Consider the following 57,671-nt stretch of genomic DNA (forward strand, 5'->3'; position numbering starts at 1 on the left):
CGTCGACATCGACTATACCGGACCCGTCCGCAACGTCGGACGCATTCGGACGAGGGCGGCGATATGACAACGGAAGGACTGCCCGAACGCGCTGAACGCAGGGTCGAGTCGTTGCATGACCTCGAAGGTCTCCGCATCCAACGACGGTCGGTCTTTACCGAAGGCGGCTACCTTTCGAAGCCGAAGCCCGCGGCCGTCGTGATCAATTTCAACGGCGCACAGATACTCCACCTCTTGAATTGGGGCCTGTACGTCTACAAGAAAAAGGAATAACCCATGGCGCATACAACCGTCGTGACGGGGGTCAGGCTCAGGCTTGTCCCCCGTCTTCATTACAAGCAGAAGGGGTCACTCGAAGATCCCTGGAACATCCTCATTACCAACCAGCTCGTCTTCCGCTGGCTCACCTTCGCATACATTCTGGAGTGGTACCGATGACCGAATTATCGCAACTGACCAACGACGAACTTCTGGCCATCATTGCGCCGTCCATCAGGCTCGACGGGCGAACCCTGAAGGATGTCGCCATCACGCCGATTACGGACCTTCATAAAAGCGGAGTCACGATGCAGTCCGCCAAACGCATCAAGGCGGCGTTCGAACTCGGCTACCGCTACCTCAGCCAATGCAAAACGGCGGGGGAGACCATCAACTCGCCGGAAGACGTGGCGCGCATATTTATCCCTAAGCTGCGGCCGCTTGACCACGAGGAATTTCACGTCGTCATGCTCTCGAACAGCGGACGCATCATCGAGGACTTCACGGTGTCGAAGGGCATCCTGAACGCGTCGCTCATCCATCCGCGCGAAGTCTACAAGCGGGCGGTCCTGCTATCCGCCGCAAGCGTCATCCTCGTGCACAACCATCCTTCCGGAATACGCGAGGCCAGCAAGGAAGACCATCACATCACCAAGCAACTCGTCAGCGCCGGCAAGATGATGGACATACCCGTACAGGACCACGTCATCGTCTGCGGCGAGTCGTACATCAGCTTCGCGGAGAGTGGGTGGTTGTAAGGAAGGATTGTTACGTGAATTGTTACGTAAATTGTTACGTGACTAGGTCAAAGTTGTCGATTTCGGTCTGTCGGTCGTACCGCGTGAAAATCCCATTGGACACAAAAAAATGCCGTAAAACGTTAATTTTACGGCATCTGCATTGGGTTTGGGCACTTATGTGCTCGTACACGCGAGGGGACTCGAACCCCTGACCCGCTGATTAAGAGTCAGCTGCTCTACCAGCTGAGCTACGCGTGCACAACCAAATTACGGCGGCACGCGGAATTTTCAAAGCGGAAAAAGAAAAATATCTGAATAGACTTACAAAATGCACGGAAGTTGCGAGAAAGACAAACGAGTTACATTTGAAGTTAAACGTTAAACGTTAAACGTTAAACGATGGGGAGCTTACCTTGAGGCTGACGATTCTATCGATTGACGACTACGATTGACGATTGATCTGCCTCGGACGGAGCGATTTCCAAACGTATCTGGTATCCCATACGGTATCTTCGTTTAACGTTTAACGATTAACGTTAACCGTTAAAAGTTAAACGATGGGGAGCCTACCTTGAGGCTGACGACCCTATCGATTGACGACTACGATTGACGATGGATTTGCCTCGGACGGAGCGATTTCCAAACGTATCTGGTATCCCGTACGGTATCTTCGTTTAACGTTTAACGTTTAACGATTATCGATTAACGTTAACCGCTAAAAGGTAAACGATGGGGAGCTTACCTTGAGGCTGACGAATCTATCGATTGACGACTACGATTGACGATTGATCTGCCTCGGACGGAGCGATTTCCAAACGTATCTGGTATCCCATACGGTATCTTCGTTTAACGTTTAACCTTTAACGTTAAACTGCAATTCGCAAATCAAAATTGTTCGTCGTCGAAGTACATGCTTACCTGGCTGACGCCGGGGACGGCCTGGAGATCGCGGAGGAAACGCTGGTTCTGATCGCCGTCGCGGAGCTGTACGTAGTAGGCGATGTCTATGCGCTCGGCCTCGCCGGGTGCGGTGATGTTGACCATGCGCTGTCGCTTGCAGTAACGATGCAGTACGTCGAGATAGGGGGGCTGCTCGCCGCCGTTGGTGTGATACGAGAATTGCAGCAGGTACTCGCGGCGCTGCGCTCCGAATATGGGTACGCGGGCGAGCACGAGTATGATGCCGCCGATAAGCGTCGTACCGATGTAAGCGATGGCCAGCGCGCCGGATCCGGCGGCAAGGCCGACTCCCAACGCGAAGAAGATGAACACGATGTCTATGGTGTCCTTCACCGCCGTGCGGAATCGGATGATGGACATGGCGCCCACCAGACCGAACGCCCGCGCGAGATTGTTGCCGATGATCATGATCACCATGGTCGTGATCAGCGTCAGCAGTATCATGGAACTGACGAAGGAGGGCGAATAGCCGGGTCCCTTGTACGTCTTGCGATACAGCCACGATATCACCACGCCGCAAATGAACGCGGTGAGGAAATTGACGAGTATCTCGCCGACGGAGAGGGGAAAGAGATCGAGTTGTTGCAGATCGGGAAACATGCTGCAAAGGTGCTTCAGTGTGCCGGAAAAATCTTCGCCGCAGATGCTTGTCCGCGGGAAGCCGTGAGGTTGACGATGCGTTCGCGCTGTCGTGAAATACTGAAATCGCGATGCGAATCCAGGCAAATGGTGTATTTGGACAGCGCCATGCGCTTCAGCTCGTGTCGCTGTATGATCTGCCGCAGCGCCAGCGGAACGCCGGTGGTGAACTTCACCTCCAGTATGCAATGCCGTTGCATGGCCGCGATGCTGCGCTTTCCGTCATACAAGCCGTCCAACCCGGGCATGAACACGCTGCGCAGATTGCGGTCGATGGTGACTCGCAAATCGGAGGAAAACCGTCCGACGAAGGGCTCGCGCTCATACACGATGAGTATCACCGGCCGGAGCGTATCCTTGCGGTAATGATAGAAAAAGCGCTCCGCGTTGCTTTTATTGATGGCGTCGCCTTTGTACGGGAGTATGTATTTCTCTATGTCCTGCCCTGCGAACAGCGCTTCGACGTTCTCCGCCGCCAGCGCGGCACGGTACTTGGTCAGCAGGCCCGCTTCCTTGCGCTTGATTTCCAGATAGGCCAGGTCCCCCGGCTTGCGCTCGTTGTATGCACGGACGCGGAATTTCCGGCGCTGCCGCTCGCCGCCGATTTTTTCGCGGTATGCGGAATATGCGGCATCATCAAAATAAATGGAACGCACGGTATAGGATCCACGTCCCGTCTTGTCCGCCCAGGGATCGAGATCGGTGAGCGGTAACAGCTCGTGCCGCACGGCCTCCAGTGCTTCCAGCGGCAACAGATATTTGTATTCGAGCTTGGGGTAAGGCATCGCTACTCAAACATCTTTCGCAAGGTTTCCATTGCCCAGGCGGCGGGACGCACAGGCGGAGCGGTAAGACTGCATCGCGCCAACATGCCGCCGCTCACGCCGGCATCGCAGTGTTCGATGCGCGCGATCACGGTGCACACGGGACGTCTTCCAATGTAGTGAACATTGCGGTCAATCCGCTCCACGCGCGCGCTGCCGCCCAGGCCCGTCCGGGGTATGGTAAAATCAATCGGCTCACCGGGCGCGATCAGCCCGAGATCGGGGAGCTCGATGGGCACGACGAGCAATTGCTCCGTGATGTCCGATATGACGAGCAGTGTGTCCACTGCCCAGGACGAGCGCTGCACGCCGCTCACCGGCGTAATGAAGGTGTTCTGACGCATGAGACCGCGGAGTTTCTCCAGCTGGTCCCGCAGGGAGAGCGCGTTGGCTTCCGCGGCGCGCACGTCTTCGGGTTTCAGGCCGGTGCTTGCGGTGCGCAGTCCCGCTTCCGCCAGTTCCACATTGATGCGGAGTTGCCGGAGCCGATCCGCCGATATCTCGAACAGTTCATCGGAAATCGTGTTTTTACTGTGCAGCTCGGTCTGCCGGGCGTGAATTTTTTCCTGCTCGTCGCGCGCGGCCTTCGCGAAGGCGAGCCGCTGCCGGGCCTCCTCGATCAGCGACGCCTTCTCTCCGCTGCGCGCGGAGGCGACGGTCGCCTCGGCGACGGACAAAGCGCCTTCCAATGCGGAAATCTGCTGCATCAGCGCGTACGACACTATCCATCCCACCGTGTCGCCGCGCAGCACTTCGCCTCCGCGCAGGCGCTCGGAGAGCACGAAACTCATGGCGTCTCCGCGGTCCACCTGCGTCATGGTGCAGTGCTCCACCGCGCCGCTGCGATTGTCGCGCAGCAGCGAAACGATCTGTCCGTTGTCCGTGCGCAGCAATACCCATTCCCGGGCGGACGCGACACTGCCGCGCACGCTGAGCGAGCGGGGGATATCCACCGGCAGCAGGAGCACGACGACGATGAGCAGGACAATTGCCGCGATGATGGAATATGTTCTTCGGCTGATCTGGAGCATGATGGTACTGTCTGTGAGCGGGCGCGCCTGTGCGATGCCCGCGGTGCTTCGGCTCTTATTCGCCCATGACGACGAGTTTGTGTGTGCGCATACCGGCTGCGCTGTACAGACGACACAGGTACATGCCGCCCGGGACTTTTGCGCCCTGTGTATCCGTCCCGTCCCATGCCGCTTCCCACGTGCCGGGGCCGTTCGCTTCGCGGTCGAAGCGGGCGACTTCGCGTCCTGTGACGTCATGAATGCTGATGCGCACGGGACCGGCTTTCGCCACAGTGTAGGTCAGCACGGTGTGTCCCGAGAAGGGATTCGGATAATTCCGGATGCTGAAGTCAGCGATTTGCGTTTCACCGCCATCCGCGCTCGTGGTGTGCAGCGCCTTGAGGCCGGGATAATCGGGTGCATAGCGCAGCACGCGGGCGGTTTCGCGGCCGGTGTTGTAGGACCAGACGACCTCTCCGGAGGGCGTCACTTCCAGGAAGCGTCCTTTCGTGGCTTCGGAGATCAGCGTGTTGCCGTTGGGCAGGCGCTGATTGCCTCCGAGATGATTGGAGAAAAACGCGGTGCTGTTCGAATACGTCCACGCGGGTGTGGCGGGTCCGAACGCGGCGCCGCTTTCAAGAACGTAATTCCCCTGCGCATCACGCGGCGGTGTCAGTTCGGTGATGATGGAAGCCCTCGCTCGTGCGTTGTTGTTGAAAGCGAGAATGTTTCCTTCTCCCGGCAGTCCCTTCGGGACCCACCACGGGCAGTGCACCACATCGAACACGGCGCTGCCGCTTCTGCCGTAGTTCGCGGGCCTGCCCCAGCGGTAGAGGATGTCGCCGCCCTTGCCGCGTCGTCCCCCTGTGTTGCCGGCCGCTTCCTCCGTCGTCGTGCTGTGGTCAATGACCCACAGTTCACTCTGATTATGTGAAGTGATGACGATTTCGTCCCGATCCGGATTGTAGCTGATGCCGTTGACGTGCAGCCAATCCGCCGCCGACGGACCGAAACCGAGACTCGGCAGATTGACGTTCAGACGGCCGGGATGCTCGGATATCACTCCGTAATTCGGTTTGGCGGGATCTCTGTCCTGCACGAGATGGTCCCAGGCATGCCATTTCCACACGATCTCCCCGCCGCTCGGTCGGATGGGACGGACTTCCACGATGTGATCCGGCCACAGCGCCGCGTTCGTTGTGCGTCCCTTTGCCACGGCTTCGGCCGCGGATTTCACTTCATACGCGATCAGCAGAATGTTGCCGTTGGGCAGGGGCTCGATGTCGTGATGCGCGATATACGTTGCGCTGGAATAGGTGAATTCCCACACGACATTGCCAGTCCAGGTAATTTCCTGTATCAGTCCGGAGTACGCCGGTGCCTGCAATTGCGCGTTCGGCACTGTGGCGGGACGCAAAAGGTTGCCGTTTTCCAGAAGGTAGGCGCAATAGCCGCCGCTGCGCGCGTTCTGCCAGGTATGCACGACCTCATTCTTCATATTGATCAGGTACGTCGTCCTGCTGTTGTTCGGATTGTAGAGCGTGTAACCTTCCCACGCGCTGATCTGGCCCTGCGCCGGGATGCAGACTGCAAGAAAAAGTACGGAAATATATGTGAAGATCGAGATGCGAGACATGTGACGGAGGAAAATCGTACTCATCGGCGAATCCTCGTGATACGGTGTGATTGTGGCGGGGTTGCGTTCAAATGTGCGATCATGTCAACGGAGTTTGAGCACCTTGGTGCCGCTGCTGAAAAAGGAAGCATCGCCGCCTCCCGAAACGCGTAATTTCCAGATGAAGCTGCCCGACGGGAGCGTAGCAGCGGGAGCAGCGGTCTCATGCAATCCGGGTGTGAACCAGCCCAGAGCGTGGTCGAACACTATCCTGCCGGCCATGTCCACGGCGAGCAGCGACACGGCGCCGCCGTACAGTAATTGGAAACGCAGCATGCCCGCATCCGTGGCGGGATTGGGATAGACGTCGAAGAGCAGTATCGGATTGTTCGGGAGCACCGCGCCGGAGCCGCCGGCGAGATACGCGTCCGCCTGGGCGATGACGCGCTCACTGCGGAGCTTTGCGAAGCGCAGCAGTCCCGGAATAGTCATGTTGATGCCGACCACAACATCTTTTTCTATATTGTCCAGGAACTGCTGATAGCTGTACAGTTTGTGGGGATCCGCTTGTACCAGAGGATCGAGAAAGGTCTTCCAGTGCAGTACCCGCGTGGTCATGGAATCGAGGGACAGCGGGCCCTGCGCAAGCGCCCGAATGTAGCGCAGGTACTCGGAACGCAGAGAATCGTTTTCCAGAATGCGCGCGAAGGCGGGACGTTTTTCGAGAGAGGGAATGGAGAGAATGTCTTGCGTGATGACATTCCAGTTGTTGCTGTACGCGCCGAAGGCTTCGTTCGCATCCCAGGGAATGAACACGAAGCGTCCCGTGCTCTCATCGTCGTAGAGATAGAAGTTGCGTCCCGATCCGGTATAGCTGTCGAAATGCGACGCAGCCATGTTGAAGGCGTTCATGCGGATGCAGTTCCCGAGATCGAGCAGGGCGCCGGCGCGCTCGACGAAATGCGCGCCGGCGGTATGGTTGACGACGTCAATCATGGCCACAAGGCGCGACCAGTCGTTGGTGCTTTCATTCGTCTTGAGTTCGAATTCGCGCTCGTACTGCTCGCCGCCGTCGCCGCGGTACTCCAGCGTGGCGCCGTTATCCGCCGCTTTGTAGAGATTGAAGTCGTTATCCTCGAAATGTCGGGACAGAAATTTCTTGTCCACCTGCTCAACCTGCGTGTACAGACCAAGCAGGGCGCCATCCACCGAAAGTGTCGCGAAAGCGGCGCGGGGCGAGGGGAGAATGGTGCGGAGAATGTCGTAGGCGAGTTTCTCGCGCATGAAGCTGGGATCCTTCACCCCGTTGGAGAAATTCAGGCGCGTGATGCCGAAGCAGCTCTGTTTGCTGCGGTATTCGTCGAACTTGAGCTTGAACGGTTTCTTGGGCGTGCTGCGCGACTGCACGAACGACGAGTTGCCCTTGTAGCGCACACCCACGCTGTCGAACACCATGCCGTGGTACTCCACTCGGGCGGGGATGTACTCTTCGTCCTGATTGTAGTAGTACAGCAGACTGTCCTGCCAATGCTCCGTATAGAAATGAATGTTGAATTCGTGCACCACCGTGTCGTCGAAGAGCATCGCCGAGGAATCCGCTTCCTGCGCGCAGGCAACGGATGCGGTGAGGCCGATGACAAGAAGGTGGAGAAGAGCTTTCATGAATGACTCGTTTTACGTACGCCGGATTTACTGCGCGTTGCGCACGGTACGGAAGCCGATGAAATTGAACAGATAATCCGGCGTGCTGAAGCTTCGGTTCGACGCGCGGAGGTATGCGGCGTCGTTACCCCAGCTGCCCCCACGCAATGCGTGCCAGTTGCCTGCCGTCGGACCGGAGGGATCCGTCCCCGGACTCCCTGCATAATAGGTTTCGTCGTACCAGTCGTGGCACCATTCCCAGAGATTGCCGTGCATGTCGTGCAGGCCGTAGGCATTGGCCTTTCTCGACGCGACGCGTCGCGTACCGAAATCAGGTGAGTCGGAGCTGAGATTCCAGGAATTCCCCGCCCAGACGGAATAGGAGCCGAACTCCGTGCTGTCCGCCGGGGAGGCGGGATAGGATGCGAGATTCCTTCCCCACGAGAAATCGGACGCGTTGCCTCCGCGGCAGGCGTATTCCCATTCCGCCTCGGTCGGGAGACGGAAGCCATTGCGGCTCAGGTCGGCGGTAACGCCTTCGAGCGTGCAGCCATTGCCCGGCGTACCGAGAATGGCGGTATAGGTATAGACCGGATCCAGTCCCGCCTCGAGACTGCGGGCATTGCAGAACAACACCGCATCGCCCCATTCCGTCAGATAGGCCGGGTACGCGGTGCCGAGTCCGTACACTGCGCTCCATGCCGGTGTGAGGTACGCCGGATAGCGTGCCTTCATGATGCGCTCGTATTCGCCCTGTGTCACTTCCGTGCTGTCCATCCAGAAATCGCGGGTGAAACTGACGGTGTGTACCGGCCTCTCGTCTGCGTTTCCGCTGACGGAGCCCATGGAGAAATTCTTTCCTTTTGCCGTGATGCGCACAAGCGACCCGCTGCGTTCTATCGTATTCGGCTGTGGATCGGGGGTGGTGGTACCGTCATCGGAATCGCAGGCGGGAAGGAGCAGCGCGATTGCGAATACGGCGAGCATGCTGATACGTGTGATCCGGTTCATGATCAACTCATGGGTATGTGATGCGAGGATGTGGAATGAGCGATGTGTGGCTCGGGGAGAATGACAACCCCTGCCGTTGAAAAGTTTCAAACCGGAAAAACCCCACGTCCATATCTGTGGAAAATACGACGGTATTCTCTGTGACACAATGCACATTCCCGTTCCATGTAATCACTTCCACGATTTGTGCCTGAACGCGGCAAAGGGAGGCGCGGAGCCTGTACCATCCGGTAGAGGCTGTCGTCGCGTCGCCTGTCACCGATGATTTCCACTGCGGACGGATGTGACTATCCGCCTGCAGTGAGCAGAAGAGTCGCAACGGCTCGCGGCACGCCGTTCACAGAGAGGAAGACGCCGTACCAACCTCTCGGAAGCGAAGCCGTTTCAATGCTGCAGGCGCCGCGACCGTCATCTCCTATCCAGATTGTGCTGTTCCGCACTTCGCGGCCGAGGATGTCGCGTATGCGTACTTCGGCGGCTGCAGGACCGGGTGACTGCACGTCGATGTGCGTCACGTCAACGGAAGGTTGCGGATGCACAGTGAGGGAGAACGCTGTTGGTGTCGCCTCTGATGGAGGGATATCGTTTGTGGGAGCGTCGTCGGGCAGAGCGATGGATGCGATATGCGTATCCATCCACGACATTCGGCTCGAGATCCAATTCCGGAGGTAGGAGATTTCCTCCTCCCAGGTGTTCCCGACAAAATAATTCGGCCATATCGCCTGACCCAGCAAGGCCCAGCGTTGAAAATGCCGTTGCTGCGCCTCACCAAGCAACGCGGTGAGAGAATCAATACGCCGGTCTGTGACCAGTGACGAGAGTATGGAGTTGCGCAGTGTGCGCCAGCGTGCAACGAGCGCGTCGACAAACACCGAATCCTGCAACAGTCTTCTCCACCAGAATGGTACCCTGCCGTAATGGGAACGCCATCCGGATACGAGCTCGGCATCCGCATAATTTGCGTTTCCGAAAGCGATGTTGAAATCCCACACCGGACCGGCGACAAGCCGTCCATCCTTGGAATCTCTGTTCTTATGGAGGTAGAGACTCGCAACAAAGCCGTCAACATTATTGGCGACTTCATTGATGAGTATGTAATCCACGAAAGAGGGTACGTTGAGCCAGGCGGGATAGCCGGTATGGCAATCGGCGAACGAGGATGATCGCATCATGTCTTCGAACGCTTTGATGTAGTCCTGGATGTACCAACGTTGATACAGGTTGATGTTGTTCGACGTGGGGTAGATATGCCAGTACACATAGTAACCCGAGGAGTCATAGGCCCCCGGGAAACCGAGCTGGGAATCTTTCCCGTTTCCATCAATCGCGATGATGTACCCTCCTGTCAGAGCGCTTCCGGATTCGACCGAGGAGTCGAGTTTCGCAATGTCCACGCGGTTCTTATCGCGTTTTATCCGCTCAAGCAGTACGTACACACCCTGATAACGGTCGTTGAGCACCAACTCGCAGAAGCGGGTACGGCTCGCGTACCACCCCATATCTCTCGCGATCTGATAGACAAGCACATTGCGTATCAGTGATTTGTCCACATAGGGCGCATAGAGAATCCAATCGTGCTCCTGAGGGAACTCGCAGAGTGAGACGTTGCACTCCTGATTGAGTGTGTCCCGCGTTTCGATCAGATACTGTTTCTGTTCATACTGCAACGAACTGTTTCCGCGCAGTTCGATGCCGATCCTCCCGTCAAAGTCCGACGGAGTATCGCAGATCGTGTTTCTTCCTTCATGGCGTCGTAAGACGCGCATGGACGCTGCCACCTTCGGCTCATCCGGAATGGGTTGTCCGTCCGTCTGGATAATGATGATGGGAAGATTCGAAGAGGTCAACACCGTGTCCTGCGCGTAAGCTCCTTCGACGCTGCCGGTGATGATGGCGAGGAAAAACGTAATGCACGCTCTCCCGGCCGGGATAAGAGAATTGTTCATGCTCTTTTGCGACGCTATCAGACAAGGATTGGTGTGATGACCGCGGGAGGGACCCCAAGCGAAGCAGGTCTGCTCTCCCGGCTGCCGAAGCGGAAGTACTAATCCACCCGATTTCGGCTCTGTGTGCGCTCACCGCCCGCTTCGCGAGTGGCATGTGGCATTGCTGCAACGCAGCCCACACAGTGGAATAACACATGAAGACGGTAAAAGTTACACACAGGTTAAAAAAATCTTGAATGTACCTCTCCTTCGTGGCAGACAGAGGTGTACACCTGACAGGATTCTCCTTGTCCATGAAAAAGGGAGCGCAGAAGCTGACGGACAGCCTGCGCTGCACCTCCTCGCCACTGCGGTGTGTTCGTCGTCTCCGTCAGGCAGCTTGACATCGAGAAACAATCTCAGTAGGTTTGAACATTGCATGGCATGGTGGACGATGAAAGCTATCGTAAGCGCGAGTCTATTCTTCTTATTCCTCTCACCGGTGTTGCACGCGCAATCAGGAGATGATGCGTCCACACAACCGTGGTACGACAAAGTGGTGCGGCTCAGGGACGGAAGTGTGCTGCGGGACGTGGAAGTGACGCATGAAAAGGAGAAGGGCGAATACGAGCGCTACATCATCAAACGGCGCGACGGCGCGATCGTGACGAAGCTTCCTTCCGAGATTCTGGTGATTGAGACGCATGCGCGGACGCTATTCCCCCCGCGCTATCATCCCATTGACATCGTGTATCCCTGCGACGACAGACAGCGCGAATTGCAATGGTATTTCGCCGAGCTGCGTGGCTGGGTGATGGCCACGGGAGCGGACGAATCCGTGAATGCCATCGGTCTGGAACAATGGACGTTCGGCCCCGAAATCGCTATCGGCTGGCGCGCGCATCCTCTCGGCGTCGGACTCGGCGTATCGTATTTCCGCGCGCGGGATATCGCGCGCATCCCTGTGTTCCTGCACGCACGCTGGCAATTGTCTGCGAAGTGTTTCGCGCCCTTTCTCTATGCGCAATTGGGCACGGTGTTCGACGATCAATCCGATGTCGGTTTCGAGGTGAATAATACGTTTTCGCCCGCTCCGAAAATCCTCGGCATCGGCATCGGCGTTGACCTGCCGGTGGCGCCGTGGCTGGATCTCTCCGCGGATATCGGGTATCGCTACTTGCAACTGCCGACAAAGGTGCCCTGCGACTGCTCGGATCAGGATCCGCTTCTCGAAGCGGTGTACTTCAATGAAAGCCACGGTGTACTGCTGCGCGTGGGCGTGACGTTGTAACGGATGGAGAACGATGAACAGTGGAACAGTGTCGTGACGGAAAAGTCGAAGGCGAAAGGAAACCCATGAGATCAGCACTCTGTCGCCTGTGCCTGTACATGGCCATACTTGCGGTGATGGCCGCAGCGGCCTGTCAATCGCCGTCGGAGACCCCGCCGTCGACGTTGCGCTCTGTGACCGTGCATGTGCAGAATGCCGACGGAAGCGGCGTGGAGAGCGTACCCGTCGCCTTGTACCCGCTGCCGGAAGCCGAAACGGGCAGTGATCCGGTCAACAGCGCGCTCACGGACCGCGATGGCACTGTGCGCTTCGCCGTGGACATCCCGACCACCGGCAAGGGCTTCCGCATACTGGCAGGCGACGACCGCTTGGGACGCGTCGCTGTGGACGCGAATCTTCTGTGCCGCGACACGGTGATCGTCGTCCGTCTGTTGTTCGAGGATGTGCCGTGCGGTGGGGACGTGTCGCACACCCTGCGCATCAGCAACATTTGTGCGCCTCTGAAGACGGGGGAGCGTTTTACCGATTCCGTCGAGGTACGCTTCATCTCCGGTTGTGACGTACCGCTCACGTTCACGTTTTCCGGCGACCCGAGCGGCGCGGACATGCAGTACCGGCTGCTCGAGGCCTCCGGCAGGCAGATCCCGGGTTTCCCCTTCACGATACCCGCGCGCGGGCAATTCACCTTCCGTGCCGTCGCATCACCGCTGGACAGCGGACTCAAACGATGGAATGTCGTGCTGAACGGCACGGGCCCCAATCAGGCCACAGCCACCGTGCGCATCACCGTGGAGGTGGATGCGGTGAATTGCAATATCTGCGACTGTCCCGATACGGTGATCGTCGTGGATTTCGGGGTGGTGCAGGCGAAACCCACCACGCAGCGGGGAACGCGCTCCGTCGAGTTGCCGCCGAATCTCTGCAATTTTTTACGGATTGACAATCTCGTCAAAGGAGCGTCCAAGCCGACCATATTCGGTGTGTCTCCCGTGGACAATGTGCAGCTTGGTCCCGGCGACGCATCCCGCCTGCACTTGTCCTTTGTTCCGCCGGACACGCTGCGCTACAGCGATACGGTATTCGTGGAGCATTTCATTCCGGCCGAGCAAAAACGCTGCACCACCATGGTCATTCTTCGCGGACAGGGCTGTGGCCCCGCCTGCCGCATCATTGCGGACAATCTCGTTCAGACAGGCACCGACACGTATCAGCTTCCTTTGAACAGGGTGCGCGCGTATCAGAGCGGCGTAGAGCGTGTATGTTTCGAGAATCCGGGACTGTGCGGCTCGGTCACGCTGAACCTCTCCGCTCCCGACCGTCCGGGCTTTAGCGTCACACCCCGCACACTGACCATCGAGCCCGGTGAAAGCGGCTGCTTTACCGTGCGCTTCGACGCTGAGGACGGTGTCGTCTGGCCGCAGGGACATGGCCGTCCCGCGGACATCGATCACGATCTCCGTCTGGACATCAGCAATTGCGGACCATTGAAAACTGTGGATGTCCGGGTCATCGTGGATACCTTGCCCGCGCAGTTCTCCCGCTGCATTTATCAATGGGATCAGAATGAGAACTTCGGCTACAATTTCACACCCATTGAAGGGAAGGGGGAGGACCGCTTCGACCCGCAGGCTATCACGCAGCAGATTACCGATCTCGTCGTACTTTCCGTGCGTCCCGGAGTGGATGCGGACGTGCTGTTGCGCAGCGGCTGGAAGTTCATCAAGAGCGGCGTGAGCGAAGCGCAGTTCAACTTCGCGGACATGTCCGCCGGACTCAACGGCTGGACGCGCGCGGAATACGAGAGCATCACTTCCGGTAGTTTCAACACGGGGCGTTCAGCCGTTCTCGCATTCCGCAGCGTGTACTCTGTGCGCATCGAGCGGGGCGGGGTTGTGTATTACGCCTGTGTGCGCGTTCGCGAACTGAGCGTGGATCCGGACGGGAAATTCAAACTGTGTCTCGACGTTCTCTTCCCGATGATCAAGGAGTGATGCGATGCGCCGTCCGCAATGGAGATATTCTCTGTTTCTCGTCCTTGCCATGCTACTCGCTGGCTGCGCTGCCTCGGTGCATCAGACTCCGGGGCCCGTCACCGCGGGCACGGTTTCGAGAACGAGCGTGTACAACTGCGGCGTCCTGAACACGGCCGAGGATGAATTCGCGCCGCTGCTGCTGGAGGATGGCAGAACCGTGCTCTTTACGTCGAGCAGACGTCGCGACGCGGGTGCGCGCAAGCTCTCGCCGCAATTCCTGTATGGCGAGGCGGTGTATCACGCGGTGCGCGACGTGGATACGCCGGAGCTGCAACTGAACAATACGGCCATGTGGAATGCGCCGGAGCTGTACCACGCAGGGGTGCTCGACAAGGTGAACACCGGCGCGGTGACCGTTGATGCGGGGCGCGAGGTGATGTACGTCAGCGGCACGTATGTGCAGCTCGGCGAAGGGGGAGCAGATATTTACACCGTGCCATTCCCTGGTGTCACATCCGGCTTTACCCGGCTGGAGAACGTCAATTCGCCCTGGTGGGACGCGCATCCGGCGGTCAGTCCCGACGGGTCCTTACTCGTGTTTTCGAGCGAGCGTATCGGATCGCAACCCACCGTGAGTGATTCCGGCAGCCGGTCGCCGCATTTGTGGATGTCCGTGCGTGAAGGAGGCGCATGGTCGCGTCCCGAACTGCTGCCGCAGCCGGTCAATTCAGACGCCGCGGAAGTGTCGCCGTTTTTCGGCGGCGATGGCTCTCTGTATTTCGCCACCTCGCGTTGGAGCGACGCGGGCTACGACATTGTCCGTACACGGCAGCGCAACGGAATATGGGAGCAGCCGGAGCGCTTGCCCGAACCCGTAAATTCCGAGGCGGACGACCTTTTCCCTTTTATCACACCTGATCGAAAGCAGTTGCTGTTCGCATCGAATCGTACCGGAGGCGCGGGCGGCTACGACATCTGGGGCGCGGAAATGCCGTACTGCCTCGCGCTTGTCGCCGATGTACGCCTGCTGGATGCGGATCCTGTCGGCAGCGCTTTCACCCATCCGGCGGTCAGCGTTGCGATGGAGGTGCTGGACGCGGAAAGCAATGCGCTCGTCGAAGCGGGACGCACCGATGACCGGGGAGTCTATGCAAGTACGGTCTGTCTCAAGGCCGGGAAGCGCTATCTGCTGCGTCCCGGAGCGCGAAGCTGCTATGTCTCGTCTGAAGGTATAGCGTTTACGACGCCGGTCCCGGAAGCGTTTTCGGACACCGTGTTCATGCAGCTCGATCTGCGTCGGCTCGCACTGCCGGAGTTCCACGTCGTCAGCGATTCGATCCCGTTTTTCGTTACCGGATACTGGTATCCGAATACCACCGCGGAACTCGGGCGCCTCCGCGACCGGCTCACCAGCATTGGGGACCTGCCGAACGCAAAATTCGTGGACACATCGGATTACGAGTACGACTGGGCCGCGGAGCGCGTGGATGCATGGTTCGGCCAACTCTACGAATCCATTGAGCGCATGCTGGTCCCCATGATGGATAGTTGCTACACCGGCGCCGATACCCTCGTGATTCGTGTGCTTGGCTATGTGGATCCCCGTGGCCTCGCATGGGGCCGGTATGACGAAAACATCGAAGTCCGCACGGTGAGCTCGCTGATTCGTCCCGGCGCGGTGATGCAGGGCGAGGAAGGCAACGCCAAATTGTCGCACTTGCGCGCGTATTTTGCCAGGGAAATGATAGACAGGGAAATGGAACGCCGCTCCCCGCGCTATACCCTGCTGCGCAGTATGGGCCGTCTGCGTCTGGAAGCGGACGGCGGGAACATCGGCTACGGCAAGACCGGCAGCACACGGGGTCCGGTCAATGACCCGCTGAAACGAAAATTTACCGTGGCCGTGGAGATTCGCGGAGGGAGGTAGGACTCCGTACAGTCGCCGATCATGCGTCCGCACCGTCCGCTGATTGGTGCGACCATCTTTTTTTATCGGAGGAGAAGAAAAGAAGGGAAGCACTCCGCAGAGACTGACGTCGCCCGGAGTACGACAAAAAGGGACGCCAAATGTCCGAAATACTTGCATTGTATCCTTCGTACGCCTACATTTATCTCATTATCCGAACTCGTGAGTCTATTATCCGGAGTGAAAATTCCGGCGAATAGCATGTGCGTTGCTGTACCCGGCGCATGTACCTCAGTCAACCGATCCAGCACCTATTCGGAGGAATCCCATGCTACGAACCTTTCAAAGAACCTGCGCAGGCCTTGCGCTGGTCGCATCAATCCTGCTGCTCGTCACGACCGACCTCAGTGCGCAGGACAGAGTCATCAGTTTTCAGGGCGTGCTGACCGACGTGTCCGGCGGCGCTGTGGCGGACGGAAGTCATCAGCTGCAGTTGTCGCTGTACGACGCACTGACGGCGCAGTCGCATCTCTGGACGGAACAGCAGACAGTCAACACGGTGAGCGGTGTGTTCAATGTGCTCATCGGCAAGGTTAATCCGCTCACGCTGCCTTTTGACAGGCAGTATTGGCTCGGCATCAAGGTGCAGGGAGTGGAACTCACACCGCGAACCGCTCTTGCCGTCGCACCATACGCCTTCAGGGCGTTGAGTATCAACGGGATACCGGCGGGAGGCGACCTGAGCGGTACCTACCCCGATCCGCAGCTCAAAGCCGCTTCCATTGGCGCCGATAAACTGAAAAGCGGCGAGGTGGTGAAAAGTCTGAACGGCTTGCACGATGCCGTTACGCTTACGGCGGGAAGCAATGTCAACATCTCCACCACCGGCAACGCCATTCAGATATCCGCGACCCCGGGTGGCGGCGGCGGCGACATCACCGCCGTGAATGCGGGCGAAGGGCTCGAAGGCGGCGGTACTGCGGGTGATGTGACAATCGCGCTGCGCAGCGGTGGAGTGACTCCCGACAAACTCGCAACGGGCAATACACCCATGCCGGGGACCGTATTGGGATACAATGGGAGCAGTATGAGCTGGCAGTCGCCTTCGGGTGGCATTACCGGGATCATTGCCGGACAGGGCTTGTCAGGCGGAGGAAACACGGGTGACGTCGGAATACAGGTTGCGGATGCCGGAATCACCAGCGCAAAACTCGCCGACGGTTCCGTGACAAAGGAAAAGATTGCGGCCCCCGCAGGGTCGGATGGAAAGATGCTCACCTGGTACAGCAGCGGATTACAGTGGACTTCCGCGGGTGGCGGCGGCGGGGGCCTGACGATACCCTTCGCATGGAACGGAAATCTGGCGGATCCCACGATTGCGTTTTTTCTTGAGAATCAGGGAAGCGGACCCGCTATCGGCGTCCGGAATCTGTCCGGCGGCACCATGGTCGATCTCGCGACCAGCGAGTGGCAGTATCGGGGGATATCCTCCGGCAAGAAAGCGGGAATTTCCTGTACGACAACCGATGGCACCGCGATAATGGCAAGCAGTCAGGATGGCTTCGGAGTGTCCGGCAGCTCTGTCGGTGGACGGGCGATCAGCGGTACGAGTACGCAGAGCGATGGCGTGTTCGGAATCACGCTTGCAAGCGGCAAGGCTGGTGTGTACGGATCCACATCCGTCCTTACAGGCTTCGGTGTGTACGGTCATAATAATCAGGCACAGTCGAATGGCCGGCTCGGCACAGAAAAATCAGGTGTGTACGGCCAGTCTACCGCGAACAAGGGCGTATTTGGTTTGCAGGGTTCCGCCGCGGAATTGATAGGGACGCCATGCGGAGTGTATGGGCAGGGCGCTGATCGCGGGGTAGTCGGTGCAGTGCCGTGGACAGCCGGTTCGCCGAGCGGGAAAGTCGGCGTGCTCGGATACGGGGAAGTCGGCGTCGAGGGTACCGTCCCGGGATCCGGCACGAATCCGCCGCTCATTCTCAGTGCCGGTGTTCAGGGCCGGGCGCACACGGTATACGGTGTGGCCGGCAGCAGTATGTCGAGCAATGGTGTGTATGGTTATTCCAATTCCTCCGATGCCATATACGGCAGAGCGAAAACGGATGTCAAAGCCGCCGTGTATGGTGAAAACGATGGTTCCGGATCTTGGGGATATATCGGAGGACCGTACGGAGCATACGGCCGTTTCGGCGCATACGCTGGTCTGCTCGGCGTCAGTGATGCCGGGGTACGTGCCGCGCGTACCGGAACAAGCACGCTGGCCAGTCTCGTGACAAGCACCCACGCGGGCTCCTTCGTCGGTAACGTTCGTGTTCAGGGGAATCTCGACGTGACGGGCTCCATCGTCGGAGCCAGCAAGTCCTTCCTCATCGACCATCCCCGTAATCCGACGGAGCAATATCTCAAACACGTGGCCATCGAGGGTGAGGAGATGCTGACGTTGTATTCCGGCAACGTGATGCTCGACGCCCAGGGGGAAGCAACGGTGCAATTGCCGGAATACTTCGAGGATATCAACACCGATATTCGCTATCAGCTCACCTGCATTGGCGGCTGGGCACAGGTGTATATCGCCGAAAAGGTCCGGAACAACCGCTTCCGTATCGCCGGGGGTACTCCCGGTCTCGAAGTTTCCTGGCAGCTCTCCGGGGTCCGTCAGGATGCCTGGGCCAGGAAGAATCCTCTGATTCCCGTCATGGATAAACCGGCCTCTGAGCGCGGCTCGTATCTCCATCCCGAAGCTTGGGATCAACCGGAATCCCGCGGCATCGGTTACGAGGAAAACGAACGGATACGTGAACGGCTCGCCACGGAAGCGGAACGTCGCGGCAAAGACGACACCGGCTCAGAGAGGCGCTGAGAGGAACGCATCATGATTACTCTCATCAGAACAACGAAGCTCATGCTCACCTTCGCCCTGATCGGCGCGGTGGTGCCGCTTTGCGGAGCTGCCACGGCTCAGCTTGTGCTCCAACGCAGCGTGATGGCGCAGGGAGCTGTTTCCGCTTCAGGCGGGGGCTTCTCGATGTCGGCCACGCTGGGCCAGCCCATCATCGGCACAGCGCGCGATAATACGCACGCGGGATTTTTCGGCTTCTGGTATACACCGGATCGGGTTGTCGTCAATGTTGAGCGCATCGAAGGTCCGCGACCGGAAGCGCCGTCGATAGAGGCGATCTATCCGAATCCGACGCACGGCGAAGCTCTGGTCCATTTCGCAGTACCGGGTGCCGGTGTCGTTCGCGTTACCCTGCACGATATGCTGGGACGCGAGCTGTCCATGCTCGATCGCTCGTTCCGGGATGCCGGGCGCTACACCATCAGGATTCCATCGGGGCAACTCTCACCGGGTCTGTATTTCCTTCGTCTGACTACGGCCGGGTCGGTTGTGCTTGACCGCTTTATCGTGGAATGAGGCATTCGGTGTGAATACGAGGTCGCCGATTGTGCTCTATCCGGAATCCGGAGGCATGGCCGCAGCTGCGAAGCGCATGGCGATCCACGCATCCATCTGAACAGACACATTCATCAAATCAGAAACGGCAGCCTCGCGGCTGCCGTTTCCTTTGGGTCAAGTTTTCCTTCGATTCGAAGGCTGCGGATCAGTTGCGAACCAGCAGCATCTTCGTTTGCAGCATCTGCGTTCCGTAGACCAGTCGTGCGTAATACACGCCGTCGGGCAGATCGTTGGCCTCGAAGATCACGGCGTGTGAGCCGGGATTGAAGAAGCCGTCGGCGAGACGCGCGACCTCGCGGCCGAGAGCGTCATACACCGTCAGTGTGATGGACTGCTCCTCGGGAAGACGGAACACCAGACTGGTGTTGCCCGAGAACGGGTTGGGATAGTTCTGTTCGAGAGTCGGCGATTCGGGAATCACCGCTTCGTCGGAGAACACCACCTCGTCTTCTTTCAGGAAATTCCATGCCACATACACGTAGCGCGTGGCGATGGAGGAGTTGTTGCTCGCGTCCTTCGCGGTGTAACGCACGGTGTAGGTGCGTCCGAAGCCCATAGGTGCGCGTTCCGCGCGCAGCGCGAACTGCGTCGCGGGTTGACCGATGGCGGCGGCGATGTCACCGGGCAGGTCTCCGGGGCCCGTACCCGCATCGGGCTCGTTGCTCGTGACCGAGCTGAGCACGAAGGAACTACCCGGGCAGTTGTCGTTGAGGTTGACACTCGCCATGATGGTGCGCATTGTGCGATCCACCGGGAAGAGATACTGCGGGAAGAGCACCGGTGTGATAACCGGCGGTGTGACGTCGCGGACCGTTACCTGCTGTGTGGCAGTGTTGAAATTGCCGTACTGATCGGTAGCTGTCCAGGTCACAGTCGTGACGCCGACGGGATAGAACGACGGCGCGTTGTTGGTGATGGTTACGATGACGCAATTGTCAGACGCGGTTGCCGTGCCGAGGGAGAAAGCCGAACTGCGTCCGCAGAGCGTCGCGTTGGCATCCACGGTGACAGCCGGAGGCGCAAAAATCGTCGGTTTCTCGGTGTCGCGAATGACGATGTTCTGTGTCGCTGTCGCGGTGTTGCCGCGGGCATCAGAAGCGGTCCAGGTTACAACAGTCGTGCCGACAGGGAAGAAATTCGGCGCGTTGTTGGTTACGGAGGTCACAGCGCAATTGTCCGAGGTCACCGGATTACCCATGGCGACGTTGGTCTTTGCACGACCGCACTGGCCGGGATCGTTCGTGAGATTGACAGCCGCGGGCGCGGTAATGGTCGGCGGCTGAGCGTCAATGATGGTGACGAGCTGCGTTGAAGTCGCGGTGTTGCCCGAACCGTCGGTAGCCGTCCAGGTGACGGTGGTGATGCCGACGGGGAAAGTCACAGGCGCGTTATTGGTGATGGTGACGGTGACGCAGTTGTCCGACGCCGAAGGCAGGCCAAGAGCCGTGTTCGCGCGGGCGCGACCGCAGATGTTGGGATCATTGTTCGCCGTCACCGGAGCGAGCGTGGAAATGGTCGGCGGCTGCGTGTCGTTGATGGTCACGTTTTGTGTTGCCGTACGGGTATTCCCGTATGCATCCAGCGCCGTCCAGGTTACGACCGTCAGGCCGCGCGGGAAGAACGTCGGGGCGTTGTTGCTGTATGTGACGCCGGGACAATTGTCGGACACGGTCGGAGTACCCAGCGAGAAACTGCTGCGATTTTTTCCGCACAGTCCGGGATCATTGCTCAGCACGAGCGCCGCAGGAGCGGTGATATTCGGCTGCTGAGTGTCCTGAATGGTGACAGTCTGCGTGGCGGTGGCGGAATTGCCATTAACGTCAGTGACCGTCCATGTAACCGTGGTGGCGCCCACCGGGAAGGTCGAAGGCGCATTATTGATGACGCTTGCCACGCCGCAATTGTCAGCCGTCGTCGGGGTACCGAGAACGGTGTTGGTACGGCTCCGTCCGCAAATGTTGAGATCGTTGGGCTGTGTGACGTTTGCAGGCGCGGTGATGGTCGGATTCTGCGTGTCCTGAATCGTGACACGCTGATTCGCGGTGGCGCTGTTGCCCGCCGCATCCATCGCCGTCCAGACGACAATCGTCGTGCCAACCGGGAAGGTGGCCGGCGCATTATTGGTGACCGATGTCACCGCACAATTGTCTGCGGTTGTCGGAGTGCCCAACGTCACATTCGCGAGGGCACGCGAACAAAGGCCTGGATCGTTCGGCAGTACGACGTCAAGGGGAGCCGTGATGGTAGGCGGCGTAACGTCAGGAATCAGCGTGATGGTGACGTTGTCCGTGTCGGTGCCGCTTACTCCGTCGTCTACCGTGAGGGTGACGACATGGACACCGGGCTGCAGGAGGACGACAGAAGAGGAACTCGTGGTCGGTCCGGCGATGACGGTGGCGCCGATGCTCCAGGTGTACGTGAGCGGGTCATTGTCCGGATCGCTGGAGCCGCTGCCGTTCAGCGTGACGTTGATGCCCGTGGACGGCACGCAATTGATGGTCTGATCGGTGCCCGCATCAGCCGTGGGCAGCGAATTGGCAAGCGGAACGTTGCCAGTGACGATGATCGAGGCCAGCTGCGATCCACCCACAAGCGTCCCCTTGTGCGTCACCTGCACGATATATTGTGCACCGTTGGTCGGCGCGGGGATGTGAATCATCTCGACGTTGTCGCGAATATTGTCGCCCGTGGTGGCGGCATTTGCGGGATTGTCCGGATCGAGGCGGTAGGGGAAATAGGTGACGGGGCCGGGTCCGATGACTCGCACGTCGAGATCGTTGACCAGTCGCGGAGTCCGGTTATTGAGTGCGGCGGCGAGCGGCTGCACTGCCGGATCCGTCCATGCGGCGGTGATACGCAGCGGTGAACCGTCGCTTTCGACGGTTCTGGTGTACGTCGTGCTGTTGGCCAGAATGTGTTCGTGGATGTGCCCGGGGCTGCCCGGTGCCGCATCGGCGGTCATGACCTGTGCTGCCTTCGTGGTGTTCATCAATCCCCAGCCAAAGGCGTAATCCGGTCCGGTAGTCGACCCGGCCTCATCGGCGGTGTGAATCACCAGGGCTTTCATGGTGGAAGACTTCAAGGTCACACTCGGGTGCAGGTCTTCCTGATGCTCGAGCAACAAACCGATGGAACCCGCCGCGCTCGGACTGGCCATGGAGGTGCCGCTGAATATTCCATAGCTGTTGTTGTTCGGAATGAAAGAAGAATAGAGCCCGACACCGTTCGTCACGATATCCGGCTTGATGCGTCCGTCATCCGTCGGTCCCCAGGCGCTGAACGAGGACATCACCACACTTGCGGGATTGACGTACGCACCGGGGATATCGTTGACGGCACCGATGGTGAGGATGTTCTTTGCATTTCCTCTGTCGGTGAGGCAGTCGTAGCCGAGCGGGCCGCCGTCGAGGTTGCGCGTCGCCGTGGACCACACCCAGCTGTTCGTTCCGGTGTCCCAGTAATAGTGTCCGGTGCCCGGTGCCGGTCCCTGCATACGGTCGTTGCCGGCCGATTTGACGATGAGATAATTGGGATAGGTTTTTGCGATGTTATCCCAGCTCCAGGTGCCTTCGGAATAGTAGCCGAAATTAGCATCCTCTGTGGTGCTGATGTTGACATCCCCGAACCAATACCAACTGCCGGAAAAGAAATACCAGCCGGTGATGAAGCCATACGAATGGTTGGAAACCAGAAGACCGTTGCCGGCTGCGGTTTTCATCTCCGTCGTATCGTCGTCCCAGTCATAGGCGTGCAGCGTTGCCGCGTAGGCCATACCGCGGGCGGCAGCGTCCACGCCGGAGGCGACGAGCGTTCCGGCAACGTGTGTCGCATGATCGCTCAACGAGGCCGGCGTATCCATCTGCGTCACGCGGCCCGTCAGCTCCTGATGGGTCGTGAGTACACCGCCACCGTCCCATTCGCCGAGAAGAACGCCGGCTCCGGTCAGGGACAGCCCGGCCGTACCTCCGGGATACAGCTTGTCGGTGGAAATGGACGCGGCGGACACGGAATTCGTTGTCGTATAGTACAGAGGGGCACCGTTCGCCTTGAAGCCGACCAGTGTCGCCTTTGTCGTTTCGTTGTTCATGTGGATGGGTATACGCAATTCTGCAGCGCGTTTTTCAATTGCGGCGCGGTTGAAGCGTGGCGGAGTCTTGCCGCGGTCTTCTCTCTGCGCGACAACGCTCCCCGCGGTAAGCAGGAGCAGAAGCAGAATGCTCAGGAAAAATCCTCCGAATCGAGAATTCATGTGATACCTCTGGCTGGTTTGAGGAAACACACCCGTCGTCGTGTCCCATCCGTCTGCGGATCACCGTCCGGGTGTGGTATGTTTTTACTGGAAGCTGTTTCGCAAGTAGTCGAGTATGCAGTAAGATGGAGTACGGCAGGGAAAAAAGCAACTCCGGCATAATTTTGTGGCGCCCACTCCGCACACGCGCCCGCTCCGCGCGAGCAGCAAGGATATTACGTGCGCACCTCTATGTCTGCACAAAACATGCCTGCACCCATGTGAAGAGCTTATGCCTTCATGTCGTCCGCGTATGCAGCGATTGCCGGGATGGTCTCGGGATTTACGAGACTGCTCGTGTCGCCGGGATCCAGTCCGAGCCAGGCGCTGCGCACCATGCGGCGCATCACCTTGCCGTTTCGGGTTTTCGGAAGGTCGGGGACGGTGACGATGTGTTTCGGGGCCAGCGCTTTCCCCATATCATGCACAAGAGCGTCGTGCAACTCGCGCAGCAGGCCGTCGGTCATAGCATATCCCGGATTCAGCACGCACACGCAAATGATTTCGTTGCCTTTCACGTCGTGCGGAATGCCGATCGCGGCGGCTTCGTTCACCGCCGCATGTGCGACGAGCACGGATTCGATCTCGGCGGGTCCGACACGCTTGCCGGCTATCTTGATTGTGTCGTCCGAGCGCCCGAGTATGTACCAGAGACCGTCGTCGTCCACAGCCGCAAAATCTCCATGCACCCAGACGTTTTCCCAACGCGACCAATAGGTGTCGAGATAGCGCTGCCGATCCCGCCAAAAACCGCGGGTCATGCCTATCCATGGGGCGCGGATAACCAGTTCTCCCACGGCGTTGCGAATCGGGTTCCCGTGCTCGTCCACGACGTCCGCCGCGATGCCCGGGCAGGGAGCGGAGAAGGCCGTGGGCTTCAGCGGCAGCAGCGGCGAGCCCATGACGATGCCGCCGCTGATTTCGGTGCCGCCGGAATAATTGATGATCGGTCTGCGCTCCTCACCCACATCACGGAACAGCCACAACCAGGGATCGGGGTTCCACGGCTCGCTGGTCGAGGCGAAGCAGCGGACTGAAGCGATATCATGCGCGCGGACAGGGTCGAGGCCAAATTTCATCAAGGCGCGGATCAGTGTCGGAGACACACCCAGCACCTGAATGCCATGCCGCTCCACGAGGGCCCAGAGGCGGTCAGGCGCAGGGTAATCCGGTGCGCCGTCGAAGAGGAAAAACGTGCCGCCGAGTATGGTGGCGCCGAACAACAACCATGGCCCCATCATCCATCCCATGTCCGTCATCCAGTAAATCAGGTCGCCGCGCTGCACATCCGTCCCGAAGGCCATGTCCTGCGCCGCTTTGACGGGAAAGCCGCAGTGCGTGTGCACGGCGCCCTTGGGTTTGCCCGTCGTACCCGAGGTGTAGATGATCATGAGCACATCCTCGGCGTCCATGATTGCACTTCCGGCGTAATCGGACTGCTTCGGGATGAGTTCGTGCCACCAGTGATCCCGTCCTTCCACCATCGCAATGTCATGTCCGGTGCGCCGTAGGACGATCATATGCCGCAAGTCGGGTACTTCCGCGGCCGCCAGATCGGCGATGCTCTTCATGTCCACCACGGCGCCTCTTCGCAGGGAACCATCGGCGGTGAACAGCGCTTTCGCGCCGGCGTCGTTCAGGCGGGAGGCGACGGCATGTTCTCCGAAGCCCGAGAACAGCGGAAGGATGATGCCGCCGATGCGCGCAATGGCAAAGAAGGCAACGGCGATCTCGGGGGTCATCGGCATGAACAACCCGACCGCATCGCCGCGACCTATACCCAGTTCTCGCAAAGCGTTGGCACAGCGGTTCACCTCCGACAGCAGCTGACCATACGTCATCGACACCACCGCGCCTTCTTCGCCCTCCCAGAGGAGTGCCGTCGTGTCGCGCATGCGGGGATCCGCCGCCCAGCGGTCGAGACAGCTCTCGGTGATGTTCAATTTCCCGTCAACGCACCAGCGCGGGAAGGCGATGCCGTCACGCAGGTCGAGCACCGAGGTATATGGCCGGTTGAAGCGTATGTCCAGAAAACGGAGCACCGCATCCGTGAACCATGCAACGTCGTCGGTCGAACGCTTGAGCAACTCCTGGAAATCGGCGACGCCCTCTTCCTGCATGAAGGCGTGCACCGTGCTGCCTGCGATGTCGTCGTAGGTCGGGCGCCACACGATATCCCCACCGAATTGGAATGACTCTGCCATCTGGGACGTCCTTTCGTTTGCTGTGAAGTGAAGGATAGCGGTGTGCCGCCACACGCCGTCGGTGATGTATGAATATGCACGGGGCGCCGGGGCCCCGTGCAGTGCAGGCATACGGCCGCTGCGTCGAGCCGGTCGCGCCGCGGGTATTGTCACTTCCGTCGGCCGATCGGTGTCCGGACCGCGGAGCGCTATGATGCGGGTCGCCGTATCGGGAAGGCGACGAAGGCTTCGCGCAGATTTCTTCCGAAGTGCGCCATATCTGTCACGTTGCCGTCGGAAGCAAAACAGTCCGGTATCAGGGCGCGCCAGAGAAGCTCGGCACGCTTCGCGTCAATGACATCAACAACCAATGTCCCGGGATCATACATGGACACAGGGGTCAGCGGCGCAAAGGCGCCCCACCACGGTTTGTACCAGTTGTATGCCGTCCATTGCTCGATAGGCGGAGGTGTGTTCATCCCCGCATGCATATGCACGGTCATTTCCACGGGTTCGAATTGTTTCCATACCAGTCCGGCAGCACCGAGCATGACGTTGACCGAATCACGCAGCGCGTGATAGAGGGCTTCCTGTGCCGTGGCATGGTTGCCTTCGAAGTAGGGTCCGTCGAACCAGCGATAAGTTTTATACATACGAAAATCCGCGTCCGAATTCTTGTCCGTGATCACGGGACGCGGAGCCGTGCCGGAACATGCGATGAAGGAAAAGACAAGCGCTGCGAGCAGAAGGCCTCGTAGTGTTGCCATGATTGCGATCTCCAGATTTGTTGAACAAGACATGTCGGAAAAAATTACGCAGTCCGGTGGGTTTCAGGCAAGTCCTCAACCCTGCGTCTCCCGAACAGGCGCATTCTCGCCTCAGCGTTCTCCGGTAGAACGCCGAGAAGGAAGTACAGGCAGAAGGTGAGACCCTACCGCCGTCCCCTTGGTTTTTTCGGCTCCTCTTGAGGAAGGTATACGGTGTCGTGTACGACTTGCCGCTGAATTATCGGTTGTCGCGTCGTGGAGGGCTTGTCCGAACCGGACCAGATGACATAGACGCCCATCAGGAGCAGCACGTTCAGGGCGAGGATCACCGCGAGGAACGTCCTGTTTCGTCCGATACTTTCGCGCTGAAGGCTGAATTCCTTCTCCGTCGCTTCCTCGAAGGTGCGCAGGCCTTTCTCAATGAACATCTCGAGTCGGCTCAGCTTTCCGACCACGTCGTCCGCAAACTCGCGTAGCGAGCTCTCCAGGGACTTGTCCAGCGCATCCACGCGGTTCATGGCGGAATTGAGGTTGAAATGCAGGGATCGAATGTCGGCCATGATGGATTTCAATTTCTCCGGGAAATCCACGGCTTCGATGGAGCGCGACAGTTTACCCGACGACGCGATAATGGCGTCCGTGCCCGCAGAAAGTTTCTCGAAATCCAGCGCCTGCTGATCGTACGTTTTCTTGATCGCCGCAAAGATCTTGATGGATTGCGCATTGGCCTCCTCCAGCGATCGTTTCGCGTCCTCGATCGCGGTCTGCATACCATGATGCACGAGATCCTGCAATTCCTCAAGACGCGACGTTGCTTTACCTCCGAGCTCCTCTATGTGCTTGTGTGCACGCGCACCGAGTTCCAGCACCTGTGAACGCGCGCTGCCGGTAAAATCCTCGATGTGGCGGACGGATGCGTCACCGCCTTTGCGTATCTGCTCGTGAAGCAACTGTGCGCTGTCTTCGACGACACGATGGAAACTGCCATCCAGCTCTGCGGCGAGCTTCTTCACCTTTTCGGTCATTACCGCCAACTGCCCGTCAGCCATCGTTGCGGAGTCGCGCACGAGCTGCTTCATCGCGTCCGTGGACTGATCGAACAGTTGCTCGGCGCGGACGGAGAGTTGGGAGAGTGTATCGGCTGATCGCTGGCTCGTACCCTCCAACGTTCGGAGTACCTCCGCATGGTGTTCCTCGAATTGCTTCTTCGCGCGAGCCGCTGTTTCAAGTATGTGGCGTCTGGCGGCAGTACCGAGCTCATCGAAACGAGCCTGAGAATCGGTCCCCACCTGCTCGAGTGCTCCCTTATGCAGCCCCAATAACGCGTCGAGATGTTCGGAGTACTTTTTCTGGACACCGGCGACGGCGACAAGTACTTTCTGAGCGACGCTTTTTGCTTGCTCGATGTGATCTACCGCCGCGCGGAGGCGCCCGAGTTCCTTTTCGAGCGATTGGAGGGCTTCAGTCGTTTCCTGCTTCATAACCTTTCAGAAAGCTGTTGTTGAATGTTCGGAGCCATTGAAGATGCGAGACCAATTCGGGATCCGGGGTGATCGGGGCTGCTTGTGGTTTTGGCGCCCGCTCAGGAGCGGGTGTGGACGATTTCTGCTGAACGCGGGGCTGGGGAGTGACGCCGCGAACTTCCACCTGCGCGTTGCGATCCGCTTTGGATGGCGGTTCTATGGGTTGCGGGTCTTGCTGCGGAGCTCCGGGAGTAACGGATTTTTCTTTCGGCCCCGAAGGCGTCGGAGTTGCTTCGGGCTTGGCGGACTCGCCGGAAGATTCCGCAGTCCGGACGTTCAGCAACCGTGCGAAGCTGTCGATATCGACTGCAGCGGGCTGCAAACTCTCCGGGGCTGCAGCTCTGCCGGGCGCCGGCGGTTCCGCTGGCGCTTGCACCTCTGGCGTTTGTGCTTCCGGCGCTTGCGATGGCTTTGCTGGTCGGGGCGGGGTGACGGTCCCCTGCGCTGTTTCGGTTGCGGCCCCCTTCGCTTCGAAGTCCGCTACCGGCGCCTGCGCGGGCAGAGCGCTTCGACCGGATGCGACGGAGGGTGCGCTCGTGACCGGAGGCAGACTGTCCTCCGCCTTTCGGATGAGTTCCTCCCGTTCGCTGCGGAGGCGTTCGAGGTCCGGGAGACCGTCACGTACTTTCCGCTCTATCGCACTGATGCACTCCTCGGACAGATGCCTCCGGAGAATCACACCCAGGCGATGCAGTGACGCATCGCAATCCTTTTGCTTGCCCCGGCTGAGTGCGAGACAGAACAGTACGGCTTCCGCAAAACGCGATGGTGCGCTCTTCTCGGTTTCGTCATCGGGGGGATCAACCGTGTCCGCCAGAGCCGCGAGCGCTTCGAGCAGTGCTGAATGTGCGTGGAATGGTGAAAGTATTTCGCAGGAACGGCGCAGATGACGGACATGCTCCAGCACCCCGCCCGGTCCGTCCGCCTCGAGCCCCTCGGCGATGAGCAATAACTCCCGAAGCTGTTCCTGCCCTTCCAGCGTCAGTACCCGCGGGAGCTCGTCGGGCCGTGCATACCGCGAAGTAGAGGTGTGCACTGCCGTGGTGTGAAAGCGTTGCGGGCCGTCCTCACGCATCACTGTGTGGAGAAGCACATCCAGATCAGTCGCCTCGCGGTCGTGATACTCACCGATCCAGCGATACAGATGGTCAATGAGGAAGAACAGACACTGCTCCAACACGGAATCGCCGGTGTATGTCGGAAGGACTTGCAGCACGCGCTCCGCGTCCTTTTCCGGCATGAGCATGCGTACGTAGTGTTGAAGCGCTTCGCGGTACTCCGCGTCGCGCCTGACGTTGATGGTCAGCGCAAAACGTCTGGACGCGGGATTTGCTACCACGTCGGTAACGGCGCCAAGCGCCATCATGCGCAGTATGGCGCGCTCCGTATCGGCACGACTGCGGATTTTCAGGAACATCTGCCGCAATGCCAGCCCAAGATCCTGGTCAAGACGCGAGAAAACACCCTGCTGCTGTGTGCGATCCTCGATTTGCGCGACGAAAGACTCCCAGGTATCAGCCGAGATCTCGGATAGAATTTTTCTTTGTATCTCAATCTCCGCGCGTCGCCAGAGCAAGCTGTGGATCTGTGTCAATATCGGCTCTTTGTCGTTCTCGAAGCCGATGCGAAGCGTGAAGCTCGCTCCGATATCGAAATCCTTCATCTGCCGGAGTATCCCATCATCAGCATCGGAAGGGAATGTTGCGGATACCCATGCGCTGAGACTGGGCCCCGACCCCGCCTCTGCGATGCTTTGCCTGAAGGCGAACTCGAGCGCTTCACGGGCGAAGGTCTGGTCGGAGTAATTCGTATCACGGACCACAGTCAATGCGACGAGATCTATGTAGCCCAGCACTTCCCCGCGTCGGGTCTGCAAGTACAGCCGTTCATCCAGATTGCGCTGCCAGTAAGCGGTAAGAATTCCCGTGCCGAATTCATCGCTCAGGAGGTTGGCAATACGAGAGGTGTTGGTATCCTCCGGATAGGTGATTTCTTTCAGCAAATCACTCAGGATTTGCTTCTCCCTGGCCGAGGTGCTGAAGCCGTGATGCAGAGCGGACTCCTCGCGCTTCCGGCTCTCCGCGGCGTTGCGCTTCAACACGCTCTTGGGGATGCACACATAGCACAGGGCTGGCCCTCCATCATGCCCGGCTCTGCCGCATTCCTGAAGCAGGCGTGCGATGGAAGGAGAGGGCTGTACATGTATGGTGGCGCGCACACCCGGTCGGTGCGACCCGATGCCCCAGGCGCGCGTGCTTACGAGCAGATTCGCCTCTCCCCGCGAAAATCGTTTCCGCTCACCGGCAGCGTCGCGAAGGATCTGGCGCCCGACATGGACACCTTCGCAATCCTGACCGGTATAGCGGGCCGTCCGGAAGGGCGATGCATCAAGGATCTCCGCGAGACCTTGCCGTTCCGCCCCATAGCGCGCGGATACGTTGGCTGCGGCAGGGACAAATACCACTGCGGCGCCTTCTCCGTGCGTGGAGAACAGCTGATCGAGCCCGTTATCGGATGATGGAGTCTCAGTAGAGTTGTCTGATGCGCCGGCCTGCAACGCCTTTGGCAAAGCTTCGAGCAGCTGTCGAATCTCCGTTGCCTGCTCTTGAGAGCCGGTGGAGGATGTGACAACGGGAACGAGTCTGACATCAGGAGGTAACGCTCCGGGCAGCAGCAGCAACCACGCTCCCTCCGCACGGGCGTGCTGCTGTGCGGTAGCAAGTTGTCGAAGCAGATGGCTGTGCACGCGGGGCGACATCGAGGCCGTGAGCATTGCGAGCGGCACGTGACGAAACGGTGCGGTCGTCGCCGCCGCGCAAATTCGTCCGGCGATGTGCTGCATGGCGTAGCGCGCGTCGTGACTCCATTCGCTGCAACTCTGCGCTTCGTCGATTACCGCCCGCGCAAAAACAACGCCCTCACGGCGTGCATCCATCAGGGCGTTTCGTACATCCTCGCTGTCGAAAAGATTCGCCGGTATCAGGCCGATCAGAGCGTTTCCTTTTGAGAGTGCACCGAGCGCAGCGAGACGCTCTTCGCGACGCGCTTCCTCCCGAAGGAGGACGTATGCGTCGATGCCGGCCTCATCGAGGGCCGCCGCCGTGTCGGTGAGCATATCGGAGGAAGGTGCGACGATGACTGTCGGCGCGCTTTGCAACACCGATGCCAAAAGGACAGGCATTGTTTTTCCTGCCGCAGGCGGCATGGCGGCGATGACCTGCTCAGCCCGGAGCATGCGGGAGAGAAATTCCAGCTGTCCCTGTCTGAACGCGGAACATCCGAATACGTCATCCTGCAGGCCGCGCAGTGCCGCTTCGGCCTCAGCCGTGATTTCGAAGTCTGCCGATGCTCCCCGACCGGCGCCTTTGTACACCACAGCAGATGCGCTTCTGAATTTCTCCCGTTCCTTTCCGGACATCACGGAACGGATACGGATAGAGGGTGCGTCAGGAAGCGGTATCTCTTCATCGGGGATGTCAGCGGTATGCAGCATCGATACATCCAGCACGAGCGTGCACGGCGCTATCGCTTGTCCGGATGCGAGCACGGTCGGTCGACAGCCGCTGACGGCATGCAGCGGTGAATCGGCGAAGTCCGCCGTGCAGTACACTTTCAGATTGATGGCCGGCAGACGTCGTCCCGCACCTTCGAGGATGAACAACCGATCGAGCAGCCGGGTCAGGTCTTCCACCGCGAGAGCTGCGCAGGGTATGTCACGCTCGATAACGGTGATATCCCATTCCTGTGCGGCAAGGCTCAACTGGCCCGAGAGCAGGTTCTCAAGCACCACCTTCTGAATGCGAGCCACACCGAGTGGTGTGTGCAGTACCTGTAGGAGCTGTTTGCCCTCCTGCGTACTCAACAGTGGTGCGCTTCCGGCCGTGAGTAATGCCCGCATCTGCCCCGGATACTCCGAAATGAGTGCGGTGAGACGGGACCGGAGTGAAGCGGTATCTGCTCCAACCTCGATTGTGATCCAATTCTCCTGTGTCGAAGTTTCGTCCTCCACACCCTCAGGCAGAAACTGCAGTCCGCTCAGCGTACCCGCCCCGGCCGGAAGCGGAAGCAGTAGCTTGTTTCCCTGAGTTTGCAGCAGTTGTACCGCGGCGAGACCCAGAGATTTTTGCAGTACCGGGAGCAATTGTTTGAGAAATTCCGCCGACACGACACCCTGAAACCGCCGGATGGAATCCTGGCCGGTGATGCGAGGATCGAAAGGAAGCAGCGCGGCGGACCATTGTGCAAGCAACGCGTCTCTGTCGGGCCGTTTTTTCCCCAATTCACGGACGTATTCCGGGAACGCCGCGATACAGCGCTCGCTCACCAGTCGTGAAGCGCGTGTCGGGAGCCCTCGCGCCAAAAAATTTACCGCGGCTTCCACGATGTGCAGGTCGGGGATGCGCTCTCCGCTCGCTTCTCGGACGGATTCGCTTTCGTAGCAACAAGCGGTCCTGAACAGCTCAGGAGTATCTGAAGCACCCCTGGCGATCGCTTTCAACGCAGAACGGAGTGGCTCAAGTATGTACGCTGCTGAACTCTGAACTCGCATGCATGTTCTTCCGTCGAATATCTCGAGAAAGGAGCCCGTCCGGTTGATAGAGGACAATATGGATTGATAGTGCAATGTATCATCCGATGCCGTGAAAAGCAACCGTTTTCTCTTATTTAGCATCCGTGGAACCATTGGCTCGTCTGCTCCCATGCCATCGTGCGATTTTTATCAGCCATGGATCTGCCGCCACACGCTCAATATGCACGCGCGTCCGTGTGTGGGCAATATCTGACATCCGATCTGATCGAGGGATAGGAGCGTTGGAGGCAAGGAATGCGGTCGAGGCGGATCTCCGCGGCAATTTTACCGGACTCTGGATTCTCGCTGTGGATTGTTGTAGGTTTCGTGAAACACAGATTCACATGTGTGCGCCTACAGGAGCGAAACCGCATGGTTGTTTTTGAAACTACCAGGCCGAGTGCACGGAACACCAGACTTGGGGGAATACTGTGCGCCGGACTCATACTGCTGATCCTTATCGGCGGCAGGATATCGGCGCAGGATTTATCCCGGGACGACACGCCACCTTTTACGCTGACCGGCAGTCTGATCACCGCCGGGGAACTGTACTCCATACCGGGGCTGGAGACGCAACGACCGGAAAAGTCCGCACGATTGTACTTCAATCCCACTCTGAACGTTTACGGGCTGCAACTGCCGTTCAGCTTTCTTCTGTCCACCCATGAACGCTCCTACAACCAGCCCTTCAACCAATTCGGCGTCAGCCCGGTGTATAAATCACTCACCGTGCATGCAGGCTATCGCTCCCTCCGCTACTCGGATTTCACCTTGAGCGATGCGGTTTTCCTTGGCGGTGGCGCGGAGTTCCGTGAGGACTGGTTCAAGCTGCGCGCGATGTACGGGCGCTTGCGCAGGGCGGTGGATGAGGACACTTCCTCGTCCATTCGGGCGGTGTACCGGCGTGTCGGCTGGGCATTCGGCGCCGGCATCGGAGACGAGCAGCGCTTTATAGATCTGAACGTGCTCAAGGCCTGGGACGACAGCTCGTCGCTCTCCCGGCTCCCTTCCTTCGGTGCGGTGTATCCGTCGGAAAATGTGGTCGCCGGTCTGAACGGCCGTCTCCCGATGCTCGGAGGCCGGCTCGTGGTGGATGGAGAACTCGCGGGCAGTGTGTTCTCCCGCGATCTGCGGCTGCCGCTGTTCACGGATAACAGTGTGCCGGAAACCGGCTTGATTCAGACGCGCATCTCCTCGCGCTTCAATCTCGCTTCCAGAAGCGGAATCACCTGGAACGACGAACTCTGGTCGCTGCGTCTGGAATACGCGCGCGTCGAACCCGAGTATGAGACCATGGGGGCGATCTATACGCAGAACGACTACCAGGATATCACCGTCAAACCGTCGTTCCGTCTGCCCGACGGTTCGTTGCGTATCAATGGCTCCGTCGGACGCCGCTCGGACAACCTTTTCGATGACCGTCTGTACACGACCAGTCGTATCATCGGCTCCGGTTCGCTCAATTGGCTGCCGGGGCCGCTGTTCAACCTCGACGCCAATTACTCCAATTACAGCATGTCCAACAGCAACGGCGCGCTGCAGGTAAACGACAGCACCCGACTCGACAATGTGTCGGAATCCTGGTCGCTGTCGCCGCGTCTGGCGCTCACGGGCATGTCCATGCAGCACTTCCTCATGCTTTTTCTCACGAAACAGAGCTATACCGACGAAAACCTTCTCACCGGTCGTAATTCGGACAACGACGTGCTCACGGCGGTACTCAGCTATAACGGGATGCTGATGTCCGGCTTCGGATTTTCGGGTGCCGTGCAATTTACCGAAATCACGACGGCCTTTCTCACCAATATCATACGCGGCGCAACCATAGAAGTCAGCAATGGTTTTTTCGACAATCAACTGAATGTGAGTCTCTCCTTCACGATGAATTTCACCAGAGCCAGTGTCGAGAGCGCAACGGACACCCAACAACTCGTGACGCTCAGTACGCGCTACAAATTCACGCGCGAAGATGCGCTCGATTTTCGTTTCCAATACAACGACTACCACGCCGTGGATCCGTCCAGGCGGTCATACAGCGGCACCATCACCCGGTTGCAGTATTCCCGGAGTTTCGCGTTCGGCACATGATACCCCGCGTCGACCGTTTCCCCGACCATTGATTAGAAATTCATGCACTGATACAGGAACGGACCATGAAAACTCTCTTGACGGCATTGTGCGGACTGCTGTTCATCTGCGCGGCGGAGGTGCACGCGCAGCTCAGTCTCGCGATACAAATGGATCCGCGTCCCTCTCCCTACATCTCGGATTGGCGCTCGAATCCCAATACGATTCGTTTCATCGTCACAAACCCCACCAACGCGGATGTGCAAGTCCGTTTTTATGGATATATCGAAGGCGACACCCGCGGCCGCGTCGCGGAAAGCAATATCGACGCCCCGATCCCTCCGGTGACCATTCGCCCCGGAACGAGCATGCTCAATGCCGTGGATGCCAACATGCTCGAAGACGGTGCCGTAGCGTATTCCGGTCCCACGCGCGAAGAAAGTCGCCGCAGTGGTCGTCTGCCGGAGGATAACTTTCGGTTGTGTGTGGAACTCCGCGCCTATGATCCTCCCTGGACCGCTCTTTCCCCCGAGGCCTGCACGCGTTTCGATATCCGCCTGCTGTTTCCTCCGACGCTGATCGCTCCGGTGAACGCGTCCGACGTGACCGCGGCACCGACGTTTCAATGGTCCGGTGTTCCGCTCGCTATCGGGGAGATGGCGAAGTACGAACTCACCGTGATCGAGCTCGACCCTGGTCAAACGAACGTCGCCCAGGCGATGAAAACCAATATTCCGTTGATGCAGCGGAGCGATCTGCGCGTACCCGTGTATCAGGTGATGCCTTCCGATCCGAAATTCGAGGAGAAGCATCGCTACGCATGGCAAGTGCGTGCCTACGATGTGAACGAGCGCTTCACCTTCGCAAACGACGGCGTGAGTGAAATCTGGTCCTTCACGTACAATCCTCCCGTTCCACCCGGTTTTACCGATAAGACCACCAAGGCGCAGGTCAAAGGAAAGGTCTCTCCGCCGTCATCCTCCGCGTTCAGCCAATTGAATACCACACCCCATCTCGTCTCCACGGCAATGGCCCGGTTGCGGGGGCGGCTGCTGAGCACCTTCAATCCTTCCTCCGTCCCCAAGCCCCGATCATTGACAATCAGCGATGCACCGGTGAAGCCGGCAGGGAAGGGAAAGTCTCCGGTGAACGAGAGTAAAGCGCAACAAGGGACCGTAAAACCCGCTGTACAGACAGGACAGAAGACGCCGTCGGCTCAGGCCGCGCAAACACTAAAGGTATCGCAACTGCCGAATGTCATCTCGCTCTTCGGGAAAAAAAGCCTCCCGATGGGCGGTATTCATCTGAGTCTGTACCTGCACACACGTTCCGTGCCCGTATGCGGGTACTGGCCCTTCCGTGTGAATGGGACGTACTACCCGGACAAAGTGCTGGTAGCGACAACGACAACGACTGAGGACGGCAGTTTCGAATTTGTCTTCTTCGCCAAAGACTCCACGGGCCGGATCTTCAAAAACGTGGATATCCATTGCGGCGGCGGTGAATTCGTCAACACTCTCAAAGGCGATCTCTATCGGTACTATACCGTGGAAGTAAACGACCCGCATCTCTGCAGTCCGGAGGACGAATTCGCCGTGCAGCCCCTCGGGAACGAGGACGCCGGCGATCTGTACTCGCTGGTTCGCTCGTACGCCGCGAAAATCCATGTCGTGGACAAGGAGGTGCCGGACGTGAGTCTCTCCGGCATGCGCGTGGCCGTGATACGCAGGAACAGGCCCAATGATGTGCCGGAAAACGAAGGCACGCTCGATCCGCCCGAACCAAGACCGTTTCCGCTTTCCGGCGAGATAATCGCACGAGGTGAGACGGACAAAGACGGTATCCTCACGATCCGCGATATGGTGAAAAACGTCGGTGGATCGGATTATTACGACATCATGGTTGCGAATCCCGAAGAAAGCGTGTACTGGTACGCGTCGACGGTACGCACGTTCAAGTTCGGCTTTCTCCTGAATGAAAAAGATGAAGAGGGGAATACCCTCACCTGGGACATGGCGACCTACAATCAGGACTACGACCCCGATATCATGAAGGCGACGGTTAAACTCGCCATGACGCCGAAGAACCCGAGAATCAAAGGCAAGGTGTACCGTGCGGACAATCTGATCCAACCGCTGAAGAACGCGAAAGTCTCCCTGTACAGATTCAGCGGGATACTCACCAAGGACCGTGAGACCGTGACCAACGATTCCGGCGGCTTTGTGTTCGATAATCTCATTCCGACCAGTGGCAGCAGCTACTACTTCATGAAAATCGAGCGCTACGGGTACAAGACACGAATCGAACCGGTGAATCTCTCGACGGATCCCATCAAACTGCCGAAAGGCCGGCAACGCACCTTCGCGCAAATCCCTCTGACGCCGAAACTGGTCGTGCATGGAAAAATCGTCGATGAATTCGGCAGACCCGTCGCGGCCACGATTCGCATCGGTACGGGCAACGACGTGCACACCATCAAGAAAATGAAAATCCTTCCAGCCCAGCAAAGCAGTACGCAGCTTATTGCCTCACTCGTTCAACAAAACCCGATGGTGCAGTCTTCCTCGGTTGCGAGCAGGCTGAAGTACCGACCGCGGCCGAAACTGGCGAAGCTGAACATGCCGAAGGTGACCTTCGATGAAGAATTCACCACACCCGCGCCGACCGGTCTTCAATACATGTACATCATGCCGGATAATATCGAGCTGTACCACCCGGACACGCTGATGCTGTTCCTGCCCGAGGGTGCGGAGGACCTCGGCGACTTTACGGTGTATGTCAAAGCGCACCGGCTTGCCGTCCGGGCCGTGACCACTCCGCCCAGCACGCAGAGCCCGCCCGGGTTAAAGATCCAGGGTGCGAAGAAGGCGGGCAAGCAGACGAAAAAACAGGGGCAGGTCGGACCGTCCATCGCTCAGGCGCAGGCCCGGGTGAATATGATACAAGCCGCACAGACCCCACCCGCGATGCTGGCGGTGAATCAGTTCCTGACGATTATCCCGCAATATACCTGGGTGATCAAAGACGCCGTCATCACCGTCAACGGCATGGAACCCGACTCGGTGGATGCCGATGGTGTGTCGTATTTCGTGTGGTTCTCCCCCGGCGACGATGCCGAGATCCAGGTCAAAGGTCCGCCCGACAGCGATTACATGGAAAAAACGGTGCAGGCAACGGTAGGAGACGAGAGCATTCATTGGCTGGAGATGAGCGTCCCGCTGCTCATGGGCGGTCGCATCAGCGGGAAGGTATCCGTGGGCACTGTCGCGGTTCAGGGCGCGCGTGTGCGATTGTTCGACAATCCGGCGGAAACGGAACCGCTGCAAACCTACACCGACGCCGCCGGCACCTACACGTTGCGCGGCATCGCTCCCGGAAATCACCTATTCCTCGCTGCGAAATCCAAGAGTCAGTTCATCGGTGATACGGCTTCGGCCGATATCGTCGCCGGAAAGGAGGCAACTCTCGATTTCGAGCTGAGTACCTACAACGACATGGATATCACCACGCTGCTCGGCTTCCCCATCGAGGTGTCGGGACTCGATTCCAGTTCCGGCCAAGTCCGCCTGTCCGGAAGCTTCGTCGAACTACCGGCCAACGCGCATTTTTCTCCGGAGGACAGCAGCAACGGCCTGCCATTCACGGACGTTGCGGTGCAGCCATCGTCCGCCGCCAACCCGAACGGCATTCCCTACGCGGAGCCCGCGACGCTGCCGCTCGTCACGCCGGTGAACTCCTGGGATATCACTGCCTTCGATGTGTACAAGGCCGAGCAACACGACAATGTGCAGGGCTTGCGGGTGGACCGCGGGGACGGGCGTGGTGAAATTCGCGGTGCGGTGCGCATCAAACCTTCCTCCTTCACCTTCCCGGGCGGTTCTGTGGAGTTGGGTGTCACACACATTGCCCTCGCACGCTCCGTCGGTACGTCCGAGGGACTGGTCATTCCCGCGTTGACATCCGATGCCGGTCTGCCGCATGACGGCCCGCGTGGCTATCACGCTGTGGCAGAGGATGGATCGGCGTTACGCTTCAGTCTCTACGACTTCGACGCAGTGACGGACTCCGCACGAAGTTACTTCCACATGGATACGGTATCGCTCGCAACGACGCTGCACACGAATATCAGCAACATCGAGAAATCCGATCTGGAGCTCGACATCGGTGCGATCCGCGTCCATCACAATGCGGTGGAGCCCATCGTTTCGCCGCAGGCACTCGACATCACACTCGAAGGCGACTGGAAAATTGCCAGCAAGGCCTGGACGCTGGACAATAACGGTCTCACGCTGGACAGCGGCACGGTACGCGCCGGGTACATCGGCGTCCCGTTCAAGGGTCTGAAGATTTTTCCGGACGCCATTGCCTTCGGAGATTTCAGTCTGGATAAACTGCTGATGTCGGGGGTCGCGACCATCAACGTCACCGGCAAGGCGGACTTCGGCTTCGATCCCGGCACGCAGCACTGGTCTCTGGCTGTCGGTCCCAAGCCCGGCGAGGAAACCTGCGGATGGATGCTGCCGCTCTCGCCGATGGCTCCCACGGACAGGATTATGTTCCAGAACTTCTATGTGCAGGCGAGCGGCTCCAAGGGCTTCCAGATGGCGACCGGCAATCACGTCACGCTTGGCAGAGTCGGCTCGTGGGTCATCAACCAGTTCATTCCGAAAGAGACCTTCGTCCAGATCGCGGGTTCGCTCGATCTGGGCATTCCCAATCTCCCCATCATCAACCAGATCGCTACCGTTGGCGAAGAGGATGGAGACATCGTGCTTGGTCTGGATCCCATCAACGAGACCATCGCCGTCAATGGTGTCAAAATCAAGTTCAACACTGCGAAAGGGCAGCAGAATTACGACAACAATGGTTTGCATGCGGGAGTCATTGTGTCGGAGGACGGCGCTTTCGCTTTGCATTCGATACTGCATCGTACACCGACGAAAACCCACATCGTGGTGAACGAAGGTGAAGAGGTCCAGGTCGGCACCGAGGTTAAAATGACCGACGTTGTGGGAGCGATGGAAGTGGCGAGCAACGCGTGGCAGCTGTTCTGGTTCGAAGGCGACCTGCAGAACAAAGATCAGGGCGGACGGCTCAAATTCACGGTCATGGGGGACATCGTCGCGAACAATCAGCAGATCGGCGTGGATAAAATCGAAACACCGTTCGGCGATATCTCTCTCATTTACAATTTCCAGGAGGCGCAGCTCGAAGGGACCCTGCATGTGGAGCAGGATCTCGACGGCACAAAGATCGTAGGTGATGCAACGCTGCTCATCAGCGGCGCGGGCAAGGGCTGGTACTTCTTCTGTGGTGCGACGTTCGAACTGCCGCAACCCAAGGTGGACGGCACGGCGGCCTTCGCCGTCGGACATTTCAAACTGACGCAGAAGCAGCTCGATCAATTCGCAGAGTACTCGTATCAGAACAAGGGGCTGCCGCCGCAGTTCCACAACTTCAACGGTTTCTTCTTTGAAGGTACCGTGATGATACCGCCGCCGGTATTCTGTCCGAATTTCGATTTCGATTTCGGTCTCGTATCGGCGTACATGATTTGCCAGGTGGGCGCCAACGCGCGCTTCGGCATGAATTTCGGACCGGTGGATACGTATTTCATCGCCATCCGCGGTATAGGCAAACTGGAAGCCGGCGTGGGCATGTCGGTCGTGATCGCCTGCGCCGGGGTGTCGGCCGGAATACTGATCGAGCCCAATATCGAGGGCATGTATCAATCCGACGGCACGTGGTACGTGCTCGGGGATTTCCCCATTACCCTCTACGGTACCACATATGCGGGCTGGGGCATCTGCGACAGCGAATGCGACGGCGCACTGTGCGACAAGTCCTCCGCGAGCGCCAGCATCACCCTCGGCATGAAGGGGTATGTTGGTTCGGACGACAAGTACTTCAAATTCTATTTCAAGTAGCGGAGGAACGGACATGCGACGCGAAGCACTTCATCTGATCTCCGCCTTATGTCTCCTCGCCGCCATTTTCGCGGGAGGCGGCAGGGCGGAGGCGCAACAGGGTCTCGCGCATGCGGGCCCCGACGGGATTTATGTCGATCTCGGAAATTACGTCCTCCCCGCTTCCATCGACGGCCGGAGCGTCAGCGCCTACCGCATCGAGCGACGCCAATCCAACGCCCGGCAGTGGACGGCCGTCGCCGATGTCGCGGGACCTGCGACGCAAACCGAACTCGAGACGGCATTTCTGACTCTGCAGAGCCGCTTCAGCGAAATTGCCGGTGTCACAATCAACGCACCCGCGCTGTGGCAACGTCTTCAGACCGCACGCGATCTGAAAACCATCGGTGTCGCCACGCGCCTGCTCCCTGTTCAGCTTGCTTTGGGTGTTCGCTGGCTCGATGCAAGCGCGGACCGGGCAGTGGCGTACGAGTACCGCATCTCCCACGTCGCTGCCGACGGATCGGCTCGCGAGGCCTTCGTCACGCCACCGGTGGCATGGCCGGGCTTTGCCGATGTCGCGGGCCTGCGCACGGAACACAGCTCTGGCGAGCCTACCGCGGCGGCCGTTGAATGGCGTATTCTTCAGGGCACACAACCGACCGCGTTCCGTGTTTTCCGGCGCGCAGGCCTGGCCGGGCCGTTCACCGAGCTTTCGTCCAACGTGGTTGACAGCTGCTGCATTGTTGCGAAAGGGTTGTTCGCCAGAGGCGATACGCTGCTCGCCACGGTGCATGATAAAACCGTGCAGCGCGGACAGGTCTATCAGTATTACGCCGTGCCCCAGGATTACTTCCGCAACGAAGGCCGCGCCAGTGACACCGCCACGGTGGTCACCTTCCGCATGGCGCATGTACCGCTACCGGAACGCATGAAGATTCGATCCATTGACACGGCAGGGCTCGAATTGCGTTGGGATTTGCGTGAGACATCCGCGATTCACGGTGTGGTCATCGAGCGTGGACCGAAGATCGATTCGGGCTTCGTGGAACTCTTCACCGCCGCGCCGACGGACAGCAGCTTTCTTGACGTGACCGTGCAGCCGATGACGCGCTACTATTACCAATTGCGACTTGTTGGGCCCGGAGGGCTTCGTTCACCGGCCAGTGCCGTGGTGATCGGGATATGGAAAAGCAGTGACACGCCGACACCGCCGCAAAATGTTCGTGCCACGACTGTGCAGGGTGGCGTGCAACTGGATTGGGATGCGGATTCGCTGCAGTTCATCCAGGGGTACTACGTTCATCGGGCGGAAGGGTATGGTATGGAGTTCCGTCAGGTCTCCGCGTGTCTGCCGCCTGCCCCCGGCTCCTGGCTCGACACCACAGCCGCGTTACGGGGCGATGTGACCTACATGTACACTATTGTCGCCGAAAACACCAGCCACATCCGCAGCGCCATGTCCGATACGGTGTACGCAACGCCCGGTATCCCCATCCCGGTACCGGCACCTCAGGGCATCACGGCGCGCGTTGACCAGGGAAGGGTGTATCTCACGTGGAAGGCACAGAACGACATACACGCGGCCACGTCGGGCTATCGCGTGTATAGACGCGAGGCCGGCGGAAGCTGGAAACCCGTTGCGGACACTCTTCAGGATGCCGACCAAAATTTCATGCTGGACGAAAAGACGAAGCCCGGCGGTCGCTACGACTACGCGGTACGGGTGTACAGCATTCGCGGCGACAGCAGCGCGCTCAGCGCCATCGCCACAGCAGCTATCCCATTGCCCGAAGTGTATCCGCCATCCAATCTCAAGGCATTCCGCGAAGGAGCGGCTGTCGTTCTGCAATGGGATGAAATCGCGCAAGCGGGTGCGAAGGAATTCCGCGTGTATCGCTACACCCGGGGTGCACAACCGCGCATGCTCGCCTCACTGCCATTGGATACCCGCGTCTTCCTCGACGACAAACCCGGCGGCACATCACCGGTCTTTTACTACATCACCACCGTCGGGACGCTTGGCCATGAAAGTGCTCGCGGCAAGGAGGTCGCGGTGCGGTTGAGTGAGTAAAGAGTAAAGAGTAAAGAGTGAAGAGGTTGTAACTTCAACCTTTTCACTTTTTGCTATTCACCCCTGCCTTTTCACCTTTTTTCCTTTTCACCTTTTCACGACCCTTTACTCTTTACCTCCTCACAACCACCTTCCTCACCCACCACCTCTCGCCCGAATTCGCCTGCAACAGATAGATGCCGGCAGGGAGGTCTGAAAGATCGATGCGCATGCTGCGCGCGCCGCTGTCGCCGGATGCTTCGCGATGCATGAGCACCTGCCCGAGCAACGAAACCAGCGTGACGCGTGCATCGCGCGAAGGTCCGGGGAAGACGACGTGCAGCCAATCCGACGCGGGTTCGGGGTAGAGGAGCAGATCATCCGGTATAGCCATGGCGCCGACGCCGCCAAGAATGGTGACAGGGAAGGGTGAGGAGGTCATCGTGCAGCCGTATTCGTCGACAATGGTCACAGTGTAGCTGCCGGTTTCACGCGCGATGACGGACTGCTGCACAGCGCCCGGTATGGGCTGGCCGTTGCGGTGCCATTGCCACGATTGCGCGGCGCCGCAGCGCAGCACATCTCCATCGCGAGTGATCTCAGGAGGGATGGATTGTGTCATGCCGACATCCAGGAAAGCGGAGCGCTGCTCGCAACCGCCGTGCGTCACAACGGTTACCGCGTACCGACCCGCCCGCGTCACCGGCAGACTTCGCTGACGATGACCGGTGTTCCAATGCCAGAGCACCATGTCCTCCGGACCGTCGAGCCACAGTGTGTCGCCGGGACACAGGGGTTGAGAACCGCGAATGGTCGGGAGAAAATCAACGGGCTCAACCTCGCGTATGACCAGAACCGTGTCGGAACTTCCAGGGCAGCCGCCATACCCCGTGACTTCCACCCAATACGATCCCGAACTATCCGTTTCGATGTACTCTGTCCGTGCTCCGGTACTCCATCGGTAGCTCTCCCATCCCGGACCCGCGCTAAGCCGTACTCTCTCGTCGCCGCAGAGCAGACCGATGCCGTCCATGGAAATGACGGGGCGCGGCTTTGCGATCGAAGTGACCATGACCGTATCTGCGACAAGGCAGCCTGTCGTATCGTCAACAGTGACAATGTAGATGCCCGGCTGACGTACTTCAATCGCCGCTGTGGTGTCGCCTGTCGACCAGAGGTACTGGTTGCGTCCTGTGTCGGCATAGAGCGTAACCGCTTCGCAATCGCATAGCGCTACCTTCGGTCCTGGTGTTATCCGTAGCGGTTGGGGGAGGAGCATGTGCACGACCACAGTGTCGTAGCCATAACAGCCGCTGCTGTCGGTTGCGCGCACCGAAATGATCCGCTCCGCCTGGGGATCGGGCTGCTGCCATCTGACGACGAGCGACGACGAAAACGTATTCCAATTCCATCGAACATCGCTGAATGTCCCGGCCAGCGAGAGCTCGACGCTGTCTCCGGGGCAGAGGGTGAGCGCGCCGGAAGGGATGATTCGCACAGAGGTAAGTCTTTTGCTCACGGTCAGGGTATCCGAATACCCGATGCAGCCATATTGGTTTGTTGCGCTCGCCCAGTATCTCCCGGCCTCGCGTACAAGCAACTCTGGGCCTTCCTGGCCGTTGGACCAGCGAATCTTCGCGCCGGTCACATCTCCATCCAGGAGCAACGTTAGAGAGCCTCCGGGACAGATCTGTGGAGCGCCATTGTAACCCACCCGCAATTGTGGCAGTGGGTTCGTAGCGACATCGACCGCTTCCGCGATGAGAGTGTCACCGCGCTCATCCACGACGCGTAGACTGTAACCGCCGGCGGCTGCGACCTGTATACTGCGCGTCGTATCGCCGGTGGACCAGAGATAGCGAAGAAATCCCGGCGTTCCCTCCAGCAGCGCATTGCCTCCTTCGCATAAGGGCTGCGATATGATGATCCGCGGCTGCACTTGGACGGAATGGTTGATGATGCTCGGGAGATAACAGCCGCTTCCCACTCGCATTTCCTTGATGGCGACCAGACTGCCGACAAAGTGAGGCGTTTCTATCGCAGCCAGTTCGAGATCGAGCAGACGACCGGATGCCGTCACTATGGAGGGCTGCATGCTGCGAATAATTATGGAGCCCCTGCTTGTATCGATTCGCAGCGGAACGCCATCGAGAGTACTCCCGGTCGGTATCGAAAGCGACCTGTACCGAAGCGCCTCATCGATGCGCAACTCCAGCTCGAACGGCGGCAGCGGAACGGTGTCGCCTCGAGTATCGATTTCGATTCCGATAGAAAACGGATAAGCAGTACGCACGCGGGCATGGGGAAGAATAATGTCGAATCGTCGCAGCGTGCTCGAATCGAACGGCGCACGGTACTGCTTGCTCTTCACATCCGAGCCGCCGCACACATCGCGCAATCGCAGGTCCACCGACCGCAGCGAGCCGTCGGCGCAGTCACGATCATAGGTGATGATGCACTCGTTCCCGTGTCCCCAACCACCGATCATACTCCGCGTGATATAATCGTAGACTTCTTTCGTTTTCTGATAACCGGGATTGTTGAGATAGTACCCTCCGGTGAGCCGGGACAGCAGGGCAAGCGAATCCTCCTGCACGATGGGTCCGCTTCCGATGGTGAATACGCGTATGCGATGCCGGTTGGCGAGCGCAACAACCTCTGCCATCGTGTGGAGGGAGGAATTGTCCTCGCCGTCGGAAATGACAATCACCGCCCGGCATTGATTCACGCCATGGGCGATCATCTCCGACAGACCCGCGTGTATGCCGTCGTATAAGGCCGACGCGCCCGAAGGGGCATAGGCAGCCAGGCCATCGCGCAGCCGACCCTTCTCCGTCGTCATTGGGGCAGTGACCCGCGTATCGCCCCCCGCGAGTATCACCGCGGCCTCTTCATACCACTGCAACAGCTCGATGAGGAGGGATTCGGCGATGCGCATGCTCTCTCGCGCGGCTTCACCACGCATGCTCCCGGAGGCGTCGAGTACCAGCGCCAGAGACGCGCCGCAGTAGACGCTGCTCAGATCAGGACACCACAGCGTGAACGGACCAACTTCGACGCCGTTTTCCGAGATGCTGAAATTCTCCTTCGTCAGGTTCACGTACGGCTTCCCGTCGCAGTCAACGGTGAAGTACAGCTCGATACTCGGCCAGTTCACCGTCACCCGCTTGAAGGTGAGCGAGGGTTGGGCGTCGAGCTTCACGAGCGGCATAATCCACAGCAGCAGGAACATGATGATGCACCGGCGTGAGATTCGGGATATGTCCGTCAATGTACTCATCAGTGGCTTAGCTCCTCGTACGAACGGCGTCGGACCGTTTATCGTGAGAAGGTGAAAAGGAAAAAAGGAAAAAAGGAAAAAAGGAAAAAAGGGCTAGACGCTCATCAATACGTGCATACTTTGACTCCATACTTTTCGCCTTTTTACAGTATCACCATTGCGACCAATTCCAGTCTTTACACCTTTACAAGACCATTTACTCTTTACTCTTTACTCTTTACTCTTCACTCTTTACCTCTTCACCACCTTCCTCACCCACCACCTCTCGCCCGAATTCGCCTGCAACAGATAGATGCCGGCAGGGAGGTCTGAAAGATCGATGCGCATCGTGCGATTGTCGCCCGGGCCTTGTGTCTCCCGCCTTGCGAGCACCTGCCCGAGCAAGGAAACCAGCGTGACCCGGGCATCGCGCGAAGGTCCGGGGAAGACGACGTGCAGCCAATCCGACGCGGGTTCGGGGTAGAGGAGTAGATCATCCGGTATCCCCGTCTCGCTGATGCCCAGAATGTTTACGTTGAACGGCGCGGACGTCATCGTGCAGCCATTGCTATCCACAACGGTGACTGTGTAGCTGCCGATAGAGCGCAGCGTGAGGGATTGCTGCGTCGCACCCGGGATGGGCATGCCGTTCAGCTTCCATTGCCAGGACCTGGCATCGGCCGTGGACAGCACATCGCGCACACGTGCGATAACGGGTGCGGTGGACGCCGTCACGCTCACGTCAACGTAACCGGAGCGGGCCTCGCAGCCGCCCTCCGTCAGCACGGTGACCGCGTAACGTCCCGCTTTGGTCACCGGCAAACTGCGCGAATGATGACCGGTATTCCATAGCCAATCGCGCATGCCTTCCGGACCGTCCAGCCAAAGCGTGTCGCCGGGGCAGAGGGGAAGAGAGCCGCGGACCGTCGGCAGAAAGTCATCCAGCAGCTCTTCCGATCTGACGATCACTGTGTCCGATAATCCGGTACAGCCGCCGTATGCCGTCACTTCAACCCAGTACGATCCGCTGTCGGCAACGGCCAGGGTGCGGGTAGTCGCGCCGGTGTTCCACTTCCACGAAACGTAATTCGCTCCGCCGTCCAGTTCGATTTCAGTTCCGCCGCAGTACACGGGCTCCCTCATCATCGTGATGCGGGGGCGGGGCGCATCCACCGATACAACATGAACGGTGTCGGTTCTGGCCGAACAGCCGTTGTGGTTCACGACACGCGCCGAATAGTCGCCTGCCTGGTTGACGTTGATGCTCTGCGCGCGCTCGCCGGTAGACCAGTGATATTCGGTGTAGCCTGCCTCCGCTGACAGCGTGAGACTGCCGCCAAGGCACAATTCGATTGTTCCCGATGGAGTTATTTGAGGAGAGAACTCCGGGAGCATGGTGATGCGCACGGAATCCGAAAACCCCTTGCAGCCGCTGTTGTCGGTGACTTCGGCGCGCAGCGAGAATGAACCGTTCTCCTTCCATCCAACAGTCAATGTCTCCCGATTCTCGCCCCACCAATTGACGTTGCTCCATTTCCCTTCTACGGACAGGGTCACGCTGTCTCCCGGACAGAGTTGAATATCCTGCCCCGGCAGGACGCGTGTCGTAAACTCCGTCACGATTGTGTACACCGTATCGCTGCGTGCGGTGCAACCGGCGGCACTGGTAATATCAGCCCAATACATGCCGGGACTGCTGAAGAATTGCCATACGCCCTCCCTCCCATCGGACCATCGAATGGTCGCACCGTCGATGTCGCCGGAGCATATGAGCCGCACGCTCTTCCCGCGACAGAACTCCAACTGTCCATCGGCCACGATTCGGACGCGCGGTGGATCCATCCGTGTAATCGTGACCGGGGGGGCGTGCAAACTATCACCATTTGCGTCTACAACGATGAGGCCGTAATTCCCTCCCTCGCCCACGCGTATCATGCGTGTGGTCTCTCCGTTCGACCAATAGTAACGTGCAAAGCCGGCATTCGCCTCAAGCGTTACGCTGTCGCCTGCACAAAAAATGGTTTTTTTCGCTGTGATGAACGGCAGCAGCCGCGGTACGATGACGACGGGATGGTTCGTGATGCGCGGAAGCAGGCAACCTGTCGGAATTGCCATCGATTCGATGGCAACGCCAGTGTGCAGTGAATCCGCAGCTCTCGCGGCGCGGAAGCCGACCTCGAGCAGTGTTGCGCGTCCATTGAGTCGCAGAGGCTCCGTGCTGCGCACGATGAGGCGCCCCGGCTGCTGATCGATCTGATGCGCCACGCCATGCAGCAACGCTTCGGGCTGCACGTCGGTACCGGTCAGGAGCACTGTGGAATCGTAGTGCAGCGTGAGTTCAAAGGGCTGGAGCAGAGCGTCCGGTCCGTCGAGCATGATCGGGATAGAAACCGATTGCAAACCGGGCAGCAGGGTTTTGGGGATCTCGACAGAGATCGGACGGAAGCTTGTACTGTCGAGGGGAGCGCGATAGGTTTTTGTCTTGTAATCCGAGCCTTCGCAGAAATCCACCAGTTGCACTTCCACGGTTCGCAGCGTCCCGTCCGCGCAATCCCGATCATACGTGAGAAGGCACTCCTGCAGGCCGATCATTCCTGAAGTGATTTCCTGATAGATACCCGCCATCTGCCCCGCATTCGGATCCTTATAATATTTTCCCCCTGTGAGCTGCGCGATGAGTTCCATCTCCGGCTTGGGTCCATAATCGTCGTAACCGATGGTGTAGATGCGGATGCGGTTTCGGTTTGCCAGGGCTATCAATTCCTGCACGGTCCGCACGGAACCGTTGTCTCCCCCATCAGTGAACACGAGCACCGCACGGCTGGGATTCACACCACCGGCAACCATCTCTTGAAGCCCCGCGTAGATGCCATCGTACAACGCAGTCGGGCCTCCAGGTGAACAGGAAGCAATCGGGGCGTGGAGCTGCGCCTTGTTGGAAGTAAAAGGGACACTGACGAGCGCTTGCGCACCGGCCTCGAGCAGCATCAGCTCATCGTTCCTGCCATCGCAGAGATCAACAATCGCTTGCGCACTTTGTTTGGCCACGGTCATCGCACGGCCTCGCATACTGCCGGAAACGTCCATCACGAGCGCCAGTGAGGCGGGAACCCGCCACCCCATCGGCGGCGGGCACCAAAAGGTAAAATCCGTGATTTCCTCCCCGTTCTCAAAAATGCGGAAATTCCTCTTCTCCGCGTCGTACCGTTGGAAACCATCGCAACCGTAAGCGATGTGTAGTTCCATCGTCGGCCAGTTCACCGTCACCCGCTTGAAGGAGAGGACGGGTTGGGCTTCAGCCTCGTACCAGCCGGGCAACACGGCGCATAGAACCAATACAGCTGCCATCACATGATGCTGGAGCAGGAAAAGGTGCGAACGATGTCTCATGTAACCTCCATTCTGTGAGTAACACATGAAGGACCGTAAAGTTACACCTCGAGGAGTCAATCTGCATAACTCTTTTCATAGCCGTGTGCACAGACTCGAATGAATCGCTTCCGCTACGCTGCTGCGGAGACTCTCATCCATCCCAGACTACGTACGGTGTGCACCGAAAAAAAAAAAACACTCCCCGGGAAGGGGAGTGCTCGTGTTTTCACAGCTCGCGGGGCTCAGAACGGGAGGTCGTCCTTGTCGCCTGCATCCGTCGCACTCGAGGGACCTGCGGGCGGTTCACCCGGAGGAGGCGCCTGACCACGGTCGCCGCCATTTCCGCCCTTGCTGTCCAGAAACACCCATTCGTTGACGACTACCTCGGTGGTGTAGCGCTTGTTGCCGTCTTTGTCGTCCCAACTGCGGGTCTGCAGCTTACCCTCGATGTACACCTTGGACCCCTTCTTGAGGTACTCGTGGAGGATCTCGGCCGGCTTGCGCCAGACGACGCACCGATGCCACTCGGTCCGCTCTACGAGATTGCCGTTCTGATCCTTGTAGGATTCATTGGTCGCAACGTTGAAATTCGCCACCGGAATGTTGCTTTCGGTGTACTTGAGCTCGGGATCACCACCCAGGTGACCGATGAGCTGCACCTTATTCAGACCGTACGCCATGAGAAAAACTCCTTACAATGTTCCCTAAAAAAGTTAATTGACGGGTATCAGTATACAGGTTCGTTCGGTGAGAATCAAGAGAAAATCTCGTCCAAACGCGATGTCCCGAAATTCTTGCCCTGCCGAGGCGAGCGCCAGGCGGGTGGTGTCGAATTTCGCCAGCAAGCTCCCCTCATGGGAGTAGAGCAGAAGTGCGTCCGGCAGCACCACCGCGACGCGATCGTCCGATACGGCTATTCCGCGAGCATCGCGCAACTGTCCGCTGCCGAATTGAAAGCGGTAGGACCCGAAGAGATCGAACACGACGACGCGCTCCGCTTCCAGGACGTACAGCCGTTCGCTGCCCGCCTGGGCCAGCGCTACCGGATTGCGCAAGCGGCCTTCGCCTGCCTCGATGCCGCCAAAACTGCGCGCCACACTGCTGAAACCATTGACCGCAAGGACGCGCGCATTCTCACCGTCAAGGATAAACAGGGTCTCGAAACTGGAAGCGGCGACATCGATCGGGTATCCGACATCGAGCGCGGCATCCTCTGTGCCCAGAGAAGCAACCACATTCAGATTGCGGTCCAGCCGCACGATGCGCCTGTTGCCGCGGTCGGCGGCGTACACGGCCACCCCCAGCGAGGCGTCAATGCCGCGGAGCTGATCGAACTGCGTCACGTCCCAGCCATGCCCACCGATCTCGGCTAGCAATGCGCCTTTGATGCTGAATTTTCTGAGCATGGACGAACCGGCATCGCTCACGTACACATCGCCGAACTGATCCATGACAATTGCATGGGCGGACGTAAAATCGCCGAAGCGGTACTCCTCGACGAGGAGGTCTTGTGCCCGCGCGACGCCGGCTGCCAGTCCCAACAAGAGAATGCAGAGCAAGGGGAGGCGCATGACGATGCTACTGTGTTTCGAAAATGGTTGTCGCTTCGCTGGTGTGGAGAAGGGGACGTTCGGCACTTGTCCACATCCGAACGCTGACGCGCACGCTTGGGTGCTCACCGATGTTCACAGGTTCCACACCCCACGAGGGGGATCGGAAGAGGAGAGCGGCGCTGTCGCCGGGTGCCAGAACGAAGGCGCGTCGGGGTTGGTCGTTGACCAGCAGGGCCGGAGGGAAGCGCCGGAGGGGCTGCCCGCTGCGACTGTCGAACAACTGTGCCTCGGCGTCGCGGAAACCGATGGTATCACGCGTGACATTGGTCACCATAAGGTGCAAGGAGACGTTGCAGCGAGGCTTCGATCCCGGCATGGCGTCGTTCCATACCTGGGCTTCGATTTCCCGTACGTCGAGAATTCCGGAGTGATCGGGCGGGCCTGAAACAGAACAGGCGCCCGCCACGAGGGCGAGCGCCATGCTCAACAGGATTGCCTTACTTCGCGGTGACGACAACCGGCAGACTCTTTGCATCGCTGCGGTATCCGTCTGTGGTCTGGAAGGACATGCCGACGATGACCATCGGATGTTTCGAAACGTCGAAAGCCGTCAAACCGAGCGGCATGACCACGGGGATGTCACGCGTTTCCTTCGGTAACAGGCGTGCGGTGGAAATGGAGCCGTAGGAGTCGGGAATGATCGGCCTGAATCGCACGAGCGCCTCACCGGTGTTCGCATCCAGAAGTTCCGACTCGAGGAAGCCCACATTCATTTGCTTCTCGGTTCTGTTGACAAGCCGGATGGTGATGCTGCCGTTGAGCGTGGTCTGTCCGCCGGCCTTTTCCGTGGAAATGCTAATCGGGCCGTAGTTGATGAACAGCGAATCCGTGACCGCGTCCGCCGTGCAGGCACTGAAGAGGACCGCAATCGGCAGCAGGGCGATGATCGGGAGGAGACGTGCTTTCATGAATCACTCACCTGTCTTTTGAAAGATTAGTTGAGGCGGAAGCGCACGGGAACGCTCACTTTCACGTTCACCGGCTTTCCGCGCTGCATGCCGGGTTTGAAGCGGACTTTCTTCACTGCTTCCATGGCCGCTTCGTCGCAACCGCCGCCGATGCCGCGCACGACACTGGTCTGCGTCACCGCACCGTCCCTGTTGACATAGGCGAGCACGATAACCGTGCCTTCCACGCCTGCGCGCACCGCGAGATCCGGATACACCAGATGCTTTTTCACGGCTTCGAGACCACCGATGATCTCAGGCGGATCTTCGACCACTTCAAAATAGACTTCTTCCTCCTCTTCGACCTTCTTTGCCGGAGGTGGTTTCGGGGCTTCCATCTGCGTATCGAGATCGATTTCCGAGGTGATATCAATATCGTCCATCACGTCGGCATTCGGCGCCTCGATGGGTATGGGCGGGCGGGGAGGAGGCGGAGGACGGTTTTCCTGACGCGTATTGTCCACGTCCTGGACTTTCACGATTTCTTCTGACGCTTTGATCACGACCTGCTCCCGCTCGAGCTGCGGGAAAAATTTAAAGGCGGCTGTGATGAGAAGCAGGGAAACGATAAGCGACATCTCGAACCAGCGTCGGGTTTTCGACCTGATGTCAGCGTTTCCGATTTTTTCGATGGCCATCGTCTAATCCTGTCGTACTTCGGGTGAATAGTGCCCTCGTTCCAAGCATAAACAATATACCGCACGTCACGAGGATTGTCAACTTGTCAATCTCTTTTCACCGCTGAGCTGCGTTGATTGTTCCCCGGGTTACAAGATCCGTCGCCCTTCGGGCTCTTCACCTCTCCCGTTGTCGTCACCCTCATGCTGAGTTTGCTTGAGGCCGTGATGTGCGCGTGGCCCCTCAGCTGAAGCTGGGGGCTAGAGGAAGTGTCGCCCTTCGGGCTCTTCACCCTTCACCCTTCACCATTTCACTCTTCACCTCTCCCGTTGTCGTGACCCTCATGCTGAGGTGTATTTCGTTTAACCTTTAACGTTTAACGTTTAACCCCCATTGTAAATCGATTTTGTTTCCGCAAAAAACCTGTGTATATTACAAATCTCCGTCGCCTGGATGGCGGAACTGGCAGACGCGCTACATTCAGGATGTAGTGTCCGGACGGACGTGCAGGTTCGACTCCTGTTCCAGGCACAAGCCCCTACCTCGGTACGGGGCTTTTTGTTTTTTGGAGGATTTGTGTGTGAAAGCTGGTGGAGTCTGCCATTCAAGCTGGAGATGTATGATTTCGTGTCCGCATACCTCACGTGTTGATCCCGGCATCTGCCGCCCGGAAGGAAAATGGAAGTCGATGGCGGAGAAAGTGCGGTGGAACGGACTGATCATGCGCCCGCGATTTTTCATCATGCTGAGGATTCCCTAATATTGTCTTTCGTATGGCAGCTGCAGGACAAAGCATGGAAAGTACAGTCATAGGTATCGCAGGTGGAAGCGGATCGGGGAAGACCACATTCGCCCGCAACGTCATTGGCCTGCTGGGGGAGGAGAACGTGACGCTTTTCCAGCACGACGCCTATTACTTCGACTTTGCGGCCATGCCCGAAGCCGATCGTGCAGCGATCAACTTCGATCATCCTGACGCTCTGGATACAGCACTTTGCGCAGGTCATCTTGCGCTCTTGCGTCAGGGGAAAGCGATCGAGCAGCCCGTGTATGATTTCAGCACGCATTCGCGGCGGGAAGAACGCCTTCATGTGCCGGCCAAGCCCGTCATCCTGGTGGAGGGTATACTCGTGCTTGCCGATGCGGCCCTTCGCGATCAGATGGACCTGCGCATTTTTGTCGATGCCGACGCCGATCTGCGCATACTCCGTCGTGCGGAACGCGATGTGTCCGAGCGCGGCAGAACCCTCACCTCCGTGCGGGAGCAATACTGCGCAACGGTGCGTCCCATGCACGAACAGTTCGTTGCACCCAGCCGGCAATTCGCGGACCTTGTCGTACCCCGCGGCGGCGACAATCCGCGAGCCGTGGAGGCCGTCGTCGCGTTCATATACGCCAGAATGCAACAATAACCCTCCCCGCGATTGTCGCAAAGCACTGTGCTTCCGGCACCCGGCACCCCGATACGCACCGGAGCGCCCGTATCGGCAGGAACGTGTACCGCATACTGCCCATTGTCCGGGTAACACCTGGAGACCGCGCGTCCGGTATCGTCATGCCCGGTGTTTACACTCTCCGAATCTTTTTTTGACCGTGGAACATCGAACTTGTTCGGGCAGGGTAATTGTCCGGCAGGGCATTTTCACGGTCATTGCCGCCCGCCCGCGATTTTCGTAAGTTTATTAATTACACTTCGATCGACCGAAACGAACGGTACATCATGACTTCTCGCATTATCCTCAGCACAGCACTCCTTTCTCTCATCATTTTTGTCAATGGCAGGGCCCAGGAAGCAGCGCGCTGGTCTGCGACCGCACCTTCGGCGGCGGTAAAACCCGGTGACAAGATAGACATTAAAGTGAGCGCCAAACTCAACGAAGGCTGGCATGTGTATTCCACCACTCCCGTCGAGGAGGGGCCGGTACCCACGGAAATCGCCTTCGCCGACACCGCTCCGCTGAAAATGGCGGGTAAGATCCGCCAACCAAAACCCATCGTTAAGTTCGACGAAAACTTCGGTGTCAACACGGAATACTACGACAAGGACGTGACATTTACCGTCCCGGCGATGGTCAAAGAAAACGCGAAAAACGGCAAGCAGAAGGCCATCGTGGAAGTGACGTTCATGGCCTGCAACGACCGCATGTGTCTGCCGCCGAAAACGGTGGAAGTTCCCGTCGATCTTACCATTGAAGCCGCCGAAACGGCTGCTGTTGCGGAGGAAAGCCAAAGCGCGGAAACGCCCGCTGCGGACACCGCTGCCGCGATCACCCCGCAGGACGCTCCCGGCGATGCCGACAACACCGACGGTCCCACCGGCTACGGCGACGAACGCGACGTGGAACGCGCACGCGAGGAGGGACTCTGGTCGTACATTTTGCTGGCGATGTCCGTCGGCGCGCTGGCGCTGCTCACGCCCTGCGTTTTTCCGATGATTCCGATTACCGTGTCGTTTTTTACGAAGCGGGAAGCGGCCACGCGCTGGCACTCCGTACGCGATGCGCTGATTTATTCCTTCGGCATCATTTTCACCTTCACCGGTTTGGGCATCCTCCTCGCGCTGATTTTCGGCGCATCGGGGATCAATCAATTCGCCGCAAATCCATGGATGAACATCCTCATAGCGCTGGTGTTCATCGTGTTCGCGCTGAATCTGTTCGGCCTGTTCGAGATCGTCGTACCATCGGGCATTCTTACGAAACTGACGGTGGCCTCCGGTAGCGGACAGGGCATCGCGAGCTTGCTGCTCATGGGACTGACCTTTACGCTCACGAGCTTCACGTGCACGGTGCCCTTCGTCGGGACGGTGATGGTGGCCGCGGCCAAGGGCGAGATATGGTGGTCTATCGTAGGCATGCTGGCATTCTCGACGGTGTTTGCATTGCCGTTTTTCCTGCTGGCGCTGTTTCCGTCCTGGCTCAAATCCATGCCCAAGAGTGGTGGTTGGCTGAACTCGGTGAAAGTCGTGATGGGTTTTCTCGAACTCGCCGCAGCCATGAAATTCCTCTCCAACGTGGATCTGATCTGGAGCATGGGAATACTGAGCCGCGATCTCTTCCTGAGTTTCTGGGTCGGCATCGGCGTACTCATCACCGGCTACCTGCTCGGCTTTTTCCTTCTCCCGCACGACACAAAGCTGGAAAAGGTAGGCGTTATCCGCATGATGTGGAGCGTCTTCTTCCTCGGCATCTCGGTGTACATCTACACCGGTCTCGGGGATAAGCCCCTGGGAGAGTTGGACGCCTTTCTCCCACCGATGAATTACCAGGAAACAATTCAGGCGGCGGGCATGGGATCCTCAGCTGCGGCTGCGCTCGACACCGGACCGGAGAGCGCGGACAAGGAAAAATGGTATTCCAGCTATGAAGAAGCGCTGAAGGTGGCAAAGGAAAGCTCGCGACCCATTTTCATTGACTTCACGGGCTTCGCGTGCACGAATTGCCGATGGATGGAGAGCAATATTTTTACGCGGGCCGAAGTCAAGTCCCTGCTCAGCGAATACGTGCTTGTAAAGCTCTACACTGACGGACAGGGCAAGGTGTACGAGAACAATCGCCTGTTCCAGGAAGAGCGCTTCGGCACCGTCGCGCTTCCGTTGTATGTCGCCATGTCGGGAGAGGACGAGACGCTGACGTCTTTTCCGGGGATGACTCGTAAGCCGGAAGAATTTATCCGTTTTCTTCAGGAAGGCCTGCGCAAAGCCAACGGCTGATCCTGCCTGTTTCCGAACTTCAGAGGGGCGTTTTTACGCTCCTCTTTTTTTGTGGGCACGACCGCACATTCCTGGTTCTGATCCATTGTAGCGCGGGGACTTGCCGTTTTCGGTTTTCTCCGGCCTGCTTCCGCATTGTGGGAATGCCGCGGGGGTATTCCGTGTTATTGCGGAGTGCACTGAAAAGGATACACCATGAACACATTCATTATAGCCGCTCTCTTTCCGCTTCTGCTAACCGTTTCCTGCGGCCAGGTCGAGCGCCAGGACAGCGGAATCAAACAACCCGTAGCCGGAGGTACATCAATGACCGAGCCACAGCGCGCGAAGCAGACAGTTTCTCCTGAGCAGACCGACACCGCGGTATTCGGCGCCGGTTGTTTCTGGTGCGTCGAAGCGGTGTTTGAACAGCTCGACGGAGTGATTTCCGTCGATGCCGGGTACGCCGGTGGACATACACCGAATCCGACATACGAGGACGTCTGTACAGGCGAGACCGGACACGCCGAGGTTGCGCGCATCGTCTTCGATCCCGCCGTTATCCGTTTCGACGCATTGCTGGAAATGTTCTGGCAATCGCATGACCCGACGACACTGAACCGGCAAGGCGCCGACGTCGGAACGCAGTATCGGTCGGTGATTTTTTACATCGGCGAAACGCAGCGTGAACAGGCGATTGCTTCGATGAAACAGGCCCAGGCGGGATTCGATGATCCCATCGTTACTGAAATTTCTCCGCTGCCCGAGTATTTCCCTGCGGAGAATTATCATCAGGACTATTACCGCAACAACCGTAACGCGCCCTATTGTCAGGTGGTCATTCGCCCGAAACTGAAGAAACTCGGTCTGGAATGATTCGTGCACGTGATACGGAGGCATAGCTGCGCGGATCACACGGATCGGTGCGCGGATCACACGGATCGAGGCGGATACACGCGGATGATATTGTCGAGGGGAGCTGTCCGAAAATCATTCGTTCCACCCCCGCAACCTTTCCTCCGCGCAAATCCGTTCCCATCCGCGTAATCCGTGTACGGATTGCTGCGCGGAATTTCGCTGTAAAACAGTACGGCCGGCCTCATAGCGAGACCGGCCGCACTGCGTCGTGTTATGGGAGAAATTATTTGGTCAGCATCATCCGTCGCGTGAGAACCTTGCCGTCCGCCTCCAGCCTGTAGAGGTAGATTCCGGATGGTACGCCATCAGCGTTCCAGGTGACGGCGTGCGTACCGGCATTGAAAGTCCCGTTGGCGATGACGGCGATTTCCTGACCGAGCAGATTGAAAACACGCAGCATGGCTCTTGTCTGCTTCGGCAGCGTAAACGCGATCGCGGTGGATGGATTGAAGGGATTCGGATAATTCTGTTTGAGTGCGTACGCAGACGGCGCTGCCGGCTTGCGATCTACCGAGGTGAGCCCCGTGCGTCGCGCCGAAATGTCCGCGTTGCCATGCGCATCGCTCACACCGCCCGTTTCATGGGTCGGTTCGTAACGCACTTCGGACACCATCACATTCAGATCGCCGTTTGCCGT

The 57,671-nt window shown here is 58.7% G+C and carries 35 protein-coding genes and 2 tRNA genes (2 of these 37 cut by a window edge); 16 read left to right on the forward strand and 21 right to left on the reverse strand.

The features are described 5' to 3' along the window. The 4 genes in view from M5R41_19400 to radC are tightly spaced (at most 3 nt apart) and all read left to right on the forward strand, a layout consistent with a single transcriptional unit that may run on beyond the window. On the forward strand, positions 1–67 hold the 3' end of the coding sequence (locus M5R41_19400) for a hypothetical protein (GenBank protein ID MCZ7558560.1). 134 nt of this gene lie to the left of the window's left edge; 67 of the gene's 201 nt are visible here — the last part of the coding sequence; its start codon lies off the left edge, out of view; it ends in the stop codon at positions 65–67. Further along, the gene (locus tag M5R41_19405; GenBank protein ID MCZ7558561.1) at positions 64–273 is read left to right on the forward strand and encodes a hypothetical protein; all 210 of its coding nucleotides are present in this window, start codon (positions 64–66) and stop codon (positions 271–273) included. The genes M5R41_19400 and M5R41_19405 overlap by 4 nt, the downstream gene beginning before the upstream one ends. Before the next feature lie 3 nt (positions 274–276). Beyond that, a complete protein-coding gene (locus M5R41_19410; protein ID MCZ7558562.1) occupies positions 277–438 on the forward strand; it encodes a hypothetical protein in 162 nt (53 codons plus the stop codon). Then, positions 435–1,016, forward strand: coding sequence for a DNA repair protein RadC (gene radC / locus M5R41_19415; GenBank protein ID MCZ7558563.1), 582 nt, complete (start codon positions 435–437; stop codon positions 1,014–1,016). Before M5R41_19410 ends, radC begins: the two co-directional genes overlap by 4 nt. Before the next feature lie 167 nt (positions 1,017–1,183). On the opposite strand, the gene M5R41_19420 is transcribed toward radC, so the two are convergent. From M5R41_19420 to M5R41_19455, 8 genes are all read right to left on the reverse strand, one after another. After that, positions 1,184–1,256 (reverse strand) — tRNA-Lys (locus M5R41_19420). A gap of 627 nt (positions 1,257–1,883) precedes the next feature. Then, positions 1,884–2,558, reverse strand: coding sequence for a DUF4956 domain-containing protein (locus M5R41_19425; protein MCZ7558564.1), 675 nt, complete (start codon positions 2,556–2,558; stop codon positions 1,884–1,886). Positions 2,559–2,572: 14 nt separating this feature from the next. After that, the gene (locus tag M5R41_19430; GenBank protein ID MCZ7558565.1) at positions 2,573–3,382 is read right to left on the reverse strand and encodes a polyphosphate polymerase domain-containing protein; all 810 of its coding nucleotides are present in this window, start codon (positions 3,380–3,382) and stop codon (positions 2,573–2,575) included. Between the two features lie 2 nt (positions 3,383–3,384). After that, positions 3,385–4,452 (reverse strand): hypothetical protein, encoded by a 1,068-nt coding sequence (locus tag M5R41_19435; protein ID MCZ7558566.1) that lies wholly within the window; start codon positions 4,450–4,452, stop codon positions 3,385–3,387. A gap of 55 nt (positions 4,453–4,507) precedes the next feature. Continuing rightward, positions 4,508–6,091: an aryl-sulfate sulfotransferase gene (locus M5R41_19440; GenBank protein MCZ7558567.1), complete on the reverse strand. Its 1,584-nt coding sequence runs from the start codon at positions 6,089–6,091 to the stop codon at positions 4,508–4,510. 60 nt (positions 6,092–6,151) lie between these two features. Beyond that, on the reverse strand, positions 6,152–7,708 hold the full coding sequence (locus M5R41_19445) for a CotH kinase family protein (GenBank protein ID MCZ7558568.1): 1,557 nt from the start codon (positions 7,706–7,708) through the stop codon (positions 6,152–6,154). Positions 7,709–7,735: 27 nt separating this feature from the next. Continuing rightward, positions 7,736–8,698, reverse strand: a complete 963-nt coding sequence (locus tag M5R41_19450) for a formylglycine-generating enzyme family protein (GenBank protein MCZ7558569.1) — start codon at positions 8,696–8,698, stop codon at positions 7,736–7,738. 287 nt (positions 8,699–8,985) lie between these two features. Next, positions 8,986–10,644, reverse strand: a complete 1,659-nt coding sequence (locus tag M5R41_19455; protein MCZ7558570.1) for a CotH kinase family protein — start codon at positions 10,642–10,644, stop codon at positions 8,986–8,988. 418 nt (positions 10,645–11,062) lie between these two features. Here M5R41_19455 and M5R41_19460 point away from each other — a divergent pair, with 418 nt between their 5' ends. From M5R41_19460 to M5R41_19480, 5 genes are all read left to right on the forward strand, one after another. Then, positions 11,063–11,914 (forward strand): hypothetical protein, encoded by an 852-nt coding sequence (locus M5R41_19460; protein ID MCZ7558571.1) that lies wholly within the window; start codon positions 11,063–11,065, stop codon positions 11,912–11,914. A 65-nt stretch (positions 11,915–11,979) separates the two neighbouring features. After that, a complete protein-coding gene (locus tag M5R41_19465) occupies positions 11,980–13,905 on the forward strand; it encodes a hypothetical protein (protein ID MCZ7558572.1) in 1,926 nt (641 codons plus the stop codon). A gap of 4 nt (positions 13,906–13,909) precedes the next feature. After that, complete coding sequence (locus tag M5R41_19470) at positions 13,910–15,814, forward strand: hypothetical protein (GenBank protein ID MCZ7558573.1); 1,905 nt, start codon at positions 13,910–13,912, stop codon at positions 15,812–15,814. A 307-nt stretch (positions 15,815–16,121) separates the two neighbouring features. Next, complete coding sequence (locus M5R41_19475; protein ID MCZ7558574.1) at positions 16,122–18,662, forward strand: hypothetical protein; 2,541 nt, start codon at positions 16,122–16,124, stop codon at positions 18,660–18,662. Positions 18,663–18,674: 12 nt separating this feature from the next. After that, positions 18,675–19,217, forward strand: coding sequence for a T9SS type A sorting domain-containing protein (locus M5R41_19480; GenBank protein MCZ7558575.1), 543 nt, complete (start codon positions 18,675–18,677; stop codon positions 19,215–19,217). Positions 19,218–19,404: 187 nt separating this feature from the next. On the opposite strand, the gene M5R41_19485 is transcribed toward M5R41_19480, so the two are convergent. The 5 genes from M5R41_19485 to M5R41_19505 all read right to left on the reverse strand — a co-directional run bounded on the left by M5R41_19485 (position 19,405) and on the right by M5R41_19505 (position 32,344). After that, complete coding sequence (locus M5R41_19485) at positions 19,405–23,508, reverse strand: HYR domain-containing protein (protein MCZ7558576.1); 4,104 nt, start codon at positions 23,506–23,508, stop codon at positions 19,405–19,407. Between the two features lie 269 nt (positions 23,509–23,777). After that, a complete protein-coding gene (locus M5R41_19490; protein MCZ7558577.1) occupies positions 23,778–25,751 on the reverse strand; it encodes an AMP-binding protein in 1,974 nt (657 codons plus the stop codon). A gap of 188 nt (positions 25,752–25,939) precedes the next feature. Continuing rightward, the gene (locus M5R41_19495; GenBank protein MCZ7558578.1) at positions 25,940–26,497 is read right to left on the reverse strand and encodes a DUF4136 domain-containing protein; all 558 of its coding nucleotides are present in this window, start codon (positions 26,495–26,497) and stop codon (positions 25,940–25,942) included. Positions 26,498–26,661: 164 nt separating this feature from the next. Continuing rightward, on the reverse strand, positions 26,662–27,978 hold the full coding sequence (locus M5R41_19500; protein ID MCZ7558579.1) for a hypothetical protein: 1,317 nt from the start codon (positions 27,976–27,978) through the stop codon (positions 26,662–26,664). After that, positions 27,959–32,344, reverse strand: a complete 4,386-nt coding sequence (locus M5R41_19505) for a hypothetical protein (protein ID MCZ7558580.1) — start codon at positions 32,342–32,344, stop codon at positions 27,959–27,961. Before M5R41_19505 ends, M5R41_19500 begins: the two co-directional genes overlap by 20 nt. A gap of 618 nt (positions 32,345–32,962) precedes the next feature. Here M5R41_19505 and M5R41_19510 point away from each other — a divergent pair. The 3 genes from M5R41_19510 to M5R41_19520 all read left to right on the forward strand — a co-directional run bounded on the left by M5R41_19510 (position 32,963) and on the right by M5R41_19520 (position 42,637). Next, positions 32,963–34,678: a hypothetical protein gene (locus M5R41_19510; protein MCZ7558581.1), complete on the forward strand. Its 1,716-nt coding sequence runs from the start codon at positions 32,963–32,965 to the stop codon at positions 34,676–34,678. Between the two features lie 65 nt (positions 34,679–34,743). Continuing rightward, positions 34,744–40,584 (forward strand): carboxypeptidase-like regulatory domain-containing protein, encoded by a 5,841-nt coding sequence (locus tag M5R41_19515; GenBank protein MCZ7558582.1) that lies wholly within the window; start codon positions 34,744–34,746, stop codon positions 40,582–40,584. A 13-nt stretch (positions 40,585–40,597) separates the two neighbouring features. Continuing rightward, the gene (locus M5R41_19520; GenBank protein ID MCZ7558583.1) at positions 40,598–42,637 is read left to right on the forward strand and encodes a hypothetical protein; all 2,040 of its coding nucleotides are present in this window, start codon (positions 40,598–40,600) and stop codon (positions 42,635–42,637) included. Between the two features lie 112 nt (positions 42,638–42,749). Here M5R41_19520 and M5R41_19525 read toward each other — a convergent pair whose 3' ends face one another. The 7 genes from M5R41_19525 to M5R41_19555 form a co-directional block, all read right to left on the reverse strand. Beyond that, the gene (locus tag M5R41_19525; protein MCZ7558584.1) at positions 42,750–45,848 is read right to left on the reverse strand and encodes a T9SS type A sorting domain-containing protein; all 3,099 of its coding nucleotides are present in this window, start codon (positions 45,846–45,848) and stop codon (positions 42,750–42,752) included. A 279-nt stretch (positions 45,849–46,127) separates the two neighbouring features. Next, on the reverse strand, positions 46,128–49,265 hold the full coding sequence (locus M5R41_19530) for a VWA domain-containing protein (GenBank protein MCZ7558585.1): 3,138 nt from the start codon (positions 49,263–49,265) through the stop codon (positions 46,128–46,130). A gap of 224 nt (positions 49,266–49,489) precedes the next feature. Beyond that, entirely contained in the window at positions 49,490–49,927 is a 438-nt protein-coding gene (locus M5R41_19535; protein MCZ7558586.1) for a single-stranded DNA-binding protein, read from the reverse strand. A 33-nt stretch (positions 49,928–49,960) separates the two neighbouring features. Then, positions 49,961–50,818: an NHL repeat-containing protein gene (locus M5R41_19540; GenBank protein MCZ7558587.1), complete on the reverse strand. Its 858-nt coding sequence runs from the start codon at positions 50,816–50,818 to the stop codon at positions 49,961–49,963. Between the two features lie 7 nt (positions 50,819–50,825). After that, a complete protein-coding gene (locus tag M5R41_19545; protein ID MCZ7558588.1) occupies positions 50,826–51,281 on the reverse strand; it encodes a hypothetical protein in 456 nt (151 codons plus the stop codon). Between the two features lie 16 nt (positions 51,282–51,297). Next, on the reverse strand, positions 51,298–51,768 hold the full coding sequence (locus M5R41_19550) for a hypothetical protein (protein ID MCZ7558589.1): 471 nt from the start codon (positions 51,766–51,768) through the stop codon (positions 51,298–51,300). A 26-nt stretch (positions 51,769–51,794) separates the two neighbouring features. Continuing rightward, positions 51,795–52,445: an energy transducer TonB gene (locus tag M5R41_19555; GenBank protein MCZ7558590.1), complete on the reverse strand. Its 651-nt coding sequence runs from the start codon at positions 52,443–52,445 to the stop codon at positions 51,795–51,797. Between the two features lie 427 nt (positions 52,446–52,872). On the opposite strand from M5R41_19555, the gene M5R41_19560 reads away from it, so the two are divergent. From M5R41_19560 to msrA, 4 genes are all read left to right on the forward strand, one after another. After that, positions 52,873–52,956, forward strand: a tRNA-Leu gene (locus M5R41_19560). Between the two features lie 263 nt (positions 52,957–53,219). Beyond that, positions 53,220–53,837, forward strand: a complete 618-nt coding sequence (gene udk / locus M5R41_19565) for a uridine kinase (protein ID MCZ7558591.1) — start codon at positions 53,220–53,222, stop codon at positions 53,835–53,837. Between the two features lie 308 nt (positions 53,838–54,145). Next, on the forward strand, positions 54,146–56,137 hold the full coding sequence (locus tag M5R41_19570; protein MCZ7558592.1) for a protein-disulfide reductase DsbD family protein: 1,992 nt from the start codon (positions 54,146–54,148) through the stop codon (positions 56,135–56,137). A gap of 195 nt (positions 56,138–56,332) precedes the next feature. Then, on the forward strand, positions 56,333–56,992 hold the full coding sequence (gene msrA / locus M5R41_19575; GenBank protein ID MCZ7558593.1) for a peptide-methionine (S)-S-oxide reductase MsrA: 660 nt from the start codon (positions 56,333–56,335) through the stop codon (positions 56,990–56,992). Positions 56,993–57,257: 265 nt separating this feature from the next. On the opposite strand, the gene M5R41_19580 is transcribed toward msrA, so the two are convergent. Then, positions 57,258–57,671, reverse strand: partial view of a carboxypeptidase regulatory-like domain-containing protein gene (locus M5R41_19580; protein ID MCZ7558594.1) — the 3' end only. It continues 2,889 nt past the right edge of the window; only the last 414 of its 3,303 coding nucleotides appear in the window; its start codon lies beyond the right edge, outside the window — the gene reads right to left on this strand; it ends in the stop codon at positions 57,258–57,260.

Source organism: Bacteroidia bacterium (genome assembly GCA_027493955.1).
Classification (GTDB): Bacteria; Bacteroidota; Ignavibacteria; order SZUA-365; family SZUA-365; genus JAOSJT01.

Excerpts from the sequence above, each read along its gene's own strand:
- msrA (MCZ7558593.1), top strand. The coding sequence starts at position 56,333 with ATGAACACATTCATTATAGCCGCTCTCTTTCCGCTTCTGCTAACCGTT.
- M5R41_19550 (MCZ7558589.1), bottom strand. The coding sequence starts at position 51,768 with ATGAAAGCACGTCTCCTCCCGATCATCGCCCTGCTGCCGATTGCGGTC.
- M5R41_19500 (MCZ7558579.1), bottom strand. The coding sequence starts at position 27,978 with ATGAAGCAGGAAACGACTGAAGCCCTCCAATCGCTCGAAAAGGAACTC.
- M5R41_19450 (MCZ7558569.1), bottom strand. The coding sequence starts at position 8,698 with ATGAACCGGATCACACGTATCAGCATGCTCGCCGTATTCGCAATCGCG.
- M5R41_19430 (MCZ7558565.1), bottom strand. The coding sequence starts at position 3,382 with ATGCCTTACCCCAAGCTCGAATACAAATATCTGTTGCCGCTGGAAGCA.
- M5R41_19465 (MCZ7558572.1), top strand. The coding sequence starts at position 11,980 with ATGAGATCAGCACTCTGTCGCCTGTGCCTGTACATGGCCATACTTGCG.
- M5R41_19545 (MCZ7558588.1), bottom strand. The coding sequence starts at position 51,281 with ATGGCGCTCGCCCTCGTGGCGGGCGCCTGTTCTGTTTCAGGCCCGCCC.
- M5R41_19570 (MCZ7558592.1), top strand. The coding sequence starts at position 54,146 with ATGACTTCTCGCATTATCCTCAGCACAGCACTCCTTTCTCTCATCATT.
- M5R41_19480 (MCZ7558575.1), top strand. The coding sequence starts at position 18,675 with ATGATTACTCTCATCAGAACAACGAAGCTCATGCTCACCTTCGCCCTG.
- M5R41_19410 (MCZ7558562.1), top strand. The coding sequence starts at position 277 with ATGGCGCATACAACCGTCGTGACGGGGGTCAGGCTCAGGCTTGTCCCC.
- M5R41_19445 (MCZ7558568.1), bottom strand. The coding sequence starts at position 7,708 with ATGAAAGCTCTTCTCCACCTTCTTGTCATCGGCCTCACCGCATCCGTT.
- M5R41_19425 (MCZ7558564.1), bottom strand. The coding sequence starts at position 2,558 with ATGTTTCCCGATCTGCAACAACTCGATCTCTTTCCCCTCTCCGTCGGC.
- M5R41_19510 (MCZ7558581.1), top strand. The coding sequence starts at position 32,963 with ATGGTTGTTTTTGAAACTACCAGGCCGAGTGCACGGAACACCAGACTT.
- M5R41_19495 (MCZ7558578.1), bottom strand. The coding sequence starts at position 26,497 with ATGGCAACACTACGAGGCCTTCTGCTCGCAGCGCTTGTCTTTTCCTTC.
- M5R41_19530 (MCZ7558585.1), bottom strand. The coding sequence starts at position 49,265 with ATGAGACATCGTTCGCACCTTTTCCTGCTCCAGCATCATGTGATGGCA.
- udk (MCZ7558591.1), top strand. The coding sequence starts at position 53,220 with ATGGAAAGTACAGTCATAGGTATCGCAGGTGGAAGCGGATCGGGGAAG.
- M5R41_19515 (MCZ7558582.1), top strand. The coding sequence starts at position 34,744 with ATGAAAACTCTCTTGACGGCATTGTGCGGACTGCTGTTCATCTGCGCG.
- M5R41_19470 (MCZ7558573.1), top strand. The coding sequence starts at position 13,910 with ATGCGCCGTCCGCAATGGAGATATTCTCTGTTTCTCGTCCTTGCCATG.
- M5R41_19455 (MCZ7558570.1), bottom strand. The coding sequence starts at position 10,644 with ATGAACAATTCTCTTATCCCGGCCGGGAGAGCGTGCATTACGTTTTTC.
- M5R41_19490 (MCZ7558577.1), bottom strand. The coding sequence starts at position 25,751 with ATGGCAGAGTCATTCCAATTCGGTGGGGATATCGTGTGGCGCCCGACC.
- M5R41_19440 (MCZ7558567.1), bottom strand. The coding sequence starts at position 6,091 with ATGAGTACGATTTTCCTCCGTCACATGTCTCGCATCTCGATCTTCACA.
- M5R41_19555 (MCZ7558590.1), bottom strand. The coding sequence starts at position 52,445 with ATGGCCATCGAAAAAATCGGAAACGCTGACATCAGGTCGAAAACCCGA.
- M5R41_19405 (MCZ7558561.1), top strand. The coding sequence starts at position 64 with ATGACAACGGAAGGACTGCCCGAACGCGCTGAACGCAGGGTCGAGTCG.
- M5R41_19485 (MCZ7558576.1), bottom strand. The coding sequence starts at position 23,508 with ATGAATTCTCGATTCGGAGGATTTTTCCTGAGCATTCTGCTTCTGCTC.
- M5R41_19540 (MCZ7558587.1), bottom strand. The coding sequence starts at position 50,818 with ATGCGCCTCCCCTTGCTCTGCATTCTCTTGTTGGGACTGGCAGCCGGC.
- M5R41_19475 (MCZ7558574.1), top strand. The coding sequence starts at position 16,122 with ATGCTACGAACCTTTCAAAGAACCTGCGCAGGCCTTGCGCTGGTCGCA.
- M5R41_19535 (MCZ7558586.1), bottom strand. The coding sequence starts at position 49,927 with ATGGCGTACGGTCTGAATAAGGTGCAGCTCATCGGTCACCTGGGTGGT.
- M5R41_19520 (MCZ7558583.1), top strand. The coding sequence starts at position 40,598 with ATGCGACGCGAAGCACTTCATCTGATCTCCGCCTTATGTCTCCTCGCC.
- M5R41_19460 (MCZ7558571.1), top strand. The coding sequence starts at position 11,063 with ATGGCATGGTGGACGATGAAAGCTATCGTAAGCGCGAGTCTATTCTTC.
- radC (MCZ7558563.1), top strand. The coding sequence starts at position 435 with ATGACCGAATTATCGCAACTGACCAACGACGAACTTCTGGCCATCATT.
- M5R41_19435 (MCZ7558566.1), bottom strand. The coding sequence starts at position 4,452 with ATGCTCCAGATCAGCCGAAGAACATATTCCATCATCGCGGCAATTGTC.
- M5R41_19525 (MCZ7558584.1), bottom strand. The coding sequence starts at position 45,848 with ATGTTCCTGCTGCTGTGGATTATGCCGCTCGTGAAGCTCGACGCCCAA.